This is a genomic window from Actinoplanes auranticolor, assembly GCF_018332655.1.
GTDB classification, from domain to species: domain Bacteria; phylum Actinomycetota; class Actinomycetes; order Mycobacteriales; family Micromonosporaceae; genus Actinoplanes; species Actinoplanes auranticolor.
In genome coordinates, this window is the sequence record NZ_BOQL01000067.1 from 1 (window position 1) to 57,671 (window position 57,671).

Below are 57,671 nucleotides of genomic sequence, written 5' to 3' on the forward strand. Positions count from 1 at the left end.
CTGTTGGCCTCCTCGACGCTGACCTGCGCCATCAGGTTGGAAATGGCTCTGTGATCTGCCGGTGGCCTAAGCGCTGGAGCACGCGGGCGTAGGCTTGAAGGAATGCGGATCGGCGAGCTGTCCAAGCGTACGGGCGTGAGTCCACGCTCGTTGCGGTACTACGAGGAGCAGGGCCTGCTGACCAGTGCACGCTCCGATGCTGGGCAGCGTCACTATTCCGATGCCGAGGTCCAGCGGGTGTTGCTGATCCAGCAACTGTTCGCCGCGGGTATGTCCAGCCGGGTGATCGCGTCTGTGCTGCCGTGTGTGGACACCCCGAGTGACCCTGCCGGCATCCAGTCGGCGTTTGTGGCGATGACGCGCGAGCGCGATCGGATCAACGCGGATATCGCCCACCTGGTCGAAACCCGTGACGCACTCGACGTGCTGATCAAGATCAACCGCGAGCATTGGGTGGAGCTGCCGACGGCCTCGGTCCCGGTGACGGCGTCGGCCTGACGCTGTGACCCGCACCTCAGCCGGTTGCCCTTCACATCAGTGTGAGCGGTGAGGATGGCTGCGGCGCCCGGAACGACCGGGCCGGTCGCACCGGAGGTGGCAGAAGATGGGACAGGCGTGGGGTTTCGGCAGGTATGGCGGGCCTGAGGTGCAGGAGCTTTTCGATCGTCCCGATCCTGTCCCGGGTCGCGGCGAGGTGCTGATCCGGGTCGACGTGGCCGGCGTGAACCCCCTCGACTACGTCGTGCGCTCGGGTCTGTTTCCCGGGGCCGACGGCGGACGTCCGTTTCCCCTTGTCCTGGGGATGGAGGCAGCGGGAACCGTTCTGGCCCTGGGCGAGGGCGTCGACGGGCTCGAGGTGGGCGACGCGGTCTTCGGCATGGCACTCACCGGTGGTGGCACCTACGCCGAGACGACGGTGCTGTCGGCCCCGCACACTGCTCGCATCCCGGTGGGCCTGTCCGCAACCGTGGCGGCAACGCTGCCCGTGGCCGGGACGTCCGCGGTAGATGCGCTCGACCAGATCGGCCTCTCGGCCGGCGCTACGGTCTTGGTCAACGGGGTCGGGGGCGGTGTCGGACTCCTCGTTGCCCGGCTGGCCGTCGAGCGCGAGCTGCGGGTGATCGGCACGGGGAGCAGCACCAAGCGCGAGCCCGCCGAGGCCATCGGGGTGCAGTTCATCGACTACACCGCCGGGGACGTTGTCGCTGCGGCACGCGAGCTGGTGCCGGACGGCTTCGATGGGATCGTCGACCTGGTCGGAGGCGCCTCACTGCGGACGGTCGCTCCTCTGGTCAAGGATTCACGCAACATCGTCGCCGTGAGTGATATGTCGGTGACTGAAATCGGTGGGCGTTTCGTCGAGCGTCGTTTCGACCGGGAGAATCTGGAGCGGGCCGCCCGGCTCGCCCTCGATGGAGCTCTCACACCCGTGATCACTGCGGTCCATCCGCTTTCCGACGCTCCGGCCGCCCTCGCTGCTGTCGAGAACGGCCACAGTGTGGGCAAGGTTGTTATCAAGATCGGATGAGCCATGCCCGGCCGGCTGACGCTGGAAGCCGGCCGGGCACATCTCAGACTGCCGCGAGTCCATGCACTGCAACCACCCGCGGCCAGGGCCCGAGCAGACGCCGGGACCAACTCCCGACCGAACGGGACCGTTGCAAGAGCTGACAGTTTCTGAGTCGGAACTGCTCTGGCATGGCGTTTATCCGTCGGTTTTGACACCACGGTTGGTGGACGCTTGATCGGGTGGATTCTATGTCCGCGAGTTTCGACACCACGGATGGTGGTGGGAGCATCGGCTGACCCGAGACGGAGGCCGGCCGATGCCGCGGATGTCGAAAATCGAGAAGTTCGCGGCGATCCGCCGTGATCTCGCTGCGGGAATGTCGGGCCGGGCAATCGAGGAGAAGTACCGGGTCGGCCGGCGCACGGTCAGCGCGGCCATGGCCTCGGCGTTGCCTCCGCCGCGCAAGGACATGCCGCCGCGGGGCTCGAAGCTGGATCCGTTCAAACCCGTGATCGATGAGATCCTGCGGGCCGATCTCGACGCGCCCCGCAAGCAGCGGCACACGGTGAGGCGGATCTTCCACCGGCTCCTTGACGAGCACGGCATGGACAACGTCTCTTACCAGGTCCTGCGCACCTACGTCGCGGACCGCAAACCGAAGATTCGAGCGGAGGTCGGCCGCGTCCCGGTCAAAGTGTTCTTCCCGCAGACCCACCGCCCGGGCGCCGAGGCAGAGGTCGATTTCGGGGAAGTCGCGATCAACCTGCGCGGCGAGCAGGTGACCTGCACCTTGTTCCCGTTCCGGATGTCATTCTCCGGCAAAGCCGTCCACCGAATCTTCGCCTCCGGCGGGCAGGAAGCGTTCTTCGAAGGCCACGTCCACGCCCTGAAAACCCTCGGCGGGGTGCCAACGGGCAAGGTCCGCTACGACAATCTGCGCGCGGCGGTCGCCAAGGTCCTCGGTTTCAGCCGGCAGCGGATCGAGACCCAACGCTGGACCGCGTTCCGTTCCCACTACGGCCTGGACGTCTTCTATTGCCGGCCCGGCATCGAGGGCGCGCACGAGAAGGGCGGCGTCGAGGGCGATATCGGCTGGCCATCACGAATGGTTGGAGCAAACCGCGCCCGCTGCCGGCCCACGTAGCGCTGGAGGCTACGGGCAACCCCATGCACACTGTGGTCGATGACCACTCCCGCACCGTCCGCTTTGCGGTGCCCACCGCCACTGGAATTACGCTCCTCGGCACCTCCGACCTCGGCCACGTGTGGCAGTCGGAGAACCTCCCGCTGCCCTCATCACCGACCGCCGTCGCCCAGCTCGACACCATCGACCAGGACGGCAACCGGACGAGCGTCATCGTCTTCGTGCGCAACCGCGCGCTGGAACAGATCTGGCGTGATGAGAATTCGCCGTGGAGCGCACCAGAACCACTCGTATGTTGAGTTCTCAAAGGCGGACGGTGTCAATCCTGCCGAGTCGATGCCGGCCAGGGTCGTAGGGCAGCTGTCGGGTAACGGCAGTGGCGGCGGTGCTGGCCGGGCACGGTGGCCGACCCGGCGCCCGGGCGCAAGGCGGTCCGAGAACATCTTGGCCTTCGGCCAGAGATCTTCTCGTCCTGGTCGCCTTGCCGCTCCGGCCGGCCGGGCACGGCCCCGGGCACCGGCGGGCCAGCACGCGCTCGCCCCGGCCGACCAAGGCCCGCAGCGGGCGTGTCCACCGGCCGCCACCGTCACGGTGGCGGCCCCGCCTGGAAAGGCGCTCTCTATGGCTCAGCCGACGCTCGTCGTGGCACCGAACCGCCACATCGGCATGAACTCCCTAATCACCACGCTCAGGGACCAGCACACCCGATCGGTCGATGTCATCGCCGGCGCCACGACGATGCACGCCGACGACGGCCATCTGATCATCCCGCGTACCACGCCCCTGCTGACCTCGACGGGTGTGGACTTGACCGCGGGCAGTTTCCGGCTCTCCGAGGTGGCTCTGGGTGGCGTCGGCGCGAAGCTCGACATCCCGGTGCCTTATCTTCGCCGGCTGGCCGCCGAGAACGTGCCGGCGCTGGACTACAACGTCAACAGCTGGCTGGCACGCGACGACCGTCGGTTCCTGGTGCGCTGCCTGCGCCGGACCCCGGACAGCGGCGACGGCACCGCCCGGGCGTTCCTGTCCGACCGGTATCTGCGCATCGACAACCTCGACGTGCTGATGGCCGCGATCAAGGGCATCGAGAAGGCCGGCGTCGCGGTGCAGATCGCCTCCTGTGACCTGACCGACCGGCGCATGTACGTGCGGTTCGTCTCCCCCGATGTGCAGGTCATGGCGCCGCAGCTGCTGGGCAACTACCGCAGCCCGTTCGATGGGCGCCGCGGCAGCGACCTGCCGGTCATCTCCGGCGGGTTCCTGCTGAAGAACTCCGAGACCGGCTACGGCCGCTACTCGCTGGCTCCGTGGCTGCGTATCGAGGTGTGCCGCAACGGGCAGACCGTCGAACGCGGTGCCGTCGGTCGCACCCATATCGGTGCGCGCATCACCGATGACGACGGCATCGTCGACCCGTCAGCCGACACGATGGCGGCGTTGTTGAAGCTGATCACCTCCCAGACCGTCGACACGATCCGCACCTACCTCAACGTGGAGTTCGTCGCCCGCGCGGTCGCCGATCTGGAACGCGCCGCCGGAGTCACCGTCCGCCGGCCGGAAGCCACGATTAAGGTCGTCTCACAGCAGCTGCACTACACCAAGGGCCAGCAGGACGCGATCCTCGCGCACTTCATCGCCGGGGCGGACCTGAGCGCGGGCGGCATCATGCAGGCCGTCACTTCCGTGGCCCGCAGCATCGACGACGCGGATGCGGCCTACCGGATGGAAACCACCGCGTCGAAGGCGCTGCACCTGGCCGCCGCAGCCGCCTGATGTAGCCCCCCGCTTTCCTCGCTCGCTGTTGCAGGGTGCCCACCGTGTCGGTGGGCGCCCTGTCCTGCATTCCGGAGGTTCTTCATGCCGCCCCACCGGCACATCACCCCGTCTGCGTCCACCGCCCCGCGAATACCACCTGGCCATATCGGCCCCGACCACCGCTTCGCGGCTGATGGGCACGCCTCGCGGTTCGCGTGCGGCACCTGCGGCAGCCCACTCGACCGTTACGCCGAGCTGCCCTCCGGCACCGTGTCCTACGAGCATCCGATCTGGAAGAACACCGACCATCGGCCTGTGCCGGTGGCCGCCGACGCCGTCGAGGCCACCTACGTCTGTGACTTCTGCACCGACCCCAAGATCCTATTCGTCTACGCGACGGCCCAGCCGGTCCTGGTGCAGGTGGACACTCCGGGCAGCTTCGTGGTGCGTGACTATGGCACCCGCTGGTCGGCCTGCGTCGAGTGTGCTGCTCTAGTCGAGGCCCGCAACCTCGCCGGCCTGCTGAAGCGGGTTCGAAGCCCCGTCATGGCCTTCGAGGTGGTGGCGCACCTGTCGGCCATGCTGCGACAGGTCCTGTCCACGCTGCGGCCCGGCCGTGCGCTGAGCGTCGACGGGCGCTGGGAGCCTCACCCGGTGCCGGCGACGACGCTGCCGAGGATCCGTGACCGGCTGGCCGCGCTGATCGCCGGTGATGTCGCGTTGCCCTTCGCGCTCGGCCACCAGGCGGTGCGCACACCGCTGGCGGCAAGTCTGGCGATCGCCCGGCTGTACTGGGTCGACGACGAGTTCACCATCCTGACGCGCAACGCCGCCCAGGTCCTTCCGCGGCTGGGGTTTTCCCCGGGTGATCTGCCGGCCGCACACGGCTTCGTCGCGTGGGCCCAGCCGGTCGACGCCCGCCGGCGGTGCGTGGCGGCGTCGTGGAGCAGTCACGGCGACGCGGTGCAGCTCGTCGGTTACCGCAGCGTCGGTGACGGCCTCGCACCGGCGCCGTTGCAGCAGCTCCGCGCGCAGGTGGGCTGGCTGATCCCTGCCTTCGCCGTCACGCTGCGCCCCGGACAGCCCGTCACCGCCACCCACCCGGCGGCGACACTGATCACCACGTGGCGGCTCATCCGCCAGCGCCTCGCCGACACGACACCGGCGAAGGTCGACACGTCGATTCGCAGGGCCTACCAGCGCGCGAGGCGACCGGAACCTGAGGTCGCACTGGTGCGGATCCGCGGCGCCCGAGCGACCTCTGCGCCGGCCCAGCACATCAACGCCGGCGCCGGCAGCGAGCGTGATTACCGCTGGTGGGTGACGCCGCATTGGCGCCACCAGCCGTACGGACCGGGCCGGTCACTGCGGGACTGGATCGTGGTCCGGCCGCATCTGCGGGGTCCGCACGACAAGCCGATCAGTGCTACCACCACCGTGCGGGTACTCGGCACGCTCCCGCCGCGGCCTGAGCCCACCGCGCAGGCGCCGACCGAAGGACCGTGAAGCCGCTCCGGTGAAGGCTTTTCGACCGCCTCGCCCGCATCCCCGCCAAGCAGGACGGGTGAACCACCGCAGCCGCCCGGCCGGCCACCCCCTGCCGGTGTCACCGCACCAGCGGGCCACCGAAGGCCACGCAGCTCAACGCCGCCCACCAGCAGCGCCGACGACCCGGCGCACCCCTGCCATCCCGCCCGTCCGCAAAAGGAGCCTTTCGATCATGCAAGACCCACTGCCCGACACCACCTACCGCAGCCCGCAGGACCTGCTCGGCGCACTGCCGTACCTGCTGGGCTACCACCCCGTCGATGAGATCGTCGCGGTCTACCTCGGCACCGATCACCGCATCCTCGCCGTGGCCGCCGAACCCATCCGATTTTCCGCCGAGACACTCAGCGAGCACCTGATGCTGCGGGTCCCGGCCCAACCGTGTGCGCAGGTCGCACTCATCGGCTACGGCCCACCCCCGACGCGACCCACCCTGACCACGATCGGCCGCATCATCGACCTGTTCCTGCCCCTGCACACCCTGCTGTGGGTCACCGGTTCCCGATGCGTGTGCCTGCTCGACACATGCGCGTGTGAGGCCAGCCGCGGCATGGACATCGCCCCGGCCACCAGCCCGGTTGCCGCCCAGCTCACCGTCGACGGCATCGTGGCCCTGCCGTCGCGGCAAGCCCTGAACACGCTGCTCGCACCGGACCTGGTGTCACAGGCAGAGACGGAGACCGCACTGGCCGCCCAGGCGCCGGATGTCACCGTCGCCGGGCTGCTCGACGACATCCTGGCCACAGCGAAGAAGGGCCAACGCCTCACCACCGAGCAGCTGGCACCGCTGGCGCTCACCTTGACCCACCGCAACGCCCTCGAAACGGCGTGGAACACGGTGTGCGCGTGCATGTGGCAACGCGATCTGTGGCTGGATGTCACCCGCCGCGTCCCTGACCGCTACGTCGCCGGCCCGGCGACGCTGGCCGCCTGGTGCGCCTGGCGGCGCGACGAACACGCGCTGGCCACCGTGGCGTGCAAGCGCGCCGTCCACCAGGGGCCCGGTGACCGGCTGACCCGGCTGGTGACCAGCGTCGTGCGTACCCACGTGCCCGCGCACCGCCTCCGGCGACCGGCTGCGCACTGATCCCCGGGCGTTGACCAGCGACCGGCCGGCCACCGCAACGGGTGCCAGCGCAGACCAAACCGGCTTGACGAGCTGGACGCGTCGTCAGGTGGTGGCTGCGGGTCGGTGCCGGCGTGGGCTGGCCACTGATCCTGGCCGCCCGCGTCGCCCCCCGCAAGCCCACCCCTACCAGCCACCACCTGCGCCGATGTGACCGCCGGGGTGGGCCCTGCGGGTCACGCCGATCGGCCGGCCCTGAGCGGATCAGGCCAGCCCCGCTCGGGCGCCCGCCCGAGCGCAGCACTCATCACTGCTCTATGTGGAGGTACTTGCATCGTGACCATCACCAACAACACCGAAGCCTTCCAGGACAACGTCGTCGCCGTGGCCGACGAGCCCGATGCCGCCGGCACCGACCTCGTGGCGACCGCGCCCGCACTGATCGGCGAGGTCGCCGACGAGCCGGTCCACCTCACCACCGCCCAGGACGGCACCCCGTTGCCGTTCCGCGCCGGACTGCTCGACGCCCGCCACCTGCACGAGCCGCAGGGTTTCAAGCGCACGAAGCTGGGCGACCTGAGCGACATGATCGCCTCCGTGCGCCTGTTCGGCGTCCGCGCCCCGCTCGTGGTGCGCTCCCTCGGGCTCTTCCCGCCCACCGACGCCGAGGGCACGCCGGTGGCAGACGGTGAGCCCGTCGAACACTTCGCCGTCGTCGACGGGCTGCGGCGCCGCAACGCCGCGATCGCGGCCGAACGCTTCGAGCTGCCGTGCTTCATCGCCGACACCGACGACGACGTCCAGCTCATCCTGCACATGCTGGAGGTCAACGACCACCACAAGGACCTCGAAGGCATCGAACAGGCCGACGCCTACCAGATGCTGCTCGACCTGGGTCTCAGCGACCAGCAGATCGCTGACGCCCGCCGCACCGACGTCAGCCAGGTCCGCACCGCGATCAAGGCCCTGGCCTTGCCGTCCACCGCGCAGCACGCTCTCAACCAGGGCACCCTGACCCTGGACATGGCCCTCGCGCTGGAGGAGTTCGCCGACGACCCGGACGCCCAGCGCAAGCTGCTGGACAAGCTGGATGACCAGTACGGCTTCAAGCACGAGCTGTCGCGGCTGCACGACAAGCGCACCTACGCCCGCAACAAGGAGATCGCCAAGGCGCACCTGGTCCTCGAAGGTGTCGAGGTGACGCCTAAGCCGCGCGGGTTCGGCTACGACGGCACCGCCGTACCCGCGGACCTGCTCCTGGACGCCGACGGCCAGCCGGTCGACGTCGAAGCGGTCAAGACCCAGCCCGGCTTCCACGCCTTCGTCGAGAAGGACGGCGGCCACGCCCGCACCGTCGTGTACTGCGACGACCCGACCCAGCGCGGCTACACCCGCCGCAAGCAGGTCCCGGCAGCACACCACGGTATGAGCCCCGAAGAGATCGCCGCCAAGGAGCTGGCCGAGCAGCAGGCCAAGGACCGCCTCGAGCGCCTCACGCTGGCCGCGACGGTGCGCCGCGAGTTCATCGTCGAGAAGTTCGGCACCGCCAAGGGCGCCCGTGGCCTGTTCGTGCCGGCGCTGCGGGCGGCCACGCTCGGCAAAGCGATGAGCCGCTCCGCCGACCTGGACGAGCTGTACCGCGCTCTGGGCGGCTCCGACAACGACACCCTGACCGCCGCGGGCGAGGACCGGCTGCGCCGCAGCCTGGTCGCCAAGTACATCTGCACGCTGGAGTACAACCTGAACGGCACCACCCAGCCGCACCGGATGTGGATCGACAAGCAGGCGGCCGTTGCCTGGTACGACGAGCTGCGCCAGCGCCAATACCCGCTGACCGACGACGAGCAGGAGCTCTACCAGAGCTGGACCGCCACGCCTACGGCCGACGACGCCCGGTACAACGACGAGGACAAGCAGGTCGGCTCCGAGAGCGACGAGGTGCCTACCGCCCCGGCCATCATCGACGGTGCGCCAGAGCCCGGCGACCACGCCGACGACGTCGACATCTCCGCTTCGGACGGCGACACCGAAACCGACGAGAATGTGGTGTCGATGCTGGCGGCTCAGCAGCAGCAACGAGTCGTCGACACCGGCGCCGTCGATGGTGGGCAATTCACCGGCGCAGCCTGACCCCGCCGCCCGTGTTGTGGTCCTGGCCCGCCGAGCGAGGACCACAACACGGCGCCCACCCGCCCCGAACTCGGCACACTGAGCGGGCCTCGCCGCCGTTATACCGAGCCTTCCTCCGTGTGGCCCTGCCTGTGCGCGGTCCGAGACCAGCCGAGACACCGCGGTCTCACAGCACCGCGGTTGCTCAAGAACACGAGGCGACGACGGCAATGTTGGTGACTGCACCGAGCGGGATCACGACCGCGGCGTCCTGACCGGCGACCTTGAGGCGCATCGACCCTCCGTCGGCTGACTTGAGTGCACCGCAGGCGACACCGCCGCCATGGGTGACCTTCACATTCGCCGGCGGATCCGCCTTTGGCGCGGGTGCCCACCAGGTCAGCAGGACTCCGACGAGCAGCGCGGCGAGCGCCACGGCGACAAGCGAACGGGCGCGTTGCAGCCGACGGCCAGCGGCGACCGCGACGCTGACCGTGTAGGCCTGCACACTGGCGTGGTGCCGTCGAATCTCGCTCAGCGACAACATTCGTGTCTTGGCACCCACCTCGGCGCCGAGTGCCTGCCACAGACCGACCAGCGCTAGCGCGAGACCGCCCCCGATGGCGACCGTCATGGCGATCCGCCAGGGCACCGGCAGGCCGGTGGCGGCGTCCCGCCCCTTCAGGACCACGCCGGTCGTGACGAGGGTGACGAGCGCAGCCAGGCCGGTGCGCCAGGCAGCGGCCATGCCCCGTACGGCCGGAAGGGCAGCGTTGGCCAGCGCCTCGAACGCCTCTCGGTCTGCGACGCTGACCGGCCGTTCGGGCGGAGCCTCCTGAATGTCGTCAGGCATCGCCGCCGCCGGTCTCCGCATCAGTGGCCGTGGGCAGCCGGAAGCTCACTCCGCACCCGAGCACCTTCTCGGGGGCATCCGGATGGGTGCGGCCGCAGCCGCAGGCTACCTCGACGGATGGCGGAATTTCGCTCGTCCCGACCTTGGGGGCGGGGAAGCCGAGGTTCGGCCAGAGTCCCCGACCGTCCCGGACGTCCAACACCGGAATCGTGAGTGTCAGTTGACAGTCCAGGTCATGACTGCAGCGAGGGCAGGTACCCCAGACCTGCGCCGAGACCACTCCGTCGGAGTCGAGCACGGCCACACGCAGACGTTTGCGCCGCACGTAGTCCAGGGCCTTCGCGGCCCAAGCGGAACCGGCCGTATTCTCGTAAGGAATGTCACTCTCCGTCACGCCTGTCCTCCCTTGCCATTTAGGGTCCGAAATGAACATACGGGCCCCACAGCATTGGTTCGTCCGGCCAGCGCTGCCGGAGTATTCGTGTCGCCTCGTGCAGGGCGAACGCGGCCCGGGACGAGTCCGGTGCGCCGCCCTGCGTCAGATGTTCGTAGATGATCTGCGCCATCGCGGGCCCCAGAGCGTCGGCGACGTTCCACATCGTGCCCAGCACGTGCCGGTAGCCGACGAACTGGAGCGCAGCGGTGAGGTGCAGCCCCTCATCGAGAAGCCGCCCGCCGCCGCTGGCCGTCTGGCAGGCCGCCAGATAGGCGAGATCGGCTCCGCGAAGGTGGAGGGCTGCGATGTCCCGCAGGGTCAGGGGCCGGTCGTGGAGTAGGAACGCGCTCAGCGAGGTGTCCTCGTCGTGCCGCACCCCGTGGCTCGAAATGTGTAGCCAGTTGTGTCTGGGCAGCTCGTCTACGGCGGCCTGCCATCTGGCCCCGTCGCCGACGAGGTGGGTGGCACGGTGCGGCTCGGGCAGATACCTGCCGAGCAACGTGATCTCCTGGGCGACCGCGGGCAGTTCTCGCTGACCGGCCGCGTCGGGCACACCGATCGCCAGCTGGCGGACCGCCGTGGGAGCTTCTGCGAGCCGGGCCCGGCGCAGCGCGCTGAGCGTCAGCGCGTAGGACGAGATCACCCGCTCTGGGACCCCGTCCGCATCGTCGGCGGCGATGGCCTGCGCCCGCGTACGCGGGTGAATCCCGGCCGCATGCAGCGGTAGCAGCGCGACCGGTCCAACCGTGCACCACCATACCCGCGTCTCGTCGATCTCCTGGAGGACCGGTTCGGCGATCGCAGTCCAGAGCCAATCGAGCAGATCAAAGACGGCGTGCCGGTCAGTTTCGCGCTGTTCGAATGAGCGCCCCGGCATGCCCGCATACCACTGCACCCACAAGAGTGTGTTCGCGAATCCGACCACCCGATCCAACGAAACATCGGGCAGGTCGACCACCTGCGGCTGGTCGGCCTCGTCCCGGACGATAAGGGCGTGACTGCCGAGGTGGGCGACGTTCACGATGATCACTGGGCCGTCGGCGGCGGCTTCCCGCAAGGTCTCGTACGGCTCCGGCCGCAGGAAGCCTTCGAGGCCTGGTTGCCGGCGCACAGCCGCGACGGCGTCCGCCCACGTCCTTGCAGCCCGGCGCCGCCGCTCCTGCTGGTGCCGGGACGTCACCGGGCCGCCGTCGCTCAACCGGCTCGGTGTGTCCATGTCCTCGAACGGGTTGTTCAGCACGGCGCTAGCCTCGTTGAGCTTCTGGACGAGTCCGGCGTCGGCTATCTGAGACAGATCCTGCCGAAGCTGGACGGACTGAGACCAGATGATCGTGCGTCCGGCTTCGAGCAGTTCTACCGCCGTCCGCGGCTTGCCGGCCGCGAGCGCGGTCGCCGCGGCCTCGGACGCCACATGGGACCAGGATCGGAGCACCTCCACACGGGAGGCCCGGTCGAGGCCGACCCAGGCGGCCAGCGGAAGCAGTTCGATGGCCACCTGGTAAGCCTCGACGGCCAACGGGAAGTCGTTCTGCGCTGCTGAGGTTCGTGCCCAGGCGAGCGCAGCGGTCAGCCGGCTGGCCGGCGCGGCGATGGTCGCGTCGGCACCTTTCCGGTAGCTGTCCAGTGCCTCCGTCAGGTCCGCGCGATCACCGCCTGCATCGAAACGCGCCCGTAGACAGTTTCCCAGATTGACCGCGAAAGTTGGGAGTTGGAAGGCTGATTCAGCCATCGCGACAGCACGCCGCCCGACGTCTACCGCCTCGTCGAGATCCGCTGAATCACTGCGTTGGTCGAACCGCTGCCGTAGGGCGGAGCTCAGGTGCAACAGTCGCCGGGCCCGTCGAGGATGGTCGACCCCGGCCGCTTCACGCAGAACACGTAACGCCTCATCCAGATCCGAGTCCCGGCCATTGATGTCAAATCGGGTGAGCAGCAGGACGCCGAGATTCGACAGGTAGCCAGCCTTCTCGTACGGATCGGCTGGAGCCGCCGACACGGCGCGCATGGCGAATTGCACGCCGCGCTCGACGTCGTCCGCGGCGCCGGCTCGCTTGTAGCGCAGGTACAGCGCCAGGCCCAGATTCGACAGATACATGTGCCGGTCGGGGTCCGCCTCGCGCGCGGTCTCGACCGCCCGTTCCGCCGCAGCAACGGCATCATCCAGGTCGGGGAGTTGTCCGGTCGATTCGAAGCGAGTCCGATGAACATTACTCAAATTCGAGAACTCACCAGGCGTCGCTCCGTCTTCAGCGGGGATCTCGTCGACCACCTGCCGCTGGACCGCTACCGCGTCGTCAAGATCGACGGTGTTCCCCGTGATCTCGTAGCGCAGTTGCATAGTTCCGCAGATGCTCGACAGGTACCGCCAGTGTGGATGACTGCGGTCCGCCGTCGACAGCCTATGTAGCAGCTCCAGCGCTTCCTCGAGACCATCGGCGCTGCCGGTCAGTTCCGCTTGCTGCCGCAGGGCCCCAGCGAGATTGATGCCAACGTTACCCTGCTCGCCGCCCGGCGGAATGGCTTCCTCCAATTCTCGGAGAACCTCGACGGCCTCGATCGCGTCGGCGAGATCGGCACGAAATCGACTTCGGCTGAGAAGCGCCTCGGCGAGGACTGACCGCGCATCCCGAACTCCCGTCTGCTGAAGCTCCGCGGCTTCCCGGGCCAGTTTGATCGCCTCGTCGGCGTCAGCACTGGAGTCGGCTATCCGCGAACGATTCGCGAGCGCGGAAACGAGCTTGAGCTTCGTCTCGAAGCGGACGTCCTCGGGGACATCCGTTGACTGCAGAACCTCCGCCAGGGCGCTGATCATTTCGTCCAAGTCGGCGCGGTCGTCCGTCTGCAGGAAGCGCCCCTGCCACGCCTCTGCCAGCCGGGTCTCGGTGCCGCGCTCGCTCCGACCCGGGCCATAGTGTCTGATCAGGGCAATCGCATGGTCGAAATCCGCGATACGCCTCAGGTCATGCCCTCGCTGGACGAGCATTCCCGTCAGGTTGCCCAGCACCGTCTCCCCCGCGGGATCCCCGACACGCGATTCGGTGAGCGCGGCTACCAAGGACTCGACCGCCTCGTCGATATCGGCCTCGTTACGGTCCCGCGAGAAGCGTGTCTGCAGGGCGACCGCGAGCAGATTGCGCACCGTGACCCGGGTGGCTCCCGACGCCACCGGAACCGCCATACGCGCCGACGCGATGCATTCGTCAAGGTCCCCTCGCGCCGCCGTAACACCGAAGCGATCCCACAAAGCGGACGGTAGGTGCGACAACAGAGACTGCGACAACTGCGGTGCACCGTCCAAGCTCAATCCCCGGCGGTATGCCACGATGGCCTCGTCCAAGTCGCCCAGTTCCCGGGTCACCGCGAAGCGTGCTTCCCACGCCTTGCCCAACGAGCCGAGGAAAACAACCTTATTGGGCAGCGTGTCGGGAGAACCGGCGACCGCGGCCGTCGCCAAGGCGATCGCCTCGCTGAGCTGTTCCTCGCGCCGCGTGATTGCGAACTCATCGGTCAGCATGCTGGCCAGGTTGGCCTGATGGACGTTCAGCTGCGGGTGGTCGGCCGTCGTGTGCGCGAGCGCCTCCCGGTGGACGGCGATGGCGCTCGCGTGGTCGACGGCCCGGCCGGCCCTGGGGTAGTGCGTGACGAAGACATGACCGAGAACAATTAGCATCTCCGGTCTCGCCGAGTCGGTCACCGGAGTGGCGTCAATCGCTTCCCGTAAACGCGCCGCCCACTCGTCCAGCTCGGCCGCGTCGCCGGTCTGCTCGAACCGATCCTCAAGTTTCGCGTTGAGCTGCTCGAACAGTACAAGCCGCCGGGAGTCGTCGAGCGGCAGGCCACGAATGGCGCTCACGAGCTCGGCGACCGCGTCCGCGGACTCCCGCGCCAGGCGGGCCATGACCTCCGGCGGCACGGCAGCCGGGCGCAACGTCGCGAGGGAACGCGCCCAGAAGGCGCAGGTCTGCCAGTCGCTGTCCAACGGTGCCGGCATCAGCTGAAGGCGCTCCCAGTAGAAGAGGATCACTCCCTGGTTGCACACCGTGATCAACTTCGGATCCGTGGTGACGTCGTTCATCAGGCAGTCCGCCAGCTCCGCGGCCGACTGCTCAGCCTCCGACCCGGTGAGCGTGCCGACGCCCTCGTCACGGGCGGCGGCGAGACGCCTGAAAATCTCGGTGGCGAGCTCAACCATCCGCATTTCGCCCTGAGTCGCTGTCACTACCGCAGTGAAGCAGCGGCCACGCGAACGGTCACTCCCCCCAACGGGGAACTTTCTAGTCGACAGGTGCAGAGGCACGAAGATTCGGTCGTGCACCTCCCGCGCTCACGAGTGCCCCCGTCGCCGGTTGATGATCATCCCGGCCAGCACGTCGTTGATGTCGGAAGAGCTCCACGACGTGCCCGGCGCGAAGGCGCTTTCTCCAACGCCAACGCCACCAGGCCGGCGGTGTGGTGGTGGTCGAGCAGACTGGCGTGGAAGCCCTCAGCGGTCGCAAGTAGAGGCAGCTCGTCGGCGTAGTCGGCGACGCCCCTAACGTGTTGCAGCAACTCTCGCACGGTGATCTTCCGCCCGTCTTTGCCGTCCGCCGCCACCACGCCGGACGCCGACGCACCACCGGGTCATCGAGCGATAGCCGACCCACCCCAACAAGTCGCAAAAGCACCACCGCACGAAGACCTCGGTATAGCTGCCCATCCGGATATCTCCGTGACTGCCACCAGCGCCCCAGTGCCGGCGTGTCGACCGCGGCTCACGCCATGGTCAGCCGCCCCTCCACGTTGGTCAGGCCCTACACGGCGCTGACGCCGTACCGTCCGAGGCGGTCCGCCCTGGCCTCCGTCGACAGCGTCCGAGGCGGTCCGGCCAGCCGCGCGGCACCGAACCCGCTGCGCCGCGACCGCCCGCGGCCCACGCCATAACCCTTCACCTCCCGCCGGCTGTGGTGTTCCGCCGTAACAGCCACCGCCATGCCTGATCGCCTCGCCGTATCCGCACATCACCATCGCCACTGAAGGAGTTGTTGTGTCCGCCCTATCACTACCGGCACGCAGACCTGGCATCTGCGATCCCTGCCCGGCGCCGGCGCCGCTGCCCGGTCACCCACGTCCCACCGCGCCCCACGGCAACGCAAGATCACACGAACGCCCCGCCGTCCGCCTCCAGCCAGGTCCACGTCATGTCCTCGCCCCGTTGACCTCAGGTCGGCCAAAGCTCGAAGACTCACCGTCTATACCGAGGGCAGACCACCACGTGGACATGCGGCTCCGCACCCATCACGACGGCACCGGTGCGCGGACGTGACCGCTCGTTCGATCACCCGTCACCACGGAGGCCACCGGCCAGGAGTAACGACCGCTGACCTGGTCACCGCCGCCGTCGCTTACGCCGCTGCCGGCATCGCGGTGCTTCCCCTGCACACCCCCGGCGCCGCTGGTGTGTGTAGTTGCCGAGCCGGCGCGGCCTGCGGCTCACCGGGCAAGCACCCCCGTGTGCGTCGCGGCCTGCACGACGCCTCCCGGCAGCCGCAGGTCATCCGGGCGTGGTGGTCGCGGTGGCCGCACGCGAACATCGGCCTGGTCACCGGGACGGTGCTGGATGTCTGCGACATCGACACTGCCCGCGGCCTGCGCGTCGTTCTCGACCTGCTCGGCGTCATCCGTCCGCCCGGGCCGCTGATCCGTACAGGATCGGGGTGGCACCTCTGGTATGCCGCCGAAGGCCTGCCCAGCCGGGTGGCGATCGCCCCCGGGGTGGATTGGCGCGGTCGCGGCGGCCTGGTCGTGGCCCCGCCGTCGCTGCACCACACCGGAGCCCGGTACACCTTCCAGCAACCCTGGCAGCGCCCCGACCTGCCAGCCTGTCCACCTCAGCTGCGCGCCCTGGTCCTTCCGGCACCGCCGCCACTGATCATCTCACCGTCGGCCCCGGTCGCGGACCTGGACCGCTACGTGCAAGCCGCGCTCGCCGGAGAAGCTGAACGCGTGCGCCGCGCGCCACGGCCGATCATCCGCGGCGGCCGGCGCATCAGCGGCGGCGGCCGCAACGACGCGCTGAACCGGGCCGCGTTCCGGCTCGGGCAACTGGCCGCGCACACCCCCATGGACGAGACGGCCGTGCGCCGCGAACTGACCGAGGCCGCCCTGAGCACAGGGCTGGGACGCGCGGAGGTTCAGCGCACGCTGTCGTCCGGGTGGCGAGCCGGGTTACGTCATCCCCGGCGGATCGGTGACCGGCAGAGTGCCGCCGGACGTCATGTCAGGAAGGCACCGGTTCACACCTGGCCGGAACCACATAGCTGACGCTCCCTGCACGGCTGTCACCCCCACGAGCACCAGCCCGGCCAGGTCAACGCAGGCATGCTGCCCGTCCTCGAGGCCGACGGCGAGACGACGCGCCATGCGGCCGCCGCACCCAAGACCTGCGGTGCGAGTTCCGGGCCAGCGCAGAGGCCACCCGGCGGGCGGGCAACGACAGCTGCTCCGCGATATGGGCGCGCGGCGGTCCTGGCATCCCGGCTGGGCCCGTCCGTGGACGTCGGTTGGTTCCGCTGCTGAGGGACCCGAAGGTCAGCCCACCCAGGCCAGGGGCGCAAGCCCCGGCAGAACATCTTGGCCCACACCGTCTCGCTCCGCTCAACGCCAAGATCTTCTGACTCGATCAGGGCCTGCACCCCTGCGCCCACGGGCGGGCTCTGACCGGCCCCGTCAGCGCGGCACCACGGCGCCCGGATCACCCGATCCGAACAGTGCTCACGGACCGCACCGCATCACCTGAACGGGAGCCAGCCCATGTCGCAGTTCACCCTCACCCTCGAGGGCAACCTCGCCGCCAAGCCCGAACTCGAACACACCGCCACCGGACAGGCCCTGTGCCGGCTGCGGGTCGCCCACAACCGCCGCCGCAAGACCGAGGGCCAGTGGGTCGACACGACCCCCATGTGGGTCCAGGTCACCGTCTGGGGCGAGCTCGCCGAACGGTGCGCCGATCTGACCAAGGGCGACACCGTGACCGTCAACGCCCGCGACGACCTGAACGTGTGGCCGTTCATCCGCCAGGACGGCACCGCCGGCGGCGTCCTGGAAGTCACCGCCGAGAACGTGTCGCTGTCCATGCGCTTCGCCGGAGCCCAGCCGGTGACCGACGACCGGCCCGCCGGCGATGCCTGGGACCCCGCCACCGCTGAGCCCGCTGCTGAATCCGAGCGTGAGCTGCAGCCGGCCTGACCGATCCCCGGGGCCGGCCACCCGGCCGGCCCCGGATCCCTTCGCAGCCCACGATCCGATCATCCCGGGGAGTTTCGTCATGAGCCAGGAACCGTCGAAGCAGATCTTCACCAGTCTCATCCAAGGCACCGTCCGTGGCCGCAGCGAGCAGGGCCACACCAACAGCGGCGGCCGGGCCTTCGTCAAATTCCGCATCGTGCACCGCACCGGCTACCGCAACAACGGCAGGTGGGTGGCCACCACGCCAATGGAGTTCGAGGTGACCTGCTGGGACGAACAGCAGATGCTGCTCGCCCGGTCCCTGCGACCCGGCACCGAGGTCCTCGTCACGGTCAAGAAATTCTTCCCGTACCTCGACCAGGGCGAGGAACCCATCATCAACATCACGCCGGCCGACATCGTGCCCCTACCGAGCAACACGCCCGCGCCCAGCGCACCGCGCCAGCAGCGCAGCGGCGACCTGGTCGTCAGCCCGCACGGCGAGAAGATCGCCGCGGACGCCTGGCCCGAGGTCGTCACCGACCCGCAGGTCGCGCATCACCGCTGAACCAACGCACTTCGCAAGGCCGGTCCGCGCACACGGACCGACCTTGCCGTCGCTAAGGAGGCCAACACCGCTCGCCGTCATACGGGAGAGATCCAGCACTACCTGCAAATCTTGACCGCCTAACTGCGCCAACGGTCACTCAGGAGCCGCGCACGCTGCGTGCGAGCGATCATGCATCCGCTCTGGACATCCCGGCGCCCATGCCGGATGGCGTCTCGCTTATGACCGACCACTACCGCCCGCCGTGGGCCACTGGCGATCCGTGCGAAGACGAGATCCACAACGATCCCAACCACCCCCGTCGCCAGCGATCCTGCCGTCCTTCCTCTGGTAACCCGGAGCGTCTCCACACCTGTACGCAGAGTATTAGCTCTGTCACTACGTGCGACCATCTGAAACAATCGGCGGGTGCGAGGACCCCTGTTCCGGCGGATCGGCATCGCCGCCGTGTTGACCACGACGGCGATCCTCCTCGCAGTGCTGGGCGTCTTGCTGGAGCGGCTCGGTCTGGAACGGGCTGACCAGCTGTCGAGTGTGCTGGCTCTGTTCGTCGGCGTGCTCGGCCTGGGAGCCGCTCTGGTGGCGCTGCGGCAGGACCGCTCGCCGAAGGGGCCCACTCGCGCCCGCAGCCGGCTCCCGACCGCTTGGGGCAAGATCCCGCTCCGCGAGGACGTCCGGCGGTTGCTGGAGGCGACCGGGGCTGCGGCCAACCGCTCGCCCAACCGGCTGCTCGGCTCCCGTCAGACCAACGTCTCGACCGTGTACGTGCAGCAGCGTGTCGAACAACCGCAGCACACCGGCACCCCCGCCGGGGACAAGCGGAGGCAGCGACGTAAATACCTCGACGACATGCTGTTCCTGCCGTTCGCTCAACAGCCCCGGGTAATTCCGGTCCGACGTCCACTGGAAAAGGTTTTCGACCAACATCGCCACCTGCTCATCGAGGGCGGCCCGGGCAGCGGCAAGTCAACGACGGCCGGCCAAGTCTGCCGACAACTCGCCGCGGCATGGCTGAGCGCCGAGCCGGACGGCGCCCGGCTGACGGCCAAGCCGCTGCTCCCGTTGCTCGTCACGGCCCGCGCGCTGGCTCAGCACATCCTGGCCGACTGGCCCGAGGCGCTCGCCGCGGCCGCCTCCGAAGGATTGGGCCTGAGCCGGTCCGCGGCAATCGATCCCGAGCTCCTACGGGACAAGGTGGATGGGGTCGAATGGCTGATCGTGGTGGACGGTCTCGACGAGGTGCCGACCGACGAGCGCGACAGCTTCCTCGACCGGCTCTCGGCGTGGACCTCATCCACCGACCGGCCCTACCGGCTGCTGATCACCACCCGCCCGCTGACCGGCCACGCGACCTCGCTGCTGGGCGCGGGCTCGATCGGGCACTACACGCTGCTGCCCTTCGACCGGCGCACCCTTGGCGTCTTCGCGCGCCGATGGTTCAGCAACGACGAGAACGGCGCCGACCTGGCGGCCGGATTCCTCGCCCAGGTGACCGGCGCGGGCCTGCACGATGTCGCCTCGGTGCCGCTGATGGCAACCATCGCGATCACCGTGTACGACTCCGACCCGGTCGCCGGGCTGCCCCGCAACCGCCATGACCTCTACGAGCGCTACCTGCGCTGGCTGCAGCAGCGGGACACGCAGCGCCGGGCCACGGCGTGGTCGAAGCTCGCGGCCGCCCTGCACGCCGAACCGGCCGAGGCCCTCATCGACCGGGCGGACGACCTGCTGGAGGAACTCGCCTTGACCCGGGTGGAGAGCCGCCGATCGCTCGTGCTGACCGCCATCGACTGGCTGCGCTGCGAGTACGGCCCGGTCGGCGGCCGGCCGCCGGAGGATCTCGGCCGGATCGTGGCTGAGGCTCTGGTGAGTACCGGTCTGCTCAGCTCGCGCGACGCTGGTCCGGACTTCATCCACCTGACATTCGCGGAGCACTTCGCCGCCCGCCGCTACGCCGCCCAACTGCCGGAGCCGTTCGTCGCGCAGGACACCGCCTGGCGGCATTGGTTGCACCGGGCCGTACGGGAGGATCCGGTCGCGATCGCCGTGCTCAGCCGATGGGTCCGCGAGCATCCGGCCGGCGACCTGGTGACATGGCTGCTCGACGGGGTGCACGCTCATCGGCTGGTGGTGATCAGGCTGGTGGCCGAGGGTGCACTGGTCGATGACAGCCAGCTGGCCGAGTGCCTGAGTGCTATGGAACGCGAGCTATGGGGCGATCCCCGCTACTACTCCGACAAAATCCTCATGCTTGTACGCCGTTTCCAGCCGTCCGCCCTCCTCACCGCCTGGATGAGCCGCCAGTTCAGCATCGCAGTCGAAGGCTCACCCGCCTGGGCAGGGCTGGCCGTGGTCCTGGCCGACCACGACCCCGATCGCCGGGCCAGTCTTGTCACAGCCCTGCGGACGGTCGCGCTGACCGCCGATGGGCTCGGCGAACGGCTCGCGGCGGCAGTAGCACTCGACGAGGTGACGCCCGAGCCGGTCGAGACAGTCACCCGGTCGCTGGCCGCCGCGCTCAGCAACAGAACGGGCTCGGACACCGACCGAATGGGTGCCGCCACCTATCTGGCCGAGGTCGACGGTGAGCCACACAACGCCGCTGTACGCGCTATGAAGCACATCCTCCAAGACGTTTCCGCCGACCTGTCGGATCGCCGCACCGCTGCCGAAGCGCTGGCCGAGTGGGACGGCGATGCACGCAAGCTGATCCTGGCCGAGCTGACCCGGGCGCTACGCTCGCCGGCCGCCAGCCCCTTCTCCAAGGTTTCCGTCGCGCAGGCCATGGTCGCAGTCGCACCCGAGAGCCGCTCCGAGGTGGCGGTCTGGGCCCGCGGCATGCTCGCCCGCTCGGATGTGCCGCCGCGGGCCCGCATTATGGCGGCTCGGGCGCTGGCCGAATGGGGACCGGACGACCGGGCGCTGGTGATCCACCGCCTCAGGGAGATCTCCGGCGAATTGACCACCAACCCGGGTGATCAGGTAGAGGCCGCACTGAGCCTGGTGCGGTTGGGCGAGGACTGCTGGCCGGATGCGATCAGCATGGTCTGCGCGGCGCTGCGCCAAGCCGCCCCGGTGGTGAGCCTGGCCGGGTTCCGTGGCACCGATCGAGAGTTCCAGAACCGCCTGGTGCGCGCAATTGCCGTGCTGGCCGGTGAACCGAGCACCACCCCGGAGACGGCGCAGTCCATCCGCAGCGCCGCGATCGGGCTCGACCCGATGTTCCAGGAGGACGTGGACGCCGCACTGGCGACGCTGTGCGGCCCAACTGTGGCCGTCAAGGATCTCCCGCTCCTACTGGGTCTGGCCAAGGACGGTTCGCCCGAGGTAGCCCGGACAACGGCGGCGCGTATCGCAGACTGGCTCGACGACGACGATGTCGACCTTGATACCTTTCTGGTCGTCAACGTCGCGGCGACCCTCGGTGATTTCGGTCCAGATCAGGCAGCCGCGGCGACCTCAGCATTGCAACGGGTGATGGTCGACGTCTCCCTACCGCACCCAACCCGCGCCTACGCTGCGCGGCATCTGGTTAGCCGTCCGCAGTTCAGCGCCGAGGCGGCGGCCGTCATGCTCCTGGCTTGGACCGACGACACCACCCATTACGCCGGTGTCGCCGAGCTGGAAGAACTCCTGGCCTATCCCGCGCACCGGCGCGCCGCCGTTGAGGCCCTCGACAGCTGCCTCGGCAATCCCCACTCTTTCCCCTGGGATCGGCTGGATGCGGTGGACCCGTTGGCGAAGCAGGCCGCAACACCGGTCCCTGAGCTAATGGACCGGTTGCGCCTGCTGTTCGTTGACCGTACGCATCGCCCAGTGGACCGCCGGTGGATCGCGGTCAAACTACTCAGCCGCGGCCCTGACGACCAGGCGGTAGCGGCGCTGGCCGCGCTGGCCACCGACCCGCTGACACCGGCGGACGTGCGCGCGGATGCCGCCTTCTGGTTCGTTGAAAACGAGCGCGACAACACCGGCGAGTTTCATGCCCTCATGGTCGAGATCACGCTTGACGCCTGCGTCCCGGTCGGTGACCGGGCCGCGGTGCTGCGGGACCTGTTCGAAGCCGGATCCAGCGAGGTCAGGTTGGCCGAAGCTGTCGTGTCGGAGCTGCCCTGGGCGGAAGCCGGGATGCAGATCTTCGCGGTCGGTGATTTCCTCCCGAGAGCTGTTGCCGAAGTCTCTACCGGCTTGTCGCACACCGTCGGGGACTACCTGCTGCGGAGCATCGCGCACCTTCCCGATCGGCCGCTTCCTGCCCCTTTCCGGTCCTTGCTTGGCCGATTGGCCGGCTGCACCGACGCACTGCATGACGTGCTGGCGGATGCGACTCCCTGTGTCCGACTCGTGAAGACTGCCGGCGCGGTCCTGTCCTTCGAGGATCCTTCCGTCGGTGCAGCGCTGCGACACCTCCTGCAGGATCCGCGTACGCCACCCGCCGACCGGCGCACCGCCCTGCAACTCCAGCTGGATCACGTTCGTGCCCAACGGCTGCCGGCGGTGGAAATGCTGATTACGGCGCTGGCCAGCAGAGCTGGCCGCCAGACCCCGGCAATCGACCGTATCACCGCCGCTGAGTTGCTCTATCGGCTCGTCGAACATCGGCGTGCCGCTGGTGCCGCGCTGACCGCCGTGCTCGCCGACGAGGCGGAATCGACGACCTGCCGCCAAGCGGCCGCTCAGGCGCTCGCCCAGGGTGGGCCGCGCGGGCGCCGGGCCGCCGCTCAATGGTTCGCCTCCCGGGCCGCCGACGAAGGATCGTCCGTCGCGCAACGATGTCGCGCTGCCGAAGACCGGAACTACTGCTCTGCGGACAGCGTTGTGGAAGTCTGCGAGAAGCTGCTCAAGCTCGGCGCTTCCGCAACCGCGCACCGGGACATCGTTGAGGCACTCACGACCGTGCTCACCATCGATCCAGCCGATGAGACAGCGCTCGCCCGGCTACAGTCACTCGCCTCGGACCCGGACGTGCCGGCTCCGGTCTTCACGTTCGTCTGCGACAGGTTGATGGGCGGAACCCCGGTGCATCGGCGGGGTGCTGCGCAGGTGCTGGAGGAGCGGCTGCAATCCCGCGAATGGCCGGTCAGCCATCGCATCGTTCTGCACGGCCTCCTCGCCCGGGTGGTGCCGGACGCGAAACCCGCGGCCGTCGCTGCGCTGTCCGCGGTCGGTCATGACCCTGCGCAACCGCCGGTCCTCCGAGCCCGGGCGGCCGCGCTGCTGTGCGGCCTCGAAGCGGCGGCAGCGGTACGGACGGGGCAGGAGCTGCTCCGGATGGTGCTGGGAGACCCCGCCGTGCCCGCTTACATCCGGGTCTTCGCCGGCGAAGTCTCGCTGCGGTATCCGGGTCCGTTCCGGCGGGAGGTGCGGGATGCTTTGCTGAGCCTCGGCGCGGATCCGGACGACCGGCTCGCCGCGGCCGTCACCGTCCTGCGCGCCGACGGTCCCGAACCGGCTGTGCGACTGGACGACCAGCGTGAACCGGCCGGTCCAGCAGTCGGCCGCCTCCTCACCAGTCCGGGCCTGGCCCCGCACGCGGTACTCGCTGCGGCCGTCGTCCTCGGGGAGATCGGGGATCCCACGGACCGTACCACCGCCGCGAGGGCGCTGCGCAGACTGGCAAATGACGGCCTGGTACATCCGTACGTACGCTTCCGCGCCCTTGCCGCACTCCCGCAGGTCGACTTCAGCGATGCCAAGGTGTGCACGAAGCAGCTCTGGGCGGCGGTCGATGACGCCTGTGCGCCGTTGGATCAGCGGCGGTGGGCAGCCGAGGCGCTCGCGAATCTCTCTGATGCCCACCGGCGGCCAGCTCGCGATGCACTGCGCTCCCTGGACGGTGGCCGTCTAGACGGCCGGACGGGCCGTAGACTCCGCCGGTCCATCGCCTACGTGGACAGCGGTGACTACTGGATTGGCCGCCCGCTCACTTAATGACATTGCCGTACGGGTAGCCGATCCACGGGCTGGTGCCGTTGTCTGGGCAACGGTTCGTTTAGGCAGCCGCAGCCTTGAGGGCTGCACATCGCGCACACCCCCAGCGAGCAAACCTCTGGTGGCGCCTGGAGCCGCTCGCTGAGGGACCCGAGGTCAGCCCACCCAGGCCAGGGGTGCAAGCCCCGACAGAACATCTTGGCCCACACCGTCTCGCTGCGCTCGACGCCAAGATCTTCCGACTCGGACGGGGCTTGCGCCCCTGCGCCCACGTGCGGGCTCTGACCGGCCCCGTCAGCGCGGCACCCCCAGCGCCGGGATCACTCGATCCCGCAGGGCGGGCCGCATCAGCTACAGCCTGATGGAGGCACCCAGCATGACCGAGCACGTCGTCGACCAGACCACGCCCGCGACCCCGACCGAGCAGCCCTCCACCGGTAACGGCCGGCCGGCCGCCCCGCAGGGCTCGGTCTACCTGTCCGACATCCTGGCCAGCATCCGCCGACACGCCGACGACAACAGCTGGTGCTCGACCGCCGAGGACGTCACCATGCGGGCCTTGAACGACGGGCTGTCATTCAAGCCGGTCCGCCCCACGTCCGACGACGGATGCAGCAATCCGTCCTGCGAGATCTGCCACCCCCAGGACGCCGTCCCCGAGCGGTTCACCGCGGCCTCGAGCGTCGACCCGCTCATCACAAAAGTCCGCCTGAAGAAGGCAATCAAGAAGGCCTACAACCTCGGCTACGACTGGGACGAGCCGCGGCGGCTGTACCGCGACCTCGTCGACACCTACGACCTGGACGAGGTCCCGCTTCCGGTAACGACGTACACGGTCACCTTCACCGTCACTGACGAGCAGCTGAAGGGACAGACGGCTGACGAGGACGCCATGGCGGATGCCCTGAGCGCCGGTGTCACGGCCGGCTTCACCGTCACGACCGAATCCACCGAGCTGGCCGCGCCCACTCTGCGGACGTAGTCATCACCGGTTGCCCGGCCGGTTCACACCCGGCCGGGCAACGCCCCGGTGCCCTACTGCTGTCCCGGCACCGAATCCGCAGGCCACCACGTCTCCTGCACCGTACCCGCGAAGACGGATCTCGCGGTTTCGCCTGGCAGAGTTCTCCGCTGGCATCACCGGCCGAACCGTGACGCACACCGGCGAGAAACGGCATGCGTCCTGGTCCTCGGGTGGCCGGGTCTACTTTGAGACCGTCGTCGGGTACACGCCACCTACATGGCCCGACACCACCTCGTCGATCATGATCCACCCCCGACTTCATGGTCGAGGACCGAGACGCCGCCGAGGCCCGCGTACCCGCTGCCGGGGCACGAGATACGCGTTCCAGTACGGCGGACGCGCGCAGTGCCGCGGCTAGCTGGTCGGCATTGCGTCCGCGTGGGGGCACTAGCGGCGCTATCGCGATGCGATGGACGTTCCTGACGTGCATCGCAGAATCAGCCGGAAGCTGACAGGATTTCTCTCCAACCAGCAGAAGGCAAGTGCGGCGTGGGGAGGAGTCCGCGCACAAAGCCCTGAGCGGCAATCTCGGTGATTAGGTCGGCAACGGCTCAATGTCTAGCTCGGCGCGTCCGCCCTCCCGCAGCCTTGTCACGTCGGGATGGTGGTCGCCAAGCTGAGCGGCCAGGCCATGCAGCGCCGCTGACTCGTCGGAGCCGGTGTCGCGGGCGAGGTTGACGACGCGCAGCAGGGCGTCGGGGTGGTCCCAATCATCGCGATCGAGCTCGACCGCAAGCCGCGACAGCGCGGCCGCTTCGGTGGTCTCACCGGTCAGCGCAAGGTCTGTGGCCAGCGATGCCGCGGAGCTGCGCATGTAGTGGTGCCCATTCGGCAAGCCGATGCGGAACTGGTTGTAGCAGAGGCGGTCGACGGCCGAGGCCGTCGTCACGTCGCCGCGCGCACGGTGGACGATGGCCATGTTATGCCGGGCTATCAGCGTGAACGGATGCATGTCGCCGAAGACGACGCGATAGCGGTTGATCGTGTCGGTGAAGATGCGCTGTGCTTCGTCGAGGTCGCCGATCTGCCGGTAGGCGTTGGCCAGGGTGACACGTGTAGCCAAGGTTAGTTCGTTGTCGGGGCCGAACCGGGCTTCGGCCCCGAGTGCGGCCTCCCGCGCGGTGTCGGCCGCCTCGGCGTGACGGCCGAGCTTTCGGAGCGCAATCGCGGTTAAACGGCCCGCGATCATGCTTAGGGGATGACGGGCGCCGTGCAACTGGACCACCGTGGGCCGCCACTGCTCGACGACCCGCAACATGGTGGTGTAGTCCCCTGCCGCATAGGTGTCCTGGGCGATGTCCAGTTGTGCAGCCACGCGTCGCGCATCCGCCGCTGGACCTCTAGCGCCCTCCCGGGCAGGAAGACCTCGCTCTCCGTCCAGACGTAAGGCCTCAGTATGGAAGCCGAGAAGTCGGAGGTCGGTAGCCAGATTGCCCTCGGCTCGCCGGGTGTAGACGCTGTCACCAAAAACCACACGGCAGGCTTCCACCGCGCCGCGGTCAAGGTCGAGAGCTTCCTGCCATTGGCCAGCGATGCGTAAGTCGTGACCTACTTGCAGGCTGAGAAGTAAGGGAAACTCGTGCTCCGCGCCGAGGCGCGCCCGAGACAGCTCGTACGTCTCGCGGGTGAGGGCGGCAGCTCCGGGGCCGTCGCCCAAAGCGCGCAGGGCGGCGGATTGGATGCTCCGCGCGCGCAGGGTGTTTTCCGCGTCTCGGCCGAACGTCCTCTCCCATGCCGAGGCCGCACCTTCCGCGATGGCGCGGCTGTTCTCATACTCTCCGATCAGGTAGAGGTAACGGGCGTGGTCGAGCACAACCTGCCGGGCGTCGGGGTCAGACGCGCCGACCAGGTTCGCCGGTTGGATATGCGGGCCGAGTTCGGCCTGCCTCTCGAAGTCGCCCACCTCGTCGGGGTCGCCGGGATTGGCCGCGGAAAGGATGGCCTGGACGTCTTTTAGGGTCCGTTCGGCCTCCTCCGGTGACATGGCGTCTCGCAGGATGGCCTGGACGAGGCGATGCACCTGCACCCGTTGGCCGGCGTCGATCTTGGCCAGCCCGTGTCGCGACAGGTCACGCACGGCGCGGTTAAGGTCGATCTGATTAATCAGCATCCGACCCAAGGGTGGGGTGACTCGGCCGCGGGCACCGCGTCGAAGGAGACTCAGCGACACCGGCTCGCTACCGAGAAAGCCGAACAGCTGAAACAGCTGAACTGACGCGGGATTTTGCGATCGGAGCTGTTCGAGCGCGAGCTGTACGGTTGCGCTAACGGTGGCGGGATAACTAGCGGGCTTGCCCTCGCTGAGTAACTCGTGCTGGTGCTCTTCAAGCAGGTTGATGTACTCCGTCGCCGGCGTCGCGGTGGCGTCGAGGTATGCGGCCGCCTGCTCGAGCGCCAAAGGCAAGTCGCCGAGCCGTTCAGCCAGCCGGTCGGCGTCCCCCGTGGAGATCGTGTGGTCGCCGCCATCGGTGTTCATCCGGCGAAGCAGCAGGTCGATGCTCTCCGCCCGCGTCATGACGTCGACTTCGATGACGTGGTGTTGGCTCCTGAAGGCGGGGTTGCGGGTCGTGATGATCACATGGCCGCCGCCGGACGGCAGAAGTTCGCCGATGTCGTCGAACGACGCCGCGTTGTCGTACACCAGCAGCCACGGCATGTCGGCGGTGACAAGCCAGTCGAGAACGGTACGCGTCGTCTCGTTGATGTCATCGCTCGGCGGAAGACCGAGACGCTGTGCCAGCGAGTTCAGACTTCTGCGTACCGCCTGCACCTGTTCGGCCGGCACCCACCAGACCAGTTGGTACTCCTCCTGGTGTCGATAGGTGTACTCGATCGCGAGCTGGGTCTTACCGACGCCAGCCATCCCCTGCAGGACGACAGTTGATCTGTGCAGCAGTTCGTCATGGAGCACGGCGAGAAGATTCGGACGTCCACGCAGGTGGCTGTTGCGCGCGGGGACGCCGCCCCAGATGAGCTCGCCGCGGCCGACTGCGGCGGGGCCGGGCGCCGTTCCTGTGGCGACGGCCGTGTGAGTGGCGGGTTCGAGGAGATAGACGCTACCTCGGCCGGTCTGCACCCGCACGGGCGCTCCACCGACCTCCACGGTGGTGGGTCGATCGGGCTCCACTCGGAGGATCCGTTGCTGCCGTTGGCGACCGGATCCCCACCGCACCTGCAGGATGCGTGGCCGGGTGTCGGGTACCGACAGCACCTGGGCGGGCGCTGAACCGGTGTAGTTGAAGGTCAGGTCCCAGCCGTCGTGCCGCACCCGTACGGTGGTGTCGGCCACCCGATCGCCCAGTGCCGCGACATCCGCCAGGTCGAGCGGCAGATCCTCAGGCGCCGTCGTCGAGCCGGCCGCATCCGTGGTCTGCAGCAGCTGCCACGCCGGCACCGTCTGCTGTACGGAGGACGGCAGCCGGCGGAACGCCGCGCCGAACCACCCCGCCACGCCCGCCCGTCCAGGCTCGACCGCCGCCCGCACCGCGGACCGCAACAGTTCCTCGGCGTCCTCGGCATCGGGGTCGCCCGCCGCCCGGCTCACCGCGGCCCAGGTGATTCGCTCCTCCAGCCGCAGCGCCGGCGACCGACCAGCGTGCACGGCGGCGACCGTCTCCCGCACCCGCCAGGCCGGGTCGCGCCGGTCGGCAGCGAGCCGGGCTACGAGCCGATTCCGCAGATCTGGCAGCAGTTCGCCGCGCAGCCGGACGGCGTCCGCGCTGCGCACGCCGACCCAGTCGCTGAACCACAGATCGCCCTCGGCGCCGACGTCGCGGCCCGGCGCGCAGGCCAGCCGAACGGCGCGGATCAGCTCCGGCTCGATCTGCACCGCAGTACTGAGCAGCACAGCCAGCTCGGCCGGGCCGCTCCCGGGCGCAGGGTACGCAGCCAGCGTCGCGGCCGTCATCGGACCGCCGCCCGGGCGTGGCTCACGGTCACTTTCCGGTCCCAGGCCAGCATGGCACACCGCGCGCGCAGCGCCGCCGGCCACCGGGCCGGCGGGTACGGCACCAGCGCCACCGATCCGCATCGATGACGACGCAGCAGATCGAAGAACGCCAACCACTCACCCTGCTCGGCCCGGCGGACCGAGGCCGGATCGCCGCCGATGCCGAAGTCAGTCAGCAACAGCACAGGCCGACCGCTCTCCGGGGGTGCGTAGTCGTTCCACGTCGACCGCCGCCCGGGGCCTGCGCCGCGCAGCGGGGCGTCAGCGAAGTTCAGCACGTCTGCCGCGCCTTCGCCCAACAGGGCCAGCACGGCGTCCCGGATGTCGCTCTGGTCGCGCCGGAACGGCCGCATGCCTTCGCCCAGGTCGATCAGAACCTGAGCTCCGAACCGCAGGGTCGGCCGCGGCTCGCACGGCACCGCTGACAGCGGCCGCCCGGCGGCTATCAGGCCGACCGCCGCGGTCACGTCCGGCGGACCGTCGGCGACCTCACGGGAGACCAAGAACTGCACGATGGCCGGTGCCGAGCGGGGCGCCAGCAGCGACTGGTGGGGCAGTGGAGATCGGTTCGCACCGCTTGAAGGCGGCGGCAGCACCGGGCCGGGCCGCAGTGTCGCCTCGATCGGCTCGGCCGTGATCGGCTCGAGCACCGCGACCGGGGGGCCGTCGCGCGTCGCTACGTCTCGACCTAGCGGCGTCACCAGTCGACCGGCCGGGTCGAGAGCAGACTCCTCGGCGGCGGGCTGCACCTCGGGCAGGACGATGTCGGAGGTGCCGGGCGTTTCCTCTCGGCGAACCGGGCCGAAGCCGAGAAGCCTGGCCACCGCGGCCAGCTCGGTGTCGCTTCGCGCGCCGGTGCCGGTAACGGCGCGCAGCAGGTCTGCCCACCAGATGTCGCGCATATCAGGCCTTGGGCTGCTGGACCTTGAGCAAGGTCAGCCCCCGTAGACGGCCCCACTCCGGTGAACCGAGCCCGATATCCAGTTCGCGCATGGCCTGGAACGCGTCGAGGTATTCCGCCGTGCTGGGCGGCCGGATGCCGCCGGCCTGGGCTTCCACGCGGGCATCAAGTAGGTCTCCGGCCAGTTGCTCGGCCAGCTCACGTTCAGCCCGCCCGAAAGCTGCGCCGTGGTAGCGCAGATGCCGCTCGGCCACCTGCACGAGATGCTGCTCGGTGGGCTCAGGCACCCAGACAACCACGCACCGCCGCAGGAAAGCCTGCGGCAACTCGCGCTCCTCGTTCGTCGTGATCATGATGAGGTGCTGGACGCCGCCGCCGCGGTGCCGAACCCGGGCACCGGTCTCGGTCACCTCGAACTCGTTCGAGCCGAGCGGGACCAGCATGCCGTTCGGCAGATCGGGATCGGCCTTATCGACCTCGTCGATGAGCACGACCGCCTTGTCAGGCGCGCGTTGCGCGTTGCGCGGGTCGGGATCCTCCGCCGGCACAAAATCGGTGTCTTCCTCCGGCGCCCCTCGCCGGCGCGCCAGCTCAGGAGCGAACGCCCACCAGAGCACACCGGGCTGGACGTAGTTGACGTCATGCAGGGCGGCGCCCAGAGTCCGCACCTGTGCGTCGGCCAGCCGCCGGACGGCGTCAAATGACCACAGCAGATCCCGGGCGGTTGTCCGCGACGTGACCACATGCTCGTAATAACGCCACCCCTTCTCCCGGGCCACATAGGCCGCCAGAGACGACTTGCCGCAACCGGGCTCGCCGCGCAGCAGTAGCGGCCGCCCGGTCGCCTCGGCCACCCGCACGGCGAAGGCCACTTCAGGATCGATCACGTACGCCGCGCCGTCCCGGCTGTCCGGTACGACGGGCGCGGCGCCGCTGGGCTCAGTCACGGTAACCGCCACCTTCCGAAACTCTGCGGATCATGCGATACAGGCTGCGTACCGTGCGATGGGCGACGAATTCCTCGTCCGGGCTCAGCACCGGCTCCAGCACCCGGACGTCGCGCAACCCCCAAGCGTCAACGGCCGCGGCGGCGGCGAGTCCCGAAGGCACGGTGAGCAGCACAGTCAGCCAGGGGAAGACTGTGCGCAGCTGCTTGATAACGGAGGCCACCGCGTCGTGCGGCAAGTCGGCGGCAGCCACAATCAGATAGGACGGCCAGGGCGGGCCCTCGCGTAGCTCTCGTTCGGGCACGGCGAACCGGCCGGTAACTGGCGGCTCGACGCCGAGGAGCCGGAACACAGCCTCCTCGCACTGGTCGAACAGGTCCTGCTCGACGTCCTCGCCCAGCACGGCGGTGACCCGCTCAACCTGGACGCGGGCATCCACACAGGTGGCACGCCGCACATAGTGCTCCGGTGTGTGCGGGTCGTCGGCGTTCAGCACGGCCACCGTGGAACGGGCAGGCGCGGTCAGGTGACGCGACGCCGACTGCTCGACCCAGGCCGGGCTGACCAGGTGCGCGAGCTTGAGCAGGGTGTCGGTGGTAGCGGCGTACACCAGGCGGCTTATCGCGTCCACCGTCGCCGTGTCAGTCGACCGACCGAGGAACTGGTGGGCAAGGAAACGACACCCGCCCGGCAACAGCACCTGGTCGGCGTCCTGCGGCGAGACGCCCAGCTCCAGGGCCGCCTGCCGCAGCCTCTGGCGCTGGTCGACCCGAGCGAACAGGGTTTCCAGGTCATCAAACCACTGTTCCATGCGGCTGGTCGTCATCCCGCCGATCGGCGTCGCCTCGGCCACTCGGGCGGCTACCCGCTCGGCGATCACCGCCGGGCCGAGACCATCGGCCAGCAGGAACTGCTGCTCGGTGAACTCGCCAAACCCTGCCTTGCGGACCGCCGCCACGTTGGTCGCGTCCAGCAGTACAGGCAGCACGCACAGCTCTGGATGAAACGCCCGCCGCCACAGCAGCACATCGACCTCGCGCTGTACCCAGCGCCGGCCGATCGACATCTGGTCCAGCAGAACCACGGCAGCACCGCACAACGCCAGCTCATGATACAGCCGGGAGCGCCACCGGTCCCCGAGCAAGATCGTGGAGTCCACGAACACCGAGTGCCCGGCCGACTCAAGCCGGCGGACCACGCTCCGGAGCACCGCCTTCGCATGGTCGGTCCCCGCGCTGTGGCTGATGAAGAATCTCAACTCGTGCCGGACCCCGGGACTCTGGTCTCGCCACTGAGCACCTTCTCCAGCACCCGGTCGAAGGCGAACCCCGCGGTGAACGCCAGTGGGGCGAGAAAGAACAACAGGCGTTGTACATCGAGCCGTTGCAACAGGTCAGGCACGCTCACCAGCTCGCCGGCCACGTACAGGAAAACCGTCACGAAGCCGGCGCCCAAACCGCGGGCGGCGGCCAAGGCCCAGCCGGCTTGCTCATTGAGGTTGCGTAGCATGGCACCGGCGGCAGCCGCGACCATGGGGATAGCCAACAGCAGCAGGAAGCCGCGGACTCCGGGTTGAGCGCCCCCAGCGAACGAAACCCCAAGCCAGGCGACTATGAGCGCCGTGATGGTGCACAGCAGCGCCGCCCGTGCCGCCCACCGCCCGCGCCGGGCATCCTGTTCCTCGACGACCGTGCGCCTTGCCCGGCGCGCACGCTGTGTGAGTAGCAGCCCCACCAGCTCGCCAGCGGACTCCGGCGACCACGGCTGCCCCATCCGGACGATCTCCTCCGGCGTGGCATCGTTGCGTACGTTGTCAAGGTTGACCCATACCTGGCCGGCGCCTCCGCCGAAACACCCCACCGGCAGCACGGGAACCTTCTGGGTCAGAGCAACGATCCCGGCGAGGCGCGTCGATCGTGCACCGCCGATCATGACGATCCCGTCAGCAGCCAGCAGCGACCGGAAGAACGACAACTCCCACTCGCCGCTGGTGTCAGGCTGCACCACAACTTGGGTGTCGGTCCCGGGCGGCAGCGCAAAGTCGATCTCGCCGTGCCGCGGCGGGCGAGCGACAACCCGGCCCGGCTTCTCGGCTTGGGCGTAGCCGCGGACAACGTCCGACTCCACATAGCCCGGCTTACTGGAGAAGACCAAGAGGTCACACCCCGCCTCGGCCAGCGACTGTCCGAGCTCCGCGCAAGCCTCGCGCCCGCGTTCGGCGTCGCGCAGCGGCGGCTCGTATCCACCCCGAGCATTATCCAAGCTGCCGATGATCGCTATCAATGGCCGGGTCACCATCTCAGGCTAGTCAACCACGCGCGGAGATCCATACAGCTCAGTAGCGTGACCTGTTCATACCGACGGGCGCTTGCGCGCCCAGTGACTCCGCGCTATCAAGGCACTCGGGACGATGTGAGTGTTGGCATGCCGGTCACATGATCACCGCGCTAGTCCGACGCCGTAGACCCTCTGTGGTCCGACCCTCCACGCGTACCGCAGCCCGCCGATCCCCGATCTGTGGTTACCCGAGGGGGTCCCTATGGGTTGGTCAAGCGGTAGCTGGCCGAGGTCGGTAGGGGATCTTATCGCGGAGCATGAAGAATGGAACATCGCAGCGGCGGCGGGCCAGGCAGATCAGGTCAGCGTTGTGGCGATTGCCTCGGGCGCGTTCGCGGTCGTAGTAGGCGCGGCTCGGGTCAGCCAGGGCGGCGAGAAAGAACGCGCGACTGAGTGTTTGTTGCCGCCGCGGGCGGAGTGCTCGCCGCGGATGCTGCTGCCGAAACGGCGGGTGACCGGGGGCCAGGCCGGCGTAGGCGGCGAGATGGCCTGGGGTGGCGAAGGTACTGCCGTCGCCGGCTTCGAGCAGGATGCGGGCTGCGGTCCTGACGCCGATGCCGGGCATCGAGGTCAGACCTTGGCTAGAGGGTCCGCATCAAGCATCCTGACCACCTCGCCGACGACCTGATTCGCTGTTGCAGCACGTCGCGCAGGCTGTCGGCCAACCAATCATGTACGAGTGGTGATTAGTACCGTGAACGTCTCATGAGGCACACGAATTCTGAAGAACTCTTGAACTGCTTCGGTGTCTGCGTGCGCGCCGGGCAGCGCCAATGGCTGCACCTTCCGCACGTGGCGCCCGAGCGGTTCGTTCAGGCCTGAGCCGAAGAGGAGAGGCTGCGCCAGCAGCTCGGCGACATCGTGATCTTGCGGGAACGACGCGCCGGCGTCAGCTACCCGCTGCCGCTCCGCGAGTTGCGCCGCCGCGCACGCCAGCACGGCCACATCGGCTAAGCCCTATAGCTGCAGCCGGCCGTGCACTGCCAACGCCGGGTGAAGACCGGCACACCAGAAGGCGAGAGAATCGGCCCTCGAGCCGCGCTCCGCAGGATCCATGGGACCGCCGGGTCGGGAGGCGGTGACCGGCACCCTCGACGGCAGAAAGCCGGCGGTTGGTAACGCCGGCGCGACGCCGTCGGCGAGCGAAGATCGACCCCGACGTGGCTACCGCCTGCCGGTGCCCGCGGTGCGGTCGGCCGCGTGGAGACAGGGGCCGCGTCTGCCGGCCCAAAGCGATGACCGACCCGCCCGGCGGCGGCAAGCCCGGCAACACATCTTGGAAGCGCAGCGGAGAAATCCTGCCAACGCCTCGGACGCTGCGCTTCCAAGATCTCTTGGCCGACGACCGGCCTGCCACCGGCAGGCCGCGCCGATCCCACCCCGGCTCGTCAGCGCGACAGCCCGGCTCCTCGCCGCCGGCCGCCGCACCTCGATCTGCCCGCCAGGAGGCCACGCCATGTACCAGGACCTGCCCTTCACCGACCGCCGTCAGCGCCGCGAAGCCCACGTCAGCCGTCACCACCGCCGCTTCGTCCTGGCCGGCGAGAAGGAGGTCTTCGACCCGGCCAGCCCGACCGACGCGCGCGAGTACCGCACGGTCGTGAATTACGGTCACCGCTGACCGGCGGCGGGGAGGAGCTTCGGCTCCTCCCCCGTTCTGGCTCGCAACCGGGCGCACGCTCGAGCTGGCTGCCGCGGCCGGGCTTAACCCGGCCGGGCCTTGACGGCCCGGTAGACCGGAAGCGGCCTACGGCCGCGCTGCTTCAAAGCATCCTTTCGGCCACTGGCTGCGCCACGAGTGTCGGTTGCGCCCGCCGTCCACCAAATCCGCTGCGGGCTCCTAAAACATTATGCAAACCCCGCATAATCTTTTACTCGAAACCCCCGCATCGAATTTGGCTCCCGTCGGGCGCAACCGGGCGAGCAAGCTCGCCGCCTGCGGCCGAAAAATGCTGAAGGGTCAAAACCACCGCCGCTAGCTGCGACAACACCTTTAGGGAGCGCCAAAGAAAGCGGAGAAAAAGTTCGAAAACCGCTGGCCACTTATCGAGATTAATCGATAGGCGGCGTAAGATGGGACTTAGTCAGGGAGGGCAAACCCTGGCGACGCTGATTAACACAACAACAGGAAAGAGGCCACATCGTGAGCCGTCACGACCTCACCCCACTCGACCCGGACACCGTCTCCTGCGTCATCGTCGGGTGGGACCGCCCCCTCGGATCGTTCTTCACCCACGTCTACCTCACTGACGACGACAACGAGTTCGACGCCCCCACCTTCGAGATCGGCACGGACTTCCGCGAAGTCACCGACCCGGCCGCCGCGATCGACCTGGCGAGCATGTACGCCAAGGTGCCCGACGACATGAGCGCCACCCTCGCCAACGACGCAGCGCGCGAGGGGACCTGCGAGGCCCCTGCCGTCCTCAGCATCCTGTCCGCAGCCGCCACCCCGACGACCAACACCGACGGTTGGCCCTGCCCGTTCTAAGAGCTCCTAACTCAATCGGGTGCATCGGCATGACTTGATCTTTGGGTAGGCCGTTGTCGGTGACATGAGGAAACGCGACCCCCAGCCGTGGCTGGTCGATGATGACCTCTGGGCCCGGATCGAGCCATTGCTGCCGAAGCAGCTGGCGCGGTCGGGTCCTGGTCGCCGGCCGGTCGATGACCGCAAAGTCTTGTGCGGCATCTTGTTCGTGCTGTTCACCGGTATCCGATGGGAATGGCTACCCAAGGAGCTCGGCTTCGGCTGCGGGATGACGTGCTGGCGGCGGTTGCGGGACTGGAACAACGCCGGTGTCTGGCAGCGCCTACACGAGGTACTGCTGGCCGAGTTGCGAGCGGCCGGGAAGCTGGACTTGTCCCGAGCAGTGGTCGACTCGAGTCATGTGCGGGCGCTCAAGGGCGGCCCAAAACCGGCCGGAGTCCAGTAGACCGCGGCCGGCTGGGCTCCAAGCACCACCTCATCACCGACGCCGGCGGTGTTCCGCTTGCGGTGCTGCTGACCGGCGGCAACCGCAACGACGTCACCCAACTGTTGCCGCTGCTGCACGCGATTCCGCCGATCCGCGGCAAACGCGGCCGGCCCCGCAGCAAACCGCCGAAGGTCTACGCCGACCGCGGCTACGACCACGACAAGTACCGGACCTTGGTCCGCGAGCTCGGCATCACACCGGTGATTGCTCGGCGCGGCAGCGGACACGGCTCAGGTCTGGGCACGCTGCGCTGGGTCGTGGAGCAGAGCTTCGCCCTGCTGCACTGGTTCCGCCGCCTTCGTATCCGCTGGGAGATCCGCGACGACATCCACGAAGCCCTGCTCAAACTCGGCTGCGTCCTGATCTGCTGGCGCCGCCTCCACCACGCAAAGAGTTAGGAGTTCTAAACGCACCGATGCCCGGGGACCGTCACGGTCCCCGGGCATCACTGCACTAAACGAACACCAGCGCATGCAGGCGACGTCACTACGCGCAGACCGCGTCGACGCGCATCGAGCACGCCGACACGGGCTGCCGCGCCGCTCGCCCACGGCCGTACCACCACCACCGCAGCGAGTCGAAGATTTAAGAGGCCGACGGCCCCTCTCGGGGACACCTCCGAAGAGATGTACGGGCAAGTCCGCCGGCCAACGCTGACCAACACACCGACGCTTAGCGCCGGCAGAAAGGCCACCACCAGCCTAGCCCGCTCCCCGCGTCGGCTCAACACCACGACCACCGCCGAGACGGAGCCCACGATGCCCGCACGCACCACTCAAATGGCAACCCTCGGCGTCGAAGAGCTAGCTGCACTCACCGCCGAAATCACACCATTCACCGGCTTCTACGAACGCTACGACTCCGTAGCCGCCCAGCGGATCGAAGCCATCTGCGAGCGCTACGGCCTTACCTTCACTGACTCCTCCACTCGGGAGCCTTTAAGCCGCTGACCAACAACGACAAGACGGACCGCCCCATCCCCCAGATCGGCCCCATCACCGCCGCCGGTGGCAGCCTCGCCCCCACGGCCGCCGCAGCCCTACTCGCAACCGCCCTCATCTCCCTTCGCTAGGCGGCGCACCCGCCGACACTGCCGGACTCACCGCCACCGACAACGCACCGGACGCGCCCTCGCCGCCAACCGACCTCGCCGCCCCGGCCGCCTCCACACCTGACACGCGCCGCCCACTTCCGCGCGGACGGCCCCGACGCCGCACCACCGGAGCACCATCAGTCAGCTCACCCACCCGAGCCTTAACGTCGTCCACCGATGCGCGCTGCAGACCCAGCCGCACCCGCGACGGCGTCTCCCCCGTCAGCACCGCAACGACATCCGGCGCCATCAGCGACGCCAGCACCGCCAACGCCACATCCGCGCCGCGCTCCGCATCCGCCACCACCTCATCCAGACGCGCGAGCTCCGCCGCACGCCGCTCCTGCGCCAAGCGCACAGCAGCCCCCGCATCCGTCGCCGCTTTCAACGCGGCACGTTCCGCCTCATGCCGCCGCCGCAGGGCCTCAATAGCTGTGTTCGTTCCCTTGCTAGCCATAGCATCGACGCTACCTATTTCACATGCCAGACCTCCACACCTGGCAATCGTTGAATGTTAGTTGTAAATGGTCAGCCAATCGTTCAACGTTACTCACACCATCTCTGATCAGCTTAGATATCGGGTCGCCCCGTACTCCCTTCTCAGAATTAGCACACCCCCTGGCATTCCAATGTCGCAAAGGCGCCTGCCGGTTGCCTACTGTCGGCGGCATGCTCTCGGTAACCCGAATATCGCCCGGGGCCGGGATCGCCTACCTCACCCAACAGGTGGCCACCGGCCGACACGACTTCCAGCCCGCCAGCCCGAGCGCCGCGGTGGCTTACCACGCCGATCCCGCTGCGCACGGGGAGGCGCCCGGCTGGTGGGCCGGCCAAAGCTCGGCGCTGTTCGGCGTGCACGGGCGGGTCTCCGGGAAGCAGTTGCAGAGCCTCATCGGCGAAGGTCGGCACCCGGACACCGGCGAACAGCTCGGCCGGCTGTGGCGCAAGTTCGCGGCACTGGACGACGACGCCCGCCAAGCCGCCGTCGAAAAGGCCTGGAAAGCTCTACCCGCGGACGCTACCTACGAGCAGGTCGCCCAGGTGTGGCTGCAGGTCTGGACTGCTCCGGAGCGGCACCCCGTGGCCGGATTCGACGTGACCGTTTCTCCGGTCAAGAGCGTCAGCCTGCTGTGGGCGTTCGGTGACGACCAGGTCAAGCGCGAGGTGATGGCGTCGCATCACGACGGCGTCCGCGCCGCCCTGGAACACCTGCGAGCCCACGGAGCGTTCACCCGGCTGGGTACCAATGGCATCGTGCAGGTCCACACCGACGGCCTCGCGGCCGCGGTCTTCGACCACCGCATGTCCCGGGAGAAAGATCCGCAGCTGCACTCGCACATCATCGTCAGCTCGAAGGTTCGCGTCGTCCGCGACGGCCGCGAGACGTGGCTCGCGCTCGACAGCAAAGCGTTCTACCAGGCCACCATCGGCGCCCGGATCGCCTACGAACGCGCCGTGGAACACCAGCTCGGCCGACGCCTTGGCGTCCGGTTCGCCGCCCGCGCCGGCTCCCCCATCCGCGAGATCGTCGGATTCGACCCCCGGGCGATCCAGCATTACTCCAAGCGACGCACCGCCGTGGAAACCGAACTCAACGGCCGCCACAGCGACCCCGCCACCGGCCGCGAGTGGATCCCTACCGGCCGCTGGAGGCGTTCCGCGCAGGACGCCACCCTGCGCACCCGCCGCCCCAAGGACGGCCCTGAGTCCACCAACGAAGCGGTCGCCCGTTGGCGGCGCGAGGACCGGCTAGCGGGTTTCGACACTGCCGCTGAGGTCCACCGGATTGCCACGGGCCGGGCGCTCGACGCCGTCGATCAGCAGGCGCGTCAGGTCACTCGGCTCGCGCAACGCCACCGCGCAGGCCGGCCGGTCCGTGTAGAAGACCTAGTCGCCGCCGCCGACCAGATGGGGCTACAACGCGACGCACAGCGGCTGCCGGTCGTCACGGCCGCGATCCGCCGGCTGCCTCACCTGGCCGTCGCACGCGCTGTCGACGAGCTCAGCGCCGAACGCGCCGTGTTCAGCATCGACCATCTCGAATTGGCTATCGGCCGTCAGCTACACGTCAGCCCAACCACGGACCGCCGCTCGGACTGGCGGCAGGTGCAGCGCTACGCCGCCCACGCCGTCCAGTCCCGGGCCGGTGGGCTACGGGTGCTGACCCCGCCCGCGTTGCTCGAGTGGGGCGAAACGCTGGTCCGCGGCTCGGATCGACAGAGCATCTACAGCCGCCACCGCGACCAGAAACTGTCCACCGAACCGGTCCTGGCCGCCGAAAAGGAACTGATCGCTTACGCCACCCGTCACGGCGCCAGTACCGCGCCCAGGGGGCTGCTCGACGCGGTCGCTGACCGGCTCGACCTGTCGCAGGAGAAGCGCGCCGCACTGCACTTCGCTATTGGCGACGACCGCCGGGTCACCGGCATCGTCGGCCCGGCCGGCACCGGGAAAACCTATCTCCAGCGTGCTGTGGGTGTCGCCGCCCGCCAAGCGGGCGTGCCGGTGCTCGGCCTGACAGTGGGTCAGAACGCCGCGTTCGTCCTCGCCGACGCCACCCGCGACGGCGAGCATCCGGGGATCCGGACCGAGAACATCGCGATGTGGCTGCACGCCCAGACGATGCCACCAAAGGGCACCACCCCGCCCGATTGGGCGTTCCAGCCGGGCCAATGGGTCATCATCGACGAGGCGTCGCAGGCCTCGACGCTCGACCTTGTCCGCCTTACCCAGCTCCTCGCACCCGTCGGCGGAAAACTCATCCTGGTCGGTGACCCCCAGCAAATCTCTGCGATCGGGCCTGGCGGCATGTTCCGCTACCTCGCCTCCCTCGGCACGACCACGCAGCTGCGCGAGGTCCGCCGCTTCGCAGATCCGTGGGAAGGCCCCGCCTCCCTGCGGCTCCGTGAGGGCGACACCACCGTGCTCGCCGAATACGACCGACGCGGCCGCGTCATCGCCGGACACCGCCTCGAACTCATCAACGACGTTCTCGACGGGTGGGCCGCCGACGTCCTGCAAGGCCGCACCAGCCTCGTCCTCGTCGAAACCCAGGCCGAAGCCGCCGACATAGCCACCCAAGCCCGGCGCCTCCTCATCCGCGCCGGGATAGTGCAGGGCGGGCCCACCGTCACCCTCGCCGACGGCACCTACGCCGGCGTCGGCGACCTGATCGTCACTCGCCGCAACAACCGCGCCCTGCTCGCCGGCGACGCGTTCGTCGCCAACCGCACCCAATGGCGCATCCTCGAGCTCGGCCCCGCCGGAGCTCTGCTCGTGCAGAACACCGCCGACCAGGCCACCACAGCGCTACCGGCCGACTACGTCGCCGAACACGTCCAACTCGCCTACGCCGCCACCGTCGACTCCGCGCAAGGCCGCACCGTCGACGTCACCCGCGCCGTCATCGACCAAGCCACCACCCGCCCACGGCTCTACGTCATGGCCACACGCGGCCGGCTCCTCAACCAACTCGCCGTCGTCACCGCCGACGAACCCCCCGAAGCCCACCCACCCGCACCGGCCACCGCCGGCATTACCGTCCTCGCCGGGATCCTGCGCGACGACAGCACCCAACGCTCCGGCACCGAAACCGAACAAACCCTGTGGGCCGACGCCGACACCCTGAGGCACTGGGGGCCCATTTACGACGACCTCACCGCCCGCGCCAGCACCGACCGCTACACCGCCGCCGTCCGCGGCGCGGCCGGGCAAAAGGTCGCGGACAACCTCGCCGCCGACCCCGCCATGCCCGCCCTTGCCGCTCGCTTGCATGCCCTCGCAGCGGCCGGCTACCACCCCGACCAGGTCCTCACTGCGGTCGCCTCCGAGCGGGAACTGAACAGCGCACACGACACCGCCGCCGTCCTCGCCTGGCGCATCGACCAGGCATACCGTGACCTCCAACCCGACCCCGCCGTGGCCCTCAGCCCCGCCCAAGCCGGCACCTACACCCAACGCGCCCCGACCGTCGACGGCGACATCGGCGATGCACTGCGCCAGGTCGCGACCATTTGCGACATGCGCATCGACGCCCTCGCCCAGCAAGCAGCCGCTGAACAACCCGCCTGGACCACCGCGCTCGGGCCACTCCCGGACGACCACCCGGGGCGCCGGCAGTGGACCAGCCGCGCCGCCGTCATCGCCGCCTACCGCGACCGCTACACCATCACCGGCCAGGACCCGATCGGTCCCGAACCCTCGCCCCGCGACGTCGGCCGGTGGGGCGCCTGGCAGCGCGCGCAGACCGTGCTCGGGGTCGCCACCCTCGCCGGACAGATCAGCACCGCCACCGACGGCCAGCTTCGCGCGCTCATCGCCGCGCAACGCGACGCCGACCAGACCGCCCCCGCCTACGTCGCCGGGCAGCTCCGCGTCGCCCACACCCAACTCGTCGGCGCCGAGAACCACCTACGTGACGTCCGTATTGACCTGGCCACCGCCCAGACCACAGCAGTGTCCTCAGCTCGGCACGCCGACGCGGTGAAGCCGCGATGGTGGCACGCAGGCCCCCTGCACGCCGGGGCCGCGATCCGCCATCAGCACGCCAAGACCGATGCACTACGCGCGAGAACCATCGTCGACGAACTTCAGGACCGGCTCACAACTGCACGCGAGCGCATCAATACCGCCCGCGAACGCGTTCATGACCTCGAAGGCCAGCACCAGACGTGGAGCAACTGGTACACCGAGGCACTACCCACCCGCTACGCCGGACTCGCCGCCGCCGCCGAAGCCGCGCGCCGCGCGCAGAACCTCGCGGACAACGCCAGCTCCCTCGCCGACACCGTGCGCGCCGCCGCGTCCCGCGTCCGCGCCGTCGACGCCACCCGCCCGGAGCCTCACACGCGGCCCGTCCCTGACGGGCTCACCGCGCACGCCGAGGCAGCGCGGCAGCGCGTCCTCGAGGACGCCGAGCTCGCCGCACCGCCCGACCGCTCCGAGCCGGAGGCAGACCACGCCTAACCCCCCATGCTTGAGCGCACAACGTGGCTCATCAGGCATCTCGCGTGCCGGCGGAACGGGACCCGGCCATGACCGCGGCTCTGGCACAAGTTTGCCTGCGCCGGTTACGGCGCTCGCTGCACATCGGCTACTGGTTGCGGCTGGGCTTGCCGCAGGCCGGCTCCGAGGGCTGGTCCGGCAGGTAGCGGCGGAACTCGGTCATGCTGAGGTCGCGCCCGATTGCCCCGCAGAGGTGGTCCAACGCCACGCGAGGTTGCGGCAAGCCGACCGGCCAGAGCCGCACATTCTCGGCACCGCTGTAGAGGATGTTGCCGTCCGGGTCGTACACCAGGCTTTGAACCCCGCTGGCATGACCAGTGAGGGCGCCGCGAGTGACGCCTGCCTTGACATCCCAGAGGCGGATGGTCCGATCGTCGCTCCCGCTGGCGACGGTGGTCCCGTCGGGGCTGAACGCCACGCTGTTCACACCGCCGGTGTGCCCGGCCAAAACGGTGCCGGCCGCGCCGTTGTGGGCGTCCCATAGCCGTACGGTGCCGTCGCCGCCGGCGCTGGCGATGGTGAGTCCGTCGGGGCTGTACCGAACGGCGCTGACCATGTCGGTGTGCCCCGACAGCGTGGCCTCGAGCCTCCCGGAGGCGACGTCCCACAGCCGGACACTGTTGTCGGCCGAGCCGCTGACTAGCCGCCGCCCATCGGGACTGAATGCCACCGACGCGACGCCGGCGGTGTGCCCCTCGAGGATGCGTGCGACCCCCGTAGCGGTATCCCACAGGCGGATCGTCCAGTCATTGCTCGCGCTGGCGAGCAACCGGCCATCTGGACTGTAGGCCAGCCCGTAGACGCCCAGCTTGTGTCCCTTCAGGAGGCGCACCTGGCTGCCAGTGGCGGAGCTGTACAGGCGGACCTCGCGGTTAAGGCCGCCGACCGCGAGGATGCGGCTGTCCGGGCTGAAGCTCATCGCGATGGTGTCCTGATCGGTAGCCAGCCCGGTCGTCACGGTGTAGCCCTTGCCCGTGACAAGGTCGATCAGATGCCGCTTACCGGCGTGTTCGGCGAAGGCCAGGTATCGCTCATCGCGACTGTGCGCGATGGTCCGGACCGCCTTGCCGTTGCGCACGACCTTCGGCATGCCGCCGCGGACATCCCACAGCCGTGCCGTGCCGTCCATACCGGCGGTGGCCAGCGTCCTGCCATCCGAGCTGAACGCCACCTGCTGCACCCCGGCGCTGTGCCCGGTGAGCTCTGCCCGTAAGGCGCCGGTGGCCGCATCCCAGACCAAGACCTTGTCATCGATACCCGATGCCGCCAGAGTGCCGCCGTCGGAACTGTATGCCAGGGACAAGACCGCGCCGCTCGGTCCGGCGAGCGTCGTCCGAACCCGCCTCTTCGCCAGATCCCACAATTTCACCACGCTGTTCGCCCCGGCGGTGGCGAGGGTTCGCGAGTCCGGGCTGAACAGCGCCGCGGTCAGCATGTCGCCCTGGGTGACCCGGCCGCTCTCGTCGCCGGAACCGAGGTCCCACAGCCGGGAGGTCCGGTCCTGACTCGCGGTGACCAGGAACCGTCCGTTGGGGCTGAACGCCACCGACTGGACAGCGTTGGTGTGGCCAGTGAATACCTTTCGCGGGGCGCCGCCAGGTGTCCACACGCGCACGGTGCTGTCACGGCCCGCGCTGGCGAGCAGTGTCGCGTCCGGAGAGAAGGAGACGGCGTACACCCGGTCCTTGTGTCCCTTGAGCACCGTTCGTAGCGTCCCGGCTCCCGGATTCCAGACCCGTACGGTGCCGTCATCTGACCCGCTCGCCAGCAGCGAGCCGTCCTTGCTGAAGGCGACTGCCAGGACCGGCCCAGCGTGCCCGGTCAGCGTAGCTCGCAGGGTTCCGTCCGAGGTGTCCCACAGCCGCACCGTGCCGTCGGCGACCGCGGTCGCCAACAGCCGTCCGTCAGGGCTGAACGCTACGCCGTTCACTGCCCCGGTGCCCGTACTGAAGGTACGCAGCAGCGGCCGCGCCCGGGACTCCGCGGCGTACATGCTGGTGATTGCCTCCCCGGTGGCTGCGGCCCGGTAGGCGTGGACGGCCAGAAGTGCAGCCAGATCAGGATTAGTGTCGGCGAGAGCCTGAGACTGGGCGGCCAGCTGCCGCGAAAGTGACTCGTGCTGCGCGGCGACCGCTGTCTGGCGCTGGGCGAAGGCCACCACGGCGCCGGTGCCGGCGAGGACCGTCAGAGTGGCGAGCGCGGCGACCGCCGCCCGCCGCAATCTTGTACGGGTACGTGCCGCGCGGCGGCTGGCGACCAGGAATGTGGCCACACCGGCGGTCAATCCGCGCTCGGCAGCCCATTGGACGCCCTCGGCCAGGTCGCTGCCGTGCAGCAGGTCGGCGTTTCTGCGCCTCGCCGACCAGACCGTCCGCTGTTCCTCGACCCGTCCCAGCCAGACGTTGAAAGCGCGGTGCTTGTCGACCCGATAGCGAAGCTCGGGCCAGTCCCGTAGCAGCGCCTCGTGGATCAGTTCGACGATCGCAGGTGCGCCGTGACCACTAGGTGCGGCCCGGGTGACAAGCAGCGGTGTACCGGTGGAGAGCGTATGCACGACCTCGTCGACCGCTGCCGGATCGCGTGTTTCCAACCCGGCGGCGAGCTCGCGCAGGTCCTCCGGAGTGCGCGGCCGGCGGGTGTGCGGCACACCGTTCTCCCCTGGGCGGACCAGTGCTGTCAGCACTCGCCAGGCCACCTCGTGCTGATTCGCCGGCAACTTCGCGAAGGCTTCGTCGCAGCGTCTAGCCAGGCTGCCCGTAGCGCCACCCATGTCCTTGTACGCGGCGTAGGTGAGTTGTCCGTCGCGTCTGTCCTCCCAAAGCTGGTGCAACGCCAGCTCGAGCAGCGGCAAGACGGTGACCGGCGCGGTGTCGCGCAAACCGGTGACATCCTGCACGATCTGCTCGGCCAGCCCCTGCTCCAGGCACAGCCCTTCCTTCGCCGCCGGCACAGTGACCATGGCGTGCAGGTCGGCCGCACCAATCGTGGCCGGAACATTGACGATGCCCGGCAGCAGCACGTCGAGCAGCGCCGGCGCCAATTCGGCCAGTCGCGGATAGAAGTCGTCGCGCATCACCAGCAGCACGGTCAGCGGCGCGGTCCGGGTGACCAAGGCGGTGAGGGCAGCGAGTGTGGCATCGTGGCCCTCGGCGGTGAGCAGCTCTTCGAACTGGTCGATCACCAGCAGAAGCCGGACACCGGCGGGCTGCGCGGCGAGCCGGTCGCCGATTACCTGGTCCCAGCCGTGCTCGGCGACCCCGGCCAAGCCATCGTGCTCTAGTTCGGCGGCCAGGTCGGCGCCGGGCCGGGTGGCGACCACGTGCCAACGATGCCCGGCCCGTAGGGCGGGCAGCAGGCCGGCATTAATCAGCGAGGACTTGCCCGAGCCCGAGGGGCCGAGCAGCAGCACCGCGCGCCGGTCGAGGGCCTTGCGGACAGCGGCCACCACGGTGTCACGGCCGTGGAACCAGGCGGCGTGTTCGGCGCTGAAGGGTTCCAGGCCTCGGTACGGACAGCGCTGCGAGGCGGCGAGGGCGGGATAGACCGCGGTCAGGGTTTCGGCGGTGGTGGCGTAACCGACGCCCAGGCCTCGCCCATGCCGGTCGCCCGGGTCAATCGCCGTGAACATGCCGACGACCAGCCCGGTACTCTCGTCCACCACGGGCGCACCGCTGAACCCCACGGTCAGGTCGTCGGCTCCGGTCAGGTGCAGCAGCCCGGCATGGGCGTCGCCGGCCTCGGCGTACCCGAACCGGCCACTGACGGCCGCGGCGGGGTAGCCCCAGGCCGACACCTTGCGCCCACGGATGCCGGCCGCTGATCCGAGGTGCAGATTTTGCACTTGGGGCGGCAGGAAGTCCGGCCGCAGAATGGCGATGTCCTCCGCCGAAGCCGGCCGCCACGCGTCAGGGTCGACGGCGGCGGTCACCTCCGGCTGGTCCGGTAGATTGACGAACCGCAGCCGTACGCGGGGACCGGTCACGAGGTGCGCGCAGGTGACCACGACGCCCGAAGCTACGAATCCAGTGCCGCGAATACGCCCGTCTGCGTCGAGCACTGCGACGGTCGCGGCCAGGATCGGCGCTTGGTCAACCATGGGCGAGAGGGTCTTCGGCTTTGTCGTCAGCCTTGTCTCCGGGTTTATCGTCGGCCTGTTCCACGGGTCTGTCATCGGACGGCGACCAGGTCATGGTGACCTTGAGGTGCCCAGCGGTGCTGCCCTTGGTGATCAGCGCACCGGCGGAAACCGAGATGTTGACCCCGAACTCGACTTTCACCTCGTCGGGTCCCGCCGGCTTGAGGCTGCTCAGGATCTCTCGCGATGCCTGGGTGATCGTCCCCAGCGCCGACCGCAACGTGCCCGGTACCTGAGAAACCGTGTCCGCAAGGCCCGCTTTCACCGGGCCGTCGAAGTCGTCGCCCGTGGCCTCCAGATACAGCCAGCCGCCGTGTTCCAGTTCGATCCGAGCCAGCTCCGGCACCCGATGTGCCCCCTCACACCCTCGAGGGGCACCGCGTCGTGCCCGCTCGCATCGTGAACGAGCGGCGGAACGACAAGTAACGATGACACGCCGTGAAGGGCACCCTTTCAGCCGATCCGGTGAGCGCTAACGCCGTCGCCTTCCTCGACGCCGCCGCGCCGCCGACGAACGCGGGATGCGGCTGCGCGGGGCGAAGGCACGCGGCGTCGTACGACGCGTCCTGACCGCGCGGAGCATGAGGGCGGGTTCGCCGAAGATGGTGCCGATGTGGAGCATGGTCTCGGCGAGGTGGCGGTGATGGTCATGGTGAAGCCCAGGTCGGTCAGCAGCAGTCCGAGGATGCCGAACGTAGCGGCCAGCCGCCGGGTTCGACAGGGTCGCAGAGCAGGCTCGGGGCGACGCGTTCACTGCGGACGGCGGCGCAGTAGCGCGACAGGATGAGGGCTGCGGCGGCGCCACCACCGATGAGGGTGTTGTTCATGATCAGGTGCGAGATCCTGGCTGGTCGTGGCGGGCTTGCGGGCTACCTGTGGAGAGAACGTGCCGGAGCGCGGCGATGTCGTGGGTGCCGGTGGCCGGATCGGTGTCGGTCAGCCGGGTGAGTTCGTCGATGAGCTGCAAGCGCAGCTGGTGGTTCAATGCCCAGCCCTGGGAGGTGGGTGTCAGCAGGGAGCGTCGACGGTCGCTGTCGGGGGTGCTGCGGCGCAGCAGTCCCCGTTTGATGAGGGTGGTCGCGGCTCGGGTAACGGTGCCTTTGGAGACGCCGGCCAGGGTGGCGAGGACGCCGGTGTCGATCCGCCGGTGCATGACGGCCAGGTGCAGCACGTCGTAGCTGGTCCAGGTGAGCTTGGCGGCGTCGAGCACGGTGTGTTCCAGATACCGGCGAGCGTAGTTCGCGGTGTGGCACAGCGCCGTGACGCGGTCCAGGCGCTTCGGGCCGGGATCGGCCGCGGTGTCACTGGGTGTGACCGCTGGCATGGGCGCCGGCGTGGTACCGGTCTCGGTGGCATGGTCGGCGCTCATGCGGGTGTCCTGCCTCGGGTGCGACGCTGCTCGCCCTGGTGGGGTGGTTTGGCTTTCGTACGCGGGTGACGGTGGTGGAGGCCGTGCCCGCGCGTCGATCCGCGGCCGACGGCGAAGCGCTCGCCTGTGTTCTGCAGGCCGGCCGGTCGTGGGAGCCAGTGGTGAGCGTGGGTGGTGGGCAATGTCGGGCACAACGCATCTCCTGGGTGGTGAGGCCGGCGGATAGATGAGCGGTCCTTACGATGGCAGGCGTCTTGGCAGTGCGGTGGCTTGGCCGCCGAAGCCGACGACCATCCGGCGAGCGCGACGGTGGTTGACGGCTGCCCTGGCGTGGTTGGCCCACGGGCAGCTGTCCGCGACGCCGATCGGTCGCGGAATCAGGCTGTGCGCAGCGGTCACTGCGCCGGCATTTACCGCAAGGGTGCAGGCGGCTCATCGCAGCGTTCACCGGTCTTCCGCGCCCAGCGGCGCCCCTCGTGCCGCCATGAACGTCGGGGCATCGATCGCGTTGCCGCGGCTCAGGCGGCATCGGGTGGCGCCGCAGGTGACGTCGGTGTGCACTTCGAAGTGCAGGTGCTCACCGGAGGAACGACCACTGGTGCCGACGAGGCCGATCGGGTCACCCGCGTTGACGTGCTGGCCGTCACGGACGCTGGGGCGACGCACCATGTGGCAGTAGCGGGTCGCGACTCTCCCAGCATGTATCACTTCGACGAACCATCCGCACCCCTCCGTGCTGGGGCTGCCGTCGATGTCGCAGTTGCCGGTGTCGTCGTCGCAGTCGGCGAACACGACTTGTCCGGCGGCCGCGGCGCGGATGACGGTGTTCCGTCCAGCACCGAGGTCGACGCCTTGGTGGTTGGGTCGCTCCGCGGTCCGGAAGCCGGAGACGATCGCTGCGTGCACCGGCTGGGTCCACCCGCCGGAGGTCACGGCGGCGGGGGTGGTGCCGCAGTCGGCGAGGCTCGCGCCGGGCAGGTCGCTGATGGATGCCTTTCCGCTGATCTTCGCCACGACGGTTTCGGCGTCGCTTTCGTATTCGGCGTACCGGTCGGGGTAGGCCGAGCGCTGGACTTTCTGCGCGGCGACGGTCAGGGGCAGGGTTTCCCAGCCGCGTACCCACTGCAGGGCTTTGTAGAAGGCGGTGGAGGCGTAGACGGGGTCTTGCAGCTGCGTGGGGGTGCCCCATTTTTGGGAGGGACGCTGTTGGAACAGGCCGAGGGAGTCGTGGTCGTTGCGGGCGCCGAGGTTGCCGTGGTTGGTCAGGCTGGATTCGGTCATCGCGGTGGCCACGGCGATGACCCAGCCGCGGGCGGGTACGCCGGCGCGCTGGCCGACGGCGACGATGACGGCGGCGTTGTCGACCTGGGTGGACTTCCATGGGCCGATGGCGCCGGCGTGCTGGCTGATGCCGGCCTGCCCGGCCGTGCTGCTGGGGCAGGCAGCGGCGGCCGAGTCGGTGTCAAGGACCGCGGCTAATGGCAGTCCGCACAGCACGAGCAGGCCGACCAGGCAGACGGCTGCCCAGGTCCAGGGTTTCATGATGTCGGGGCAGGGCTGGCGGAGGCGATGAGCCACCGGCCCGCGGTGTTGATCACGGTGACCCGGATGGGTCCGGCGTCGGTGGGCACATCGGCGACGAGCACGGCGGTGGTCGACGACACCGGCTCAGCGATGCCGGTGACCACGCGCGCCGGCACCTGGGTGGGGTCGGTGTCGGCCAGCAGCTGGCCGTATGCCGTGACCACCAAGGGTTGGACATCGGCGTACCAGGCGTCGCGTGCCTGGGTGGGCCGCGCCCACCTGCGGACGTAGGTTTGCGCGGCCAGCAGGGCCGCGGTGGCCGGCGGGGCGCTGGGCGCTGTCCCGACGCCGTCGTCGTGGTCTTCGTTGTGGTCGGCGTCGGTGTCTGCGGACGTGGACGTGGACGCGACGGTCACGGCCGGCGCCTGGTTCGGCCGGTCGTCCGGGACCGCGGTCGTGGAAGTGCACCCCGCGGCCGCGGCCAGAACGCCGGTGAGTATCGCCATGCGCAGTTGGGAGCTGTTCACGGCTGTACGTCAGGGGAAGGCGAGCGGGGGCCGAGCGCGTGGTTGGCGGTGGCGGCCATCCGCCTGAGCCGGATGTGGAGGTCGACGAGGGCGTCGCGGCAGGTCTGCGTGGTGTCGGCGCTACGGGCTTCGAGCAGAGCGCTATCTAGCGCAGCGCATTGGTTGCCCAGGTCGCTCAGGACGCCGACGTATTGCGGGTAATCGCCGGCGACCATGTCACTGGCGTCCGTCGGATCAGGGTGTGCTGCGGTCTTGGTGATCATCAGTCCTCCAGTCCGGGTTCGTCGTAAATTTCGCGGTCGTAGTCGCCGTCGAGGTCGCCGTCGGTTTGGGCGTCTAGGCGCACGCGTTCGTCGCCTTCGAGTTCGGCGGCGCGGTCGTCGGCTTCAGGGCCGACATCGGTATGGGGGTCGGTGCTCGGATCGGTCACGGGTGTGGTCTCCTCTGCGGTGCTCTGCTCGCCAGCATCGGTGTCGGGATCGGTGATGCGCTGGTAGAGCTCGTCGATGTCGCGGTATTGCGCGCGCAGGGTGGTGATCAGCCGGTCCCATGCGGCGTCGGAGCTGACGTCGGCGGGCGTGGTCATGACGGCTGCCTCCGTTGCGGTTCGCCGGCCGGCGCGTCGGCGGCGATGGACCGGCCGGCCAGGTCGGTGTTGGCGGCTTCGACGGCGGTGTTGTGCCAGTCGCTGGGCCAGTTGAGGTCGAGGTGCCGGTCGATGTGGTTGCCATTGCGGCAGCGGGTGTAGTCGTCCCAGTCCCGTAGCCGGGTGCGAGCGCGGGCGAAGCGTTCGTGCCACAGCAGCGGGGCGTCGGCTGGGGCGGTGTCGTCGTAGGCCAGATGCCATGCGGCGGCAAGCGCGGTGAGTTCTTCGATCAGTGGGCCGTGGCGGTACCAGCAGGCGGGGAGTTCTTCGGCGAGTTGGTAGCGCTCGACGGCGGCGTCGACCCAGTCGATCAGCCACGCCCAGACCAGCGCGGCGGCGTCGCGGTCGAGCTCGTTCCAGCGCAGTGGCCACGGCACGCTGGCCGGGGCTTTGCGCGGGCTGCTGTTCTGCTGGCCGGTGAGCGCGTCTTGCAGGTCGAGGTGTTGCTGGTGCAGGGTGTCGACGGCGGTGGTGAGTCGTTGCAGGGAGTCGGCGAGCTGGGCGAGGGCGACCATGTCGGGCGGGGCGTCGTCGGGTAGCTGGAAGTCGAGGGCGTCCACGGTTATGCCGCCTTGGCGAGGCGTTTGCGGAAGGCGTCGCGCCCGGCGGTCAGTTCGCCGGCGTCGGGGCGTTCCCACCACGCGGGCACGCGCAGTTCGACCGGTGGCAGGTTGCCGACCAGGGCCAGGGCGCGGCCTTCGGGCAGGGTGCGCAGGTCGGCCAGATCGAGCAGGGGTTCTCGGCGCACGTTGTCGTTGACCGAGGCGCGGCCGCCGCCCCAGGAGTGGCTGGAGCTGATCTCGGTGACCTGCCCTGCGAGGGCTTGGGCGTCGCGCAGGCCGGCGACGTCGGTGCTGCCGCCGATGAGCAGGCGGGCGCTGGCGGAGTCGGCGATGGCCCGTCCGCCCTTGTCGCCCCAGCGTTCCTGCAGTTGGTGCAGGTTCTGCGCGAAGATCGACACGGCGATGCCGGAGCCGCCGCCTTCGTTCATCAGACTGGGCAGGCTAGGCAGGGGTGCGATGTTGGCGATCTCGTCACCGATGAAGTAGAGGCAGGGTTCGATCCGCCCGCCCGGCGCGGTCAGGGCGAGGCGTTTGGCCTGGTAGAGGATGTCCTCGCTCAGGGCGGCCAGCAGCGGTGCGATCAACGCTTGGGCGTCGCGGGTGCCGACCAGGTAGATGGTGCCGGACTCCCGCAGCCAGTTGACCGGCTTGAACTGCGTGCCCCGCGGCGGTGAGCAGGCGGTCAGCACGCGGGGGTCGTTGAACGCATCCAGAGCGCCGGAGACGACGGTTTGGATGGTGTCGCGGGCCCTACCGTTGGTTTCGCGGTGCCGGGCGAGTCGGTCGGCCCAGGCGTCGACGCTGTGCGCGCGCAGAATTCGCTCGGGCCGCGAGTTGGCCGGGTTCTGCGACCAGGCCAGGACGTCCAGCATGGTGGCGTGCTCGTCCAGGGCGGCGGCGTGCAACAGGCCGCGCAGGATGGTGGCGGCCTGGTCGCGGAACCACTTGCCGTTCTCCACGCTCTCGTCGCCGATGCCGGAGCCGGCCGCGAAGCCGTTCGCGCGCAGCATGGCGACGATCTGGTCGTCGGCTCCTTCGATCGGTGACCACGCCATGCGGGGCACGCCGCAGATCTCGCCCTGCGGTTCGAAGATGTGCGTCGGGCCGATCGCCGCCCTGCGGTCGTAGGTGATCTCGGCGACGTCCAGGCGGGTGGAGGTGGTGATGACCGCGCCCCGCGCGTCGGCGACCGCCGGGATCACGTAGCGGGTGGTCTTGTTGCCGAAGCGCGGCACCGCCGCGGCGAGCAAGGTGTATTCGTTGGCCAGGTACAGCGGCTGTCCGCTGGTGGCGTCGTCGCCGAGGAACCGGGCGACCTCGAGGGGATCGCGGCGCCGGGCAGCCTTCGCGGCGCGGGTGAGTTCGTCATCGGTGTCGACGATTGTGAGCCCGGGGCGTACGACGTCGACGCGGGCGCGCACCGCATCAGCGGTCAGGGTGCGGTGCAGGTCGGCGTGGGTGGCGAACCCGCGGCGGCGCATCCGGGTGCGGGCCAGCCGCAGTGCCGGCATACCCGGCGCGGCCAGCGTGGCGAGGAAGACGAGAATCCACAGCGGGTAGAGCAGCCACGGGCCTCCGACCGCTGAGCGCGCTGAGGCCGGCCAGGCCTGCGCGGGATCGCTGAGGTGGTCGGTGAGCCGCAACGCGACACCCGGGGCCGCGCTCGGGGCGGTGTCCGGCCACCCGTGACCGCTGAGCAGCGCCGAGGTCTGCCCGGCCAGCCACAGCGAACCCAGCCCCGCGCCCAGGACGATCACGAACAGGGCGAGCAGCAGGAGACGCACCAGGATGTCGGCACGGGGCAGGCCCTGCCGCGGCATGCGGTGCCCCGGTGACGACAGCGGTGGGCGGGCCATCACGCGGACGTCCCGTCGGTGACAGCTTCCAGGCGGGCGTCGTAGTCGGCGCCGTTGACCGGCTCGGCGAGCTCGTCGGCTTCCATGCGGCTGTCGGTGTGCACCATCGCCGTCTCGGCCTGGCTGAGTTGGTGTTTGACGACGAAGGAGCGGGTGCCGATCTTCCACAGGCCCACGCCTTGGCGCAGGTAACGCAGCAGGTCGGTTTCCACGTCGGAGGTGCCGAGGAATTCGCGGGCCTGGTCCAGGCTGCCGGTGGCCTGACGGTAGGACACGCGTACACCGGAGTCTTCGATCAGGCCGCGGGCGATGCGGACCTGTTCGGAGTCCGCCGACCCGGACGCGGCCAGATCAGAGAATCGGTGGAACGCCAGCACGTTGGCGATACCCAGCGCTCGGGCGAGCTTGAGCTGTTCGCGCATGCGGCGGATCAGGGGAAGGTGGCGGGCGATGAGGGCGAACTCGTCGTAGAAGCAGACCCGCGGCGGGGCGTCCGGCGCCGACAGTTCGGTCTCCAGCCAGGACTGGGCGCAGGTCATCGCCATCGCGGTCATCTGGTCCGAGGCGCGGATGGTGCGCAGGTCCAGGATGGCGCCGGGCTGGGTGAAGTCCAGCCGGGCGTTGGATTCCACGGGCCCGTCGAACACGCCGCCGAGCGCACCGGAGATGAGCCTTTCCAGGGCCAGCCGCACGCGCCGGGAATCATCGACGAACACGGTGACGGGGTAGTGGAGCCCGTCGAGGCGGTGCACCCACAGCTCAGGTTTGCCCATGGCGGCCAGGACGACGCTGAGGGTCGGGGTGGCCATCCGATCAGCCGAGGCGTCTTGCTCGCGGGTGACCGCGTCGACGGCATACTCCACCAGCGAGCGTTCCGCTTCGTGCAGAGGCCCGCCGAGCTGGATCTCGAGGAGTCCTTCGAGCAGCAGCAGCCGGCGCGACCGTTGCAGCTGCCGCCACTGCTCTTCCGTCTGGTGCGGGTAGCGGCGGATCCCGGCCAAAGGATTCATGATCACGCCCAGGCCGGGGCCGATACGCACCGGCTTGATCCCGGCGAGGGCAGCCAGCTGCTCGTACTCGCCTTTGACGTCGGTGATGTAGAACTTCTGCCCGAACGGCACCCCGCGGAAGGCCAACGTTTTCAGCAGTGACGACTTCGCGGTGCCGATCTCGCCGGTGACGACCATGTTCGGCGCGGTGATCACCTTGGCCCGGTACAGCTCGTGCAGGCTGAACGTGAACGCCGACCTGCTGTAGACCTCCAGGCCGATCAGCGGCCCGTCGACGGGCAGGCCCGGGTCGGACACGAACGGATACACGCTGCACAGCTGCGCCGAGGTCGTGGTCAGCGGCGGCAGTTGCAGCTGCCAGAACACTCGTCCTGCGGCCTTGCCGTAGGCGCCGCCGCGGCCGACGGCGACCGGTCCGAGCAGCCGCTCGGTCTGCCTGCGCAAGGCGCGCTGCTCGCGGTCATAGATGGCTTGGGCTTGGGCCAGGTCGCGGGCGGCGGCACGCTGCTCGATACGGTCCGCGAGGGATCCCTCGCGGCGCAGGACCCGGCGGCTCATGCGGACCACCCCCGCGCCGGCTTCAACCCGCGAGCCAGCGGCAGGGCCCCAGCGGCGAAGGCCTGGTCCTGCTCCCCCGCGAGGCTGATCGCCTCGCACCCGGCCCGCGACAGGATCCGTTTGACCGCGCGCACATCGCGGTCCAGCTCCGGCAGTGTGCGGGCGGTGATGGTGATCAGCAGCGCGTACCGGTAGCGCACGTGCCCGGCGGCCTGCTCCCGGTCGATCTGCTCGACCGCGCGGGCCTCGTCGTCTTCGCGGGCGGTGCGGACCAGCCGCAGCCGTCGTTTGGTGACCTCGTCACCGGCGCGGGAGACCTTGTCGCGGCGGGTGGCCAGCGCAGCAAGCGCGGCCGGGACCGGCTGGGCCACCAGCGTGACCGCTCGGCGGGTGGTGGTGCGCATGTACAGCGGGCTCAGCCAGGTCGCGGCCACCTGCTGGCGTGGCATCTGGGCCACCCACAGCGTGCGCGAGTAGGCCGAGTCGTGCTGGTAGGTGTTCCAGCCGACGGTACGGGCGGCGACCGGGCCGGCCAGCCGCGGTTCGACCCCTGCCGCGGTTCCCGCGGATATCGGCGCTGTGCTGCCGCGTAGGTCGACGACTTCCTGGTCGTCGGGGTCGAACTGGGTGCGGATCACCGCGGCGTAGGCGCGCGGCGACAGCCAGCCGCCGGTGGTGACCCCGGCCTCGCCCACGGCTGCTTCGATACCGGCCAGCCGGTCCAGCACGACCGCGGCGATGGCCGCGTCCGTGCCGCCGGCCTGCGCGATCTCCTTGGACAGCCGGGCGATGTCGAAGACCACCGCTAAATAGATCTCGTGGCGTTGTGCCGCCGGAGCTGCCGCCGCGGTCAGCTGGGCCAGGGACCTGTACGCCGCACTGGAGATGTCGACGGCCCGGCTGACCAGGAACCGCTGCGCGGCGTTACCGGTGTCCGGGACGGCGCGGGAGGTCACCGACCAGCGGATCAGCCCGGCGTCGGCGTACTCACTGCCGAGGATGTTGAGCAGCTGCGCCCAATCGGTCAGCCGCTGGGTCTGCACGTCGCGGTCGGCCAGGATGAGGTTGGTGCCATAGCAGACCAGCGCTGCGGTCACCGTCTTCTCCTTGCGGTGGTGCAGCAGCCCGATCTGGGTGGTGCCGTCGGTCGCGGTCGCCGGCAGCCACACGTAGGCGGCGGCCGGACCGGGCAGATCCATCCACCGCTCGGAACTGTCGGGCGCATACGGGCCGCCGCGGTACTCATGCTGCCCAGCCCGGCGTTGCAGCAGCGCACCGGCGACCACCGGGGCCCACTCGGTGACCCGGCGGCCCTTGAAGCGCAGCAATCCGAGCGTGATCAGTGCAACGCACCCGGCGAACGCGGCGATCGCGGCGCCCCGCTGGCTGGCGACCAGCAAATTGAGGGCCACCACGGCCGCGATGACCCCGGCCATCACCAGAGCGATCTGCGACCAAGTGAACCCGAGCACCGCACCGCGCGTCGAGCGCGGCGGAAACTGAAACTGCATCGACTCGTCTCCCGTCGGGTTGGCTAGAGCGGCACGATCGGCACGTCGGCGGCTGCGGAGGCGGCACCGCCACCACCGCTGGACCGTGCGGCACCGCCGCCCGCAGGCCGGCCGGCTTGTTGTTCACCTGCGCCGGAACTGCCGTCATCCGCCTCACCGGCGGCGGACGGCGAAGATCCGGAGGAGCTGGCGGTTGCCGGGTCGGTGGCCGCGGTGCCCGCGCCGCCGCCAGCGGTGCCGGGATGCGGTACAACGCCGCCCGTCGGGTCGGTGCTCTGCGCCGCACCGGGGGTAGCCGGCAACGATCCGTAAGCGCCGGTGGCGTCCCCGGGTGCGGTCAGCCGGCCGGCCGCCACATCCTGCTGCGCGCTGCGGGCGCCGGCCTGCACACCGTCGGCCTCCTGGGCGTTCGGGCTGTCCCCCGTGCCGGAGCCGCCCGGCTCCGCTGCCGCGCCCGCGGCCGGCCCGCCGACCTGGCCGCTGTCGCCGCCGGTTGCGGCGGCGTCGGCAGCCTGACGCCCGGTGCCGTCGCCGATCCCCGCGGCATCACCGGCGGTGTTCAGCGGGGCCGCGGGTATCCCGGCGGTGTTGTCGTCCATCACCCCGGCAGCCCCAGCAGCCGGACTACCACCGCCGCCGCTCGAGCTGTCGCCTGCGTCGGCGGCGCCGCTGCGCGCGCCGCCGACGAAGTCCGCGCCCAGCTGCAGCGGGCTCCCCGCGACCGACAGCAGGCCCTGGGCGTTGACGTCGGACAGGTAGCCGTCCCACATCGTTGTCAGGCGCAGCAGGATCCATGGGGCAGCGACCATCAGCCAGATCAGCAGCACGGCACGCAGCGCGTTCATCACGTTGTCCGAGCCGTACGCCGAACGCGAACCGTAGATCCACAGCTCAGCGATGAAGAACTTGCTACTGCCGAGGGCGTTGACGGTCCAGAACCAGCGGCGGCCCCAATGCCGCGTCTCGGCCATCACCTGCCCGGTCATCGCCATCGCCCCGAACAGGGCTGCGCCGGTGGTCAGCAGACCCCTGAACAACATGACGATGAACAGCAGCAGCAGCCCGATCGAGGCGAACACCGACAGCAGCAACGCCAGGAACAGCGTCCCGGCTCCGTCGGTGAGCGAACTGAAGCTGGAGACCAGCCACGACGGGTCGTACGGGGTGCGTGCGTTGGCCTCGATGACAGCGTTGGTGGCCTGGTCCCACGCGGCGACGATCGTGTAGGCGATGCCGCCGGCGAAGGTGATGCCCAGCACCGCCCGGACCAGGCCGCCCAGCGTCGCCACCGGTCCGGGCCCGGCCGTGGTGCGCAGCCCGTTGATGATCGTGGAGACGATGAAGAACACGAAGATCAGCACTACGGCCATGCCGGCGACGGAGTTGTAGGTGGAGTAGAAGGCGTCGTCCGGTGACGAGATCGTGGTGACCTTGAAGACCAGGGTGGCCAGCCTGGACAGCAGGAACACGGTGCCCTGCACGGCCACATCGACCAGGCCCTGGATACCGGAGCTGATGCCGGCGCTCAGCGCCTGCTGCGCGTCGCGCTGCACCTTGCAGCCGACATCGACGGCCGGGCAGTCCGGCTGTTTCGGGTCCGGGTCGTACAACTGCGC

General features: G+C 69.4%; 42 protein-coding genes (1 of these 42 running past the window's edge). 18 read left to right on the top strand and 24 right to left on the bottom strand.

The genetic code is table 11. From position 1 onward, the window contains the following. Positions 1-102: 102 nt before the first annotated feature. From Aau02nite_RS37915 to Aau02nite_RS37950, 8 genes are all read left to right on the top strand, one after another. On the top strand, positions 103-498 hold the full coding sequence (locus tag Aau02nite_RS37915; protein ID WP_212993475.1) for a MerR family transcriptional regulator: 396 nt from the start codon (positions 103-105) through the stop codon (positions 496-498). A gap of 106 nt (positions 499-604) precedes the next feature. Then, positions 605-1,528, top strand: coding sequence for an NADP-dependent oxidoreductase (locus tag Aau02nite_RS37920; RefSeq protein WP_212993476.1), 924 nt, complete (start codon positions 605-607; stop codon positions 1,526-1,528). A 307-nt stretch (positions 1,529-1,835) separates the two neighbouring features. Next, positions 1,836-2,654, top strand: coding sequence for an IS21 family transposase (gene istA, locus Aau02nite_RS37925; RefSeq protein ID WP_246595750.1), 819 nt, complete (start codon positions 1,836-1,838; stop codon positions 2,652-2,654). 23 nt (positions 2,655-2,677) lie between these two features. Continuing rightward, entirely contained in the window at positions 2,678-2,953 is a 276-nt protein-coding gene (locus tag Aau02nite_RS37930) for a hypothetical protein (protein WP_212993477.1), read from the top strand. A 322-nt stretch (positions 2,954-3,275) separates the two neighbouring features. Next, entirely contained in the window at positions 3,276-4,427 is a 1,152-nt protein-coding gene (locus Aau02nite_RS37935) for a DUF932 domain-containing protein (protein ID WP_212993478.1), read from the top strand. Positions 4,428-4,679: 252 nt separating this feature from the next. Next, entirely contained in the window at positions 4,680-5,915 is a 1,236-nt protein-coding gene (locus tag Aau02nite_RS37940; protein ID WP_212993479.1) for a hypothetical protein, read from the top strand. Positions 5,916-6,129: 214 nt separating this feature from the next. Beyond that, positions 6,130-7,044 (top strand): DUF4192 domain-containing protein, encoded by a 915-nt coding sequence (locus Aau02nite_RS37945; RefSeq protein WP_212993480.1) that lies wholly within the window; start codon positions 6,130-6,132, stop codon positions 7,042-7,044. 315 nt (positions 7,045-7,359) lie between these two features. Beyond that, positions 7,360-9,153 carry a ParB/RepB/Spo0J family partition protein gene (locus Aau02nite_RS37950; protein ID WP_212993481.1) on the top strand — a complete coding sequence of 598 codons (1,794 nt, stop codon included), beginning with the start codon at positions 7,360-7,362 and terminating at the stop codon, positions 9,151-9,153. 184 nt (positions 9,154-9,337) lie between these two features. Here the strand turns inward: Aau02nite_RS37950 and Aau02nite_RS37955 are convergent, their stop codons facing one another. The 3 genes from Aau02nite_RS37955 to Aau02nite_RS37965 are packed head-to-tail and all read right to left on the bottom strand — an operon-like array spanning position 9,338 to position 14,613. Beyond that, positions 9,338-9,985: a hypothetical protein gene (locus tag Aau02nite_RS37955; RefSeq protein ID WP_212993482.1), complete on the bottom strand. Its 648-nt coding sequence runs from the start codon at positions 9,983-9,985 to the stop codon at positions 9,338-9,340. Beyond that, on the bottom strand, positions 9,978-10,379 hold the full coding sequence (locus Aau02nite_RS37960) for a hypothetical protein (RefSeq protein ID WP_212993483.1): 402 nt from the start codon (positions 10,377-10,379) through the stop codon (positions 9,978-9,980). The genes Aau02nite_RS37955 and Aau02nite_RS37960 overlap by 8 nt, the downstream gene beginning before the upstream one ends. A gap of 19 nt (positions 10,380-10,398) precedes the next feature. Continuing rightward, complete coding sequence (locus tag Aau02nite_RS37965) at positions 10,399-14,613, bottom strand: CHAT domain-containing protein (RefSeq protein WP_212993484.1); 4,215 nt, start codon at positions 14,611-14,613, stop codon at positions 10,399-10,401. A gap of 1,106 nt (positions 14,614-15,719) precedes the next feature. On the opposite strand from Aau02nite_RS37965, the gene Aau02nite_RS37970 reads away from it, so the two are divergent. The 5 genes from Aau02nite_RS37970 (at position 15,720) to Aau02nite_RS37990 (ending at position 25,105) form a co-directional block, all read left to right on the top strand. Beyond that, positions 15,720-16,721, top strand: coding sequence for a bifunctional DNA primase/polymerase (locus tag Aau02nite_RS37970; RefSeq protein ID WP_246595751.1), 1,002 nt, complete (start codon positions 15,720-15,722; stop codon positions 16,719-16,721). A gap of 489 nt (positions 16,722-17,210) precedes the next feature. Then, on the top strand, positions 17,211-17,645 hold the full coding sequence (locus tag Aau02nite_RS37975; protein WP_212993485.1) for a single-stranded DNA-binding protein: 435 nt from the start codon (positions 17,211-17,213) through the stop codon (positions 17,643-17,645). Positions 17,646-17,724: 79 nt separating this feature from the next. Then, positions 17,725-18,192 (top strand): hypothetical protein, encoded by a 468-nt coding sequence (locus tag Aau02nite_RS37980; protein ID WP_212993486.1) that lies wholly within the window; start codon positions 17,725-17,727, stop codon positions 18,190-18,192. A gap of 408 nt (positions 18,193-18,600) precedes the next feature. Beyond that, positions 18,601-24,123: an NACHT domain-containing protein gene (locus Aau02nite_RS37985; RefSeq protein ID WP_212993487.1), complete on the top strand. Its 5,523-nt coding sequence runs from the start codon at positions 18,601-18,603 to the stop codon at positions 24,121-24,123. Between the two features lie 376 nt (positions 24,124-24,499). After that, positions 24,500-25,105, top strand: a complete 606-nt coding sequence (locus Aau02nite_RS37990; RefSeq protein WP_212993488.1) for a hypothetical protein — start codon at positions 24,500-24,502, stop codon at positions 25,103-25,105. A gap of 577 nt (positions 25,106-25,682) precedes the next feature. On the opposite strand, the gene fxsT is transcribed toward Aau02nite_RS37990, so the two are convergent. The 7 genes from fxsT to Aau02nite_RS38025 form a co-directional block, all read right to left on the bottom strand. Beyond that, positions 25,683-29,054 (bottom strand): FxSxx-COOH system tetratricopeptide repeat protein, encoded by a 3,372-nt coding sequence (fxsT, locus tag Aau02nite_RS37995; protein WP_212993489.1) that lies wholly within the window; start codon positions 29,052-29,054, stop codon positions 25,683-25,685. Continuing rightward, a complete protein-coding gene (locus tag Aau02nite_RS38000) occupies positions 29,051-29,998 on the bottom strand; it encodes a hypothetical protein (RefSeq protein WP_212993490.1) in 948 nt (315 codons plus the stop codon). The genes fxsT and Aau02nite_RS38000 overlap by 4 nt, the downstream gene beginning before the upstream one ends. A gap of 1 nt (position 29,999) precedes the next feature. Beyond that, positions 30,000-30,944 carry an AAA family ATPase gene (locus Aau02nite_RS38005; protein ID WP_212993491.1) on the bottom strand — a complete coding sequence of 315 codons (945 nt, stop codon included), beginning with the start codon at positions 30,942-30,944 and terminating at the stop codon, positions 30,000-30,002. Beyond that, positions 30,937-32,202: a toll/interleukin-1 receptor domain-containing protein gene (locus Aau02nite_RS38010; protein WP_212993492.1), complete on the bottom strand. Its 1,266-nt coding sequence runs from the start codon at positions 32,200-32,202 to the stop codon at positions 30,937-30,939. Before Aau02nite_RS38010 ends, Aau02nite_RS38005 begins: the two co-directional genes overlap by 8 nt. After that, positions 32,199-33,239, bottom strand: coding sequence for a hypothetical protein (locus Aau02nite_RS38015; protein WP_212993493.1), 1,041 nt, complete (start codon positions 33,237-33,239; stop codon positions 32,199-32,201). The genes Aau02nite_RS38010 and Aau02nite_RS38015 overlap by 4 nt, the downstream gene beginning before the upstream one ends. Positions 33,240-33,492: 253 nt before the next feature. Further along, a complete protein-coding gene (locus tag Aau02nite_RS38020) occupies positions 33,493-33,846 on the bottom strand; it encodes a transposase (RefSeq protein WP_212993494.1) in 354 nt (117 codons plus the stop codon). 104 nt (positions 33,847-33,950) lie between these two features. Next, positions 33,951-34,226, bottom strand: coding sequence for a hypothetical protein (locus tag Aau02nite_RS38025; protein ID WP_212993495.1), 276 nt, complete (start codon positions 34,224-34,226; stop codon positions 33,951-33,953). A gap of 511 nt (positions 34,227-34,737) precedes the next feature. Here Aau02nite_RS38025 and Aau02nite_RS38030 point away from each other — a divergent pair. The 4 genes from Aau02nite_RS38030 to Aau02nite_RS38045 all read left to right on the top strand — a co-directional run bounded on the left by Aau02nite_RS38030 (position 34,738) and on the right by Aau02nite_RS38045 (position 37,209). Continuing rightward, the gene (locus Aau02nite_RS38030) at positions 34,738-34,902 is read left to right on the top strand and encodes a hypothetical protein (RefSeq protein ID WP_212993496.1); all 165 of its coding nucleotides are present in this window, start codon (positions 34,738-34,740) and stop codon (positions 34,900-34,902) included. Between the two features lie 522 nt (positions 34,903-35,424). Next, entirely contained in the window at positions 35,425-35,772 is a 348-nt protein-coding gene (locus Aau02nite_RS38035; RefSeq protein ID WP_212993497.1) for a hypothetical protein, read from the top strand. 64 nt (positions 35,773-35,836) lie between these two features. After that, positions 35,837-36,657 (top strand): IS5 family transposase gene (locus tag Aau02nite_RS38040; RefSeq protein ID WP_212993498.1). Its coding sequence is split into 2 segments (ribosomal slippage): positions 35,837-36,194 and positions 36,194-36,657, totalling 822 coding nucleotides; the frame shifts between segments, so codons are not numbered across the junction. Between the two features lie 360 nt (positions 36,658-37,017). Further along, entirely contained in the window at positions 37,018-37,209 is a 192-nt protein-coding gene (locus tag Aau02nite_RS38045; RefSeq protein WP_212993499.1) for a hypothetical protein, read from the top strand. 105 nt (positions 37,210-37,314) lie between these two features. Here the strand turns inward: Aau02nite_RS38045 and Aau02nite_RS38050 are convergent, their stop codons facing one another. Beyond that, the gene (locus Aau02nite_RS38050) at positions 37,315-37,809 is read right to left on the bottom strand and encodes a hypothetical protein (RefSeq protein WP_212993500.1); all 495 of its coding nucleotides are present in this window, start codon (positions 37,807-37,809) and stop codon (positions 37,315-37,317) included. Positions 37,810-38,021: 212 nt separating this feature from the next. Between Aau02nite_RS38050 and mobF the strand changes: the two genes are divergently transcribed. After that, a complete protein-coding gene (gene mobF / locus Aau02nite_RS38055; RefSeq protein ID WP_212993501.1) occupies positions 38,022-42,317 on the top strand; it encodes a MobF family relaxase in 4,296 nt (1,431 codons plus the stop codon). A gap of 127 nt (positions 42,318-42,444) precedes the next feature. Here mobF and Aau02nite_RS38060 read toward each other — a convergent pair whose 3' ends face one another. From Aau02nite_RS38060 to Aau02nite_RS38120, 13 genes are all read right to left on the bottom strand, one after another. Then, positions 42,445-46,452 carry an nSTAND1 domain-containing NTPase gene (locus tag Aau02nite_RS38060; protein ID WP_212993502.1) on the bottom strand — a complete coding sequence of 1,336 codons (4,008 nt, stop codon included), beginning with the start codon at positions 46,450-46,452 and terminating at the stop codon, positions 42,445-42,447. After that, a complete protein-coding gene (locus tag Aau02nite_RS38065) occupies positions 46,445-46,837 on the bottom strand; it encodes a CU044_2847 family protein (protein WP_212993503.1) in 393 nt (130 codons plus the stop codon). The genes Aau02nite_RS38060 and Aau02nite_RS38065 overlap by 8 nt, the downstream gene beginning before the upstream one ends. A gap of 322 nt (positions 46,838-47,159) precedes the next feature. Further along, a complete protein-coding gene (locus Aau02nite_RS38070) occupies positions 47,160-47,318 on the bottom strand; it encodes a hypothetical protein (RefSeq protein ID WP_212993504.1) in 159 nt (52 codons plus the stop codon). A gap of 2 nt (positions 47,319-47,320) precedes the next feature. Then, complete coding sequence (locus Aau02nite_RS38075; RefSeq protein ID WP_212993505.1) at positions 47,321-47,860, bottom strand: MarR family transcriptional regulator; 540 nt, start codon at positions 47,858-47,860, stop codon at positions 47,321-47,323. A gap of 444 nt (positions 47,861-48,304) precedes the next feature. Next, a complete protein-coding gene (locus tag Aau02nite_RS38080; RefSeq protein ID WP_212993506.1) occupies positions 48,305-49,402 on the bottom strand; it encodes a M23 family metallopeptidase in 1,098 nt (365 codons plus the stop codon). Next, the gene (locus tag Aau02nite_RS38085) at positions 49,399-49,911 is read right to left on the bottom strand and encodes a hypothetical protein (protein WP_212993507.1); all 513 of its coding nucleotides are present in this window, start codon (positions 49,909-49,911) and stop codon (positions 49,399-49,401) included. The genes Aau02nite_RS38080 and Aau02nite_RS38085 overlap by 4 nt, the downstream gene beginning before the upstream one ends. After that, positions 49,908-50,174: a hypothetical protein gene (locus tag Aau02nite_RS38090; protein WP_212993508.1), complete on the bottom strand. Its 267-nt coding sequence runs from the start codon at positions 50,172-50,174 to the stop codon at positions 49,908-49,910. The genes Aau02nite_RS38085 and Aau02nite_RS38090 overlap by 4 nt, the downstream gene beginning before the upstream one ends. After that, positions 50,174-50,497 (bottom strand): hypothetical protein, encoded by a 324-nt coding sequence (locus tag Aau02nite_RS38095; protein WP_212993509.1) that lies wholly within the window; start codon positions 50,495-50,497, stop codon positions 50,174-50,176. Before Aau02nite_RS38095 ends, Aau02nite_RS38090 begins: the two co-directional genes overlap by 1 nt. After that, positions 50,494-51,117 (bottom strand): hypothetical protein, encoded by a 624-nt coding sequence (locus Aau02nite_RS38100; RefSeq protein WP_212993510.1) that lies wholly within the window; start codon positions 51,115-51,117, stop codon positions 50,494-50,496. Before Aau02nite_RS38100 ends, Aau02nite_RS38095 begins: the two co-directional genes overlap by 4 nt. Before the next feature lie 2 nt (positions 51,118-51,119). Next, on the bottom strand, positions 51,120-52,940 hold the full coding sequence (locus Aau02nite_RS38105; RefSeq protein WP_212993511.1) for a type IV secretory system conjugative DNA transfer family protein: 1,821 nt from the start codon (positions 52,938-52,940) through the stop codon (positions 51,120-51,122). A gap of 35 nt (positions 52,941-52,975) precedes the next feature. Continuing rightward, positions 52,976-54,544: a putative type IV secretion/conjugal transfer ATPase gene (locus tag Aau02nite_RS38110; protein WP_246595752.1), complete on the bottom strand. Its 1,569-nt coding sequence runs from the start codon at positions 54,542-54,544 to the stop codon at positions 52,976-52,978. Beyond that, on the bottom strand, positions 54,541-56,055 hold the full coding sequence (locus Aau02nite_RS38115; RefSeq protein ID WP_212993512.1) for an SCO6880 family protein: 1,515 nt from the start codon (positions 56,053-56,055) through the stop codon (positions 54,541-54,543). Before Aau02nite_RS38115 ends, Aau02nite_RS38110 begins: the two co-directional genes overlap by 4 nt. A 23-nt stretch (positions 56,056-56,078) precedes the next feature. Continuing rightward, positions 56,079-57,671 carry the 3' portion of a hypothetical protein gene (locus Aau02nite_RS38120; RefSeq protein WP_212993513.1) on the bottom strand. The gene runs 543 nt beyond the window's last position, so the window shows 1,593 of its 2,136 coding nt (coding positions 544-2,136); its start codon lies off the right edge, out of view; its stop codon occupies positions 56,079-56,081.

Coding starts and splice junctions, on each gene's coding strand:
- Aau02nite_RS37915 (WP_212993475.1), top strand. CDS start 103: ATGCGGATCGGCGAGCTGTCCAAGCGTACGGGCGTGAGTCCACGCTCG.
- Aau02nite_RS37920 (WP_212993476.1), top strand. CDS start 605: ATGGGACAGGCGTGGGGTTTCGGCAGGTATGGCGGGCCTGAGGTGCAG.
- istA (WP_246595750.1), top strand. CDS start 1,836: ATGTCGAAAATCGAGAAGTTCGCGGCGATCCGCCGTGATCTCGCTGCG.
- Aau02nite_RS37930 (WP_212993477.1), top strand. CDS start 2,678: ATGCACACTGTGGTCGATGACCACTCCCGCACCGTCCGCTTTGCGGTG.
- Aau02nite_RS37935 (WP_212993478.1), top strand. CDS start 3,276: ATGGCTCAGCCGACGCTCGTCGTGGCACCGAACCGCCACATCGGCATG.
- Aau02nite_RS37945 (WP_212993480.1), top strand. CDS start 6,130: ATGCAAGACCCACTGCCCGACACCACCTACCGCAGCCCGCAGGACCTG.
- Aau02nite_RS37955 (WP_212993482.1), bottom strand. CDS start 9,985: ATGCCTGACGACATTCAGGAGGCTCCGCCCGAACGGCCGGTCAGCGTC.
- Aau02nite_RS37965 (WP_212993484.1), bottom strand. CDS start 14,613: ATGGTTGAGCTCGCCACCGAGATTTTCAGGCGTCTCGCCGCCGCCCGT.
- Aau02nite_RS37975 (WP_212993485.1), top strand. CDS start 17,211: ATGTCGCAGTTCACCCTCACCCTCGAGGGCAACCTCGCCGCCAAGCCC.
- Aau02nite_RS37980 (WP_212993486.1), top strand. CDS start 17,725: ATGAGCCAGGAACCGTCGAAGCAGATCTTCACCAGTCTCATCCAAGGC.
- Aau02nite_RS37990 (WP_212993488.1), top strand. CDS start 24,500: ATGACCGAGCACGTCGTCGACCAGACCACGCCCGCGACCCCGACCGAG.
- fxsT (WP_212993489.1), bottom strand. CDS start 29,054: ATGACGGCCGCGACGCTGGCTGCGTACCCTGCGCCCGGGAGCGGCCCG.
- Aau02nite_RS38000 (WP_212993490.1), bottom strand. CDS start 29,998: ATGCGCGACATCTGGTGGGCAGACCTGCTGCGCGCCGTTACCGGCACC.
- Aau02nite_RS38020 (WP_212993494.1), bottom strand. CDS start 33,846: ATGCCCGGCATCGGCGTCAGGACCGCAGCCCGCATCCTGCTCGAAGCC.
- Aau02nite_RS38030 (WP_212993496.1), top strand. CDS start 34,738: ATGTACCAGGACCTGCCCTTCACCGACCGCCGTCAGCGCCGCGAAGCC.
- Aau02nite_RS38045 (WP_212993499.1), top strand. CDS start 37,018: ATGCCCGCACGCACCACTCAAATGGCAACCCTCGGCGTCGAAGAGCTA.
- Aau02nite_RS38050 (WP_212993500.1), bottom strand. CDS start 37,809: ATGGCTAGCAAGGGAACGAACACAGCTATTGAGGCCCTGCGGCGGCGG.
- mobF (WP_212993501.1), top strand. CDS start 38,022: ATGCTCTCGGTAACCCGAATATCGCCCGGGGCCGGGATCGCCTACCTC.
- Aau02nite_RS38060 (WP_212993502.1), bottom strand. CDS start 46,452: ATGGTTGACCAAGCGCCGATCCTGGCCGCGACCGTCGCAGTGCTCGAC.
- Aau02nite_RS38070 (WP_212993504.1), bottom strand. CDS start 47,318: ATGAACAACACCCTCATCGGTGGTGGCGCCGCCGCAGCCCTCATCCTG.
- Aau02nite_RS38075 (WP_212993505.1), bottom strand. CDS start 47,860: ATGAGCGCCGACCATGCCACCGAGACCGGTACCACGCCGGCGCCCATG.
- Aau02nite_RS38080 (WP_212993506.1), bottom strand. CDS start 49,402: ATGAAACCCTGGACCTGGGCAGCCGTCTGCCTGGTCGGCCTGCTCGTG.
- Aau02nite_RS38090 (WP_212993508.1), bottom strand. CDS start 50,174: ATGATCACCAAGACCGCAGCACACCCTGATCCGACGGACGCCAGTGAC.
- Aau02nite_RS38095 (WP_212993509.1), bottom strand. CDS start 50,497: ATGACCACGCCCGCCGACGTCAGCTCCGACGCCGCATGGGACCGGCTG.
- Aau02nite_RS38105 (WP_212993511.1), bottom strand. CDS start 52,940: ATGCCGCGGCAGGGCCTGCCCCGTGCCGACATCCTGGTGCGTCTCCTG.
- Aau02nite_RS38110 (WP_246595752.1), bottom strand. CDS start 54,544: ATGAGCCGCCGGGTCCTGCGCCGCGAGGGATCCCTCGCGGACCGTATC.
- Aau02nite_RS38115 (WP_212993512.1), bottom strand. CDS start 56,055: ATGCAGTTTCAGTTTCCGCCGCGCTCGACGCGCGGTGCGGTGCTCGGG.